We start from the raw sequence: 55,128 nt of genomic DNA on the forward strand, positions 1-55,128 counted from the left end.
GTGGTGGGCGGCCTGGAAGGCGATCAGTTCGCGCAGGAAGGTGCGCAGCGCCTGGTGGGGCGCGGTGCCGGCGATCAGGTCGCGGGCGCGCTGGACGACGGGTCGCAGCAGGCGGGCGACGGCGGCGTCCAGCAGGGCGTCCTTGCCGCCGAAGGCGCGTACGACGGTGCCTGCGCCCAGGCCGGCGCGCTCGGCGATGGCCCCCACGGTCAGGGACGTCCCCGGTTCGGCGAGCAGGGCCATGGCGGCGTCGAGGGCGAGGTCCCGGTTGCGGACGGCGTCGGCCCGGCGTGCGGGTGTTGACAACTGGAATGCTCCTTCCACATAATCATCTGGAACCTGCGTTCCAGATTCAGCCCAGTGTAGAGGAGCCTCCCATGAACGAGCGGATCCTGATCTCCGGAGCCAGCATCGCCGGCCTCACCCTGGCCCACTGGCTGGCCCGGCACGGCTTCCGGCCCACCATCGTCGAGCGCGCCCCCCGGCTGCGCACCGGCGGCAACGGCGTGGACATCCGCGACGACTCGGCCACGGTCATCGAGCGGATGGGCCTGACGCCCCGGGTGCGGGAGCTGGCCGCCGACGTGCACGGCATGAAGTTCGTCGACGCCGCCGGCCGTGCCGTCGCCCGGATCGACACCCGCGGCGCCGGCTCGGTGGAGATCATGCGCGGCGACCTGGTCGCGCTGCTGCACGAGGCCACCGACGCCGAGATCATCTTCGGCGACTCCATCAGCGCCATCGAGCAGGACGACGACGGCGTGACCGTCGCCTTCGAGCACGCGCCCGCCCGCCGCTTCGACCTGGTCATCGGCGCCGACGGGATGCACTCCAACCTGCGGCGGCTCGCGTTCGGCCCGGAGGAGCGGTTCATCCGGCACAAGGACCACTACTTCGCCTTCGGCAATGCCGACGCCGCCCTCGGCGAGGACCGCTGGGTGACGATGTTCAACACCCCCGGCAAGATGACCGGGATCTACCGGTCCGGCAACCACGACCAGGCCAAGGCCTACTTCATCTTCCGCTCCGGACCGCTGGACCACGACCACCGCGACACCGCCGAGCACCGCCGCCTGCTCGGCGAGGCGTTCGCCGACCAGACCTGGGCCCCCACCCAGGCCCTGCTCGACTCCGCGCTCGCCGACCCCGACCTCTACTTCGACGCCCTCGGCCAGGTCCACATGGACTCCTGGTCCAACGGCCGCGTCGCCCTTGTCGGCGACGCCGCGTGGTGCGCGTCCCCCGCCTCGGGCGCCGGCGCGGAACTGGCCATCGTCGGCGCCTACCGGCTGGCCGGCGAACTGGCCGCCGCCAACGGCGACCACCAGGTCGCCTTCGCCCGCTACGACGCCGTCCAGCGGCCACTGGTCGACAAGAAGCAGCAGATCGGCCCCAACGTGGGCCTCATGGTGCCGAAGACCGGCGGCGGCCGGTGCGTCCGCGACGCCCTCGTCCGGCTGTCGGTGATGAAGGTCGCCGGAGCGGTCGAGCGCCACATCCAGACCCACACCGCCCGCCCCCTGCCCGACTATCACCGCGCCGCCTGAGCCCCGGAAGGCCTCGGCGGAACCGACATAGCTGAACGCCGGCGGCAGGCACCAGCCCGGCGCGGTCGGCGCCGAGGAAGATCAGCGGAACCGTGGCGAGGGTCTGCGCGGCCAGCCCCGCGGGCAGCACCGTCCGGTACCCGCGGCGGCCGATGAGGCGGCCGGCGACCGGGCCCGCGAGCACCGCCGCCAGGCTGGGCACCCCGAAGATCAGGCCGGTGACGAGCGGGTCGAACGCCAGGACGTTCTGCAGGTAGAGCGTCATCATGAAGAGCACCGGCCGGGACGCTCCTCTCGACGATCGCGTAGACGGCGGCCAACAGGCCGCCCGTCACGGTGACCGCGCCGGGCACGTCCAGCCCGGCCCGGTCCGGCACCCGGCTCTCGCCGATCAGCAGCGGGGCGAGGACGAGGACGGCGACGGCCACGGGCACGTTGATGAAGAACGCCGACCGCCGGCTCAGCGCGCTGACCAGGGTGCCGCCGACGAGCGCGCCGATGGTGATGCCGCTCGATAGCAGCGCGCCGTTGAGGCCCAGGACGCGGTCGCGCGTCGCGCCCTCCTCGAAGGTGGTGGTGAGCAGCGACATCGACGCCGGGATTGTCAGGGCGGTGGACAGGCCCTGCAGCGTGCGGGCGGTCAGCGGCATCGCGGGGGCCGGTCGCGAGGCCGCCGAGCAGCGAGGCGGCGGTGAGCAGGACGATGCCCGCGAGGAACAGCCGGCGGCGGCCGAGCAGGTCGCCCAGCCGTCCGCACGGGAGGGTGAACCCGGCCGCGGGCAGGGCGTAGGCGGACGCGATCCAGGGCAGCGCCGTCAGGCCGAGCCCGACGCCGTCGCCCCACCTCCGGCAGCGCGACGTTCAGGACCGGAACGCGTCCCCGCGCAGCTCGTCGGATCCGGCCAGCGCCGCGAAGCCGCTCTCGACGACGCGCAGCCGCGTCTTGCCGCCTTCGGCGCTTAGCGTGAACTTCACCAGCGTGCTGTTGCCCTCGCGCAGTTCCTCACCGGGGAACGCGCTGGCCCACCGGTACGCCACGTACGTCGGCGGCTCGACCTTCTCCACCCGCACCGCGACCTCTCCGAGAATGGGGTTCTTGGCCATCATCGACTCGCCTTCCCTGGCCACCCGTCGACACCGCGGCGGGCAACGCGAACGGGCGGCGTCGCAACCCTTGGTGGGGCCGTCTCGAGTGCTGGGTGACATTCGTGGAGGCTGCGGCGCTGGAGTAGGTGAAAGGCCATGCACCCCCGTCGTGGCCTCGCTACGGGCGGCCCAGCGGACTGCGGCGGCCTGTGGCACCGCCCCACCCCCGTCGCCCCCGGTCGGGGGTGGGGCCTCACGGTTTCGATGCCTCCAGTCGCCTCGGGTGGCTCCGTACCTGCGCGGGCCAGAGGGACGGCGGGCGGGGCGAAACGGTCTCAGGGTGACAGAGGGGTCGTTCCGGACGCTCTACCAAGTGGAGGTGCGCAGACGGGAGCCCGTCGTCGGCCCGCTCGGGCAGGGGCGGCGGGTGGGGCGCCGAGGTCAGGAGTGATGGGACGACACGGACGCGCGGCCGAGGGCTCGGTACTGCTGGCAGGCCGGTATCAGTTGATCGAGCCGGTCGGCCGGGGCGGCATGGCCGAGGTGTGGTGCGCCCAGGACGTGTCGCTGGGACGCCTGGTCGCGGTCAAGTTGCTGGACCGCGTTCCCTTCGCCGACCCGCAGCAGAGCACGCCCCGCGACGACGCGGCGGGCACGACCGGTGAACGGATCTGGCAGGAGGCCCGGTACGCCGCCCGGCTGGTGCATCCCAACGTGGTGCAGATCTATGACGTGGCCGCCGACGGCGACCGCATCTTCCTGATCATGGAGCTGGTTCCCGGCCGGAACTTGTCCGCCGTCCTGCACGAGCAAGGTCCGCCGGCGCCCTCGCAGGTCGCGGACCTGGGGGCGCAGGCCGCTCGAGCGCTGGCCGCCGCACACGCCGCCGGTGTCGTGCACGGGGACGTCAAGCCGGCGAACCTGCTGCTGACGGATGACGGCGTTCTGAAGCTCACCGACTTCGGCATCGCCCGTCGTCTCGGCCCCGTCGCCTCCGGCCACCCTGCGCGGGCAGTGCTGGGCACCGCCGGCTACCTGGCCCCTGAACTCGCTCTAGGACACCCGCCAAGTCGAGCCAGCGACCTTTACGCACTGGGCTGCGTGCTGTACGAACTGTCCACCGGACAGCGGCCATTCGAGGCCGCACCGCCACCGCGCTGTTCCAACGGCACCTGCACGAACTCCCAATGCCACCCAGCCGGCTGCAACCCCAGATATCGGCCGAGTTGGAGCAGGCGATACTGCGCCTGCTGGCCAAGGAGCCCGACGTCCGGCCCTCTGATGCCGCACGTGTGGCCGATGCGCTTGAGATCATCGCCCGTTCCCGTTCGGCGAGCGCGGCGGCGAACGAGCCGGCTGACGCCGCTCAGGGATCGCCCGCCCACGCTCCCACCCGCGCCGGGCGCGCCCGTCACCGCGCCAAGACGCCGACTCGCCCGTCTCTGGCCCCACTTCACCGATGGCTCGGCTGGGGCACCGGCCGCCCCTCATCGCCCTGACCATCACCAGTACTTCTACGTTTCCGCACCCGGTGGGCGATGGTGCTCCAAGGACGGCTGTCGCTGGTTTCACGGTTTCTGATTGCCGAATCATTTTCTTTACGATGCCGAGTGGCCGGGGTTTATCGGTTCTCGGTTTCTCCATCCGGCCTTAGCCCAGTGCGACGGTCAGAATCGGCGCGCTGGTCGGCTGGGGGGAGCCGCCGGCGGGTTCGATGGTGACGCCGAGACGCTGCGCGTCGCCGAGGCCTGTCGTGACGACGGGACGCGCCTTCCCCGTCAGGTCGGGCGTCCCGGCGGAGCGCGGAGCGGCCGGGCCGAGCCACCACATCTGGTACGTCTTCGCCGACGGCAGGCGAAGCAGCCCGGACGTGGTGACGACGGCCTTGCCGAGCGACCGCGACGCCACGACGGTGACGCTGGCGCTCCCTTGCGCCCGGACGGTGGAGGTGTGCGCGTCCGGCGCGGCCATCACCGTGCTGACCTGGTGGTTCAGCGCTTGGGCGTGCTCGGCGGAGCGGTGGGACCGCCAGGCCTCGCCGTCGGCGGCGAGGGCGAGGACGAGGCAGGCCGCAGCGGCGAGCCATGCCAGGCCCGCGGTCCGGGGGGACGGGAGGCGGCGCGCGAGCGGTGGCGGCGCCTGCCGGGTCCGGGCGACCTTCCGCATGACGCGTGCGCGCAGCGGGTCCGGCGGGCGGCGGGACACGGCGAGCGCCAGCCGGGCGGTGGTCTCGCGGAGCCCGGCGGTCTCCCCGGCGCAGGACGCGCAGGCCCGCAGATGCCGCTCGAAACGGCGCCGCTCGGGGGCGGTGAGCGCGTCGAGCGCGTAGGGGCCGGCGAGGTCGTGCGGGTCGTGGGTCATGGCTGCACTCCCAGGCAGTCGCGCAACCGGATGAGTCCGTCGCGCATCCGGGTCTTGACGGCGGCGAGGCCGACGCCGAGCAGCTCGGCGACCTCGCGGTAGGTGTAGCCGCCGTAGTAGGCGAGCGTGATCGACTCGCGCTGGGTCTCGGTGAGGCCGCCCATGCAGCGCCGCACCTGCTGGTGCTCCAGCCGGATGCCGACCTCCTCGGCGACCTCGTCGTACTCGGGCCCGGGCGTCGCGGTGCGCTCCTGGCGGTCCCGGTCGGCCTGGCTGGACCGGATGCGGTCGACGGCGCGGCGGTGCGCAACGGTCAGCGCCCACGACGTCGCGCTGCCGCGGTCCGGACGGTAGTGCGACGCCTTGCGCCACAGCTCGACCAGCACGTCCTGCGCGATCTCCTCCGCCTGCGCCGGGTCGCGGACGATCCGCAGCGCCAGCCCGTAGACCGGCCCGGACAGCTGCTCGTACACCTGCGCGAACGCGTCCTGGTCGCCGCGCGCGACGCGGCCGAGCAGCACGGCGAGGTCCGGCGGTCCGGCACCGGCCGCTCCGGGCCCCGGGGCCGGTTCGTTCATCATCACACCGGTGGTTCGGTGCGGACGGTCCACCGGATGGGTCGAAAGCGCGATCGAGATCCGGCCCATCCACCCGCCCTGCGGCTCCGAACACCCGATGTGACAGCGAAGAGAGCGACCGGACCATCGCGGTGGGTGACCGCCGCCCTACGCGGGCTGGTGGCCGCCGCGGTCGCACTGGGGGTCGCGGAGTTGGCCGCCGGGGCGCTCGGACGGGTGTCGTCCTCGCCGCTGCTCGCGGTCGGTGCGGGCTTCATCGACCTCACGCCCGTGTGGCTCAAGGACTTTGCGATCCGGCACTTCGGGAGCAACGACAAGACCGTCCTGCTGTTCGGGCTCGGGGCCGGGGTCGCCGTCGCGGCGCTGGTCATCGGGCTGGTCAGCCGCCGGCACCTGGTGATGGGCCTTGCGGGGCCGGCCGCATTCGGGGCGGTCGGAGTCCTCGCGGCGCTGACCAGGCCGGTCGCCGAACCGGTGGACGCGGTGCCGTCGGCGGTCGGCGCGCTCGCCGGCATGGCGGCCCTGGCCCTGCTGGTGCGCGGTGCCCGTCCGTCCGCGGTCGCACCTCGCCCGTCCCCGGCCGCCGTCCGAACCGCCCAAAGCACCGCTACCTCGGACGGCGGCGCAACCGAGGCCTCGGAGCCGGTAAACGGCGCGCTACGCCGTTCCGAGGACGCCGGTGCCGGAATCGACCGCCGCCGGGCCCTGCTGACCAGCGCCGGTGCGGTCGGGGTCGCCGCGGCGAGCGGCGTGGCCGGGCGGTTGCTGCTGCACCGCGGCGACGTGTCCTCCGTTCGCGCGGACCTGAGGCTGCCGCGGCCGGCGAGCCCGGCACGTCCGGTCCCGTCGGGCGCGCAGGTGCCGGTGCCGCAGATGACGCCGTTCCGCACGCCCGACAAGGACTTCTACCGGGTCGACACCGCGCTCACCCTGCCGCAGGTCGACCCGCGCGACTGGACGCTGCGGATCCACGGCATGGCCGCCCGCCCCGTCGAGCTGACGTTCGACGCCCTGCTCCGCGAGGCGCTGATCGAACGCGACATCACCCTGTCCTGCGTGTCGAACCAGGTCGGCGGCGACCTCGCCGGGAACGCCCGCTGGCTCGGCGCGCCGCTCGCGCCGCTGCTGCGCCGCGCCGGGATCCGGAGCGGCGCCGACCAGATCCTGTCGCGCTCGTCCGACGGCATGACGCTGTCCACCCCGCTCGAGGCGATCCTCGACGGCCGGGACGCGATGATCGCCGTCGGGATGAACGGCGCGCCGCTCCCGATCGTCCACGGCTTCCCCGCACGTCTCGTCGTCCCCGGCCTGTACGGCTACGTCTCGGCCACCAAATGGGTCGTCGACCTCAAGGTCACCCGGTTCGCGACCGACCGGGCGTACTGGACGAGACGCGGCTACGCCGACCACGCCCCCATCAAGACGTTCTCCCGCGTCGACGTCCCCAAGCCGCTCGCCGCCCTGAAAGCGGGACGGGTCGCCGTCGCCGGCACCGCATGGGCGCAGCACCGCGGCATCGACGCCGTCGAATGGCAGGTCGACGACGGACCGTGGCGCCCGGCACGGCTCGCGCCCGTTCCCGGCCTGGACACCTGGCGGCAGTGGATCGCCGAATGGGACGCCGCGCCCGGCTCCCACACCCTGCGCTGCCGCGCCACCGACGGGACCGGCCGCACCCAGCCCGAACACCGCACGCCGCCCTTCCCGGACGGCGCGACCGGCTGGCATTCGGTGGTGGTCACCGTCACCTGACCGGCACCGCGAACGCCCGACCGCACGAGCAACGACCCATCGGTATCCGACACAAGGAGATCATCATGTACCGCACCCGTATCGCCGCCGGAGTCCTGGCCGCCGCAGTCGCCACCGGGGCCGCGGCTTGCTCCAGTAACGACGACGGCAAGGACGGCGGCACCGCGGCCGCTCCGGCGAGCTCGGCCGCCCCGGCGACCACCGCGGGCGGCGCGCCGTCCGGCGGGCAGCCGTTCGGTCCCGGCTGCTCGGCGGTGCCCGCCTCCGGCAAGGGCAGCTTCAGCGGCATGTCCACCGACCCGGTCGCGACCGCCGCGTCCAACAACCCCGTGCTGTCCACGCTGGTCACGGCAGTGAAGAAGGCCGGCCTGGTCGACACGCTCAACTCCGCCAAGAACATCACCGTGTTCGCGCCCACCAACGACGCCTTCAACAAGATCCCGAAGGCGACCCTCGACAAGGTCCTGTCGGACAAGAAGACCCTCACCGGGATCCTCACCTACCACGTGGTCGGGCAGCCGATCACCCCGAGCGGGCTGTCGTCGGGCGACTTCAAGACCCTCAACGGCGCCATGCTCAAGACCAGCGGCTCCGGCGAGTCGTTCACCATCGGCGACAACGCCAAGGTGGTGTGCGGCGACGTCCACACCGCCAACGCCACCGTCTACATCATCGACAGCGTCCTGATGCCTCCCAAGTGATCCGAGGCGTCCGGCGGCCGGGACCGCACGCGTGGTCCCGGCCGCTCCCGTCCCCGCCTCGGTCTTGAGGCAGCCGACGAGGTCGTCTGACACCGAGGGCAGATTCGGCTTTGAGTTCTTAAAGCGGGGCAAGCCATGGCGGTGAGGTGAACGCGTTGCCGGGGTCGTAGGTCTTCTTGATGCCGGCGAGGCGGGCGCGTGTCGCGGGGGAGTAGGCGGCGCGGGCGCGGGCGGGGTCCTCGTCGAGGCCGAGGTGGTTGATGTCGGGGCCGCCGGCGGACAGGTGGAGCACGCCGGCGAGTCCCTTTTCCGCCCAGGCGCGTTCTGCGGCGCCGTCGCCGTCCGGCCAGTTGGCGATGACCTCGGTCATGAAGGCGGCGTGGCGGTAGGAGAAGGGCGTGTCGGGGGCGTCGGGTGCGGAGATGGCGCCGCCGAGGGGACGGAAGAGGAATTCGCTGAGCGGTGAGGACGCCTCCTCGATCATCGCGGCGGCATGGTCGATGGCCGGGCCGTCCAGGCGGGTGAGCCATTCGGAGCGGACGTCCCAGTGCGTTCCGTCCGGGGCGGCGTCGTCGGTGGAGGTCTGGAAGGCGCAGAAGTCGGTCGGCGCGATGGTGTCCAGGAGGGGGCGGCCGATGCGGCGGAGAGCCTGGACGTGGGGGTCGTCGGCGCCGTCGGGGCCGGTGGAGAAGACGGGGACGAGGAAGACCGGGCGGCCCTGCACGTCGTCGGGAAGGGCGGGGATGGGGGGTGCGCAGGTGAGGACGGCCGCCCAGTTGAGATGCGAGGGAGCGTCCGCGGTGGCTTCGACGGCCTGCCAGAGGACATTGTGGGCGTCTTCGAGGCGGTGGACGAGCATGCCGGTGGCCGGGCGGACGACGGGGAACAGCCGCATGCGGAATTCGGTGACGACGCCGAGCCCGGTTCCGGCGCCGCGCAGCGCCCAGTAGAGGTCGGGGTCGGCGTGGGGGCCGACGTCGCGGACGGCGCCGTCGGCGGTGACGATGGTGGCGCCGGTGAGGTTGTCGCCGGCGAGCCCGTGGAGGCGGCCGAGCCAGCCGAGGCCGGTGCCGAGGGAGAAGCCGGCCACGCCGACCTTGGACACCGATCCGCCGGTGGTGGCCAGGCCGTGCCGCTGCAGGACGGGGTCGACCCGGCCCCAGCGGAGACCGGCGCCGAGGCGGGCGACGCGGCGTCCGGGGTCGACGGCGATGCCGGTCAGGTCGCGGACGTCGATCACGACGCCGCCGTCGGCGAGCGAGCGGCCGGCGAAGTTGTGCCCGCCCGCGCGGACGGTCAGCGGGAGGCCGTTGTCGTGCGCGTGACCGATGGCGAGGGCGACGTCATCGGTGCCGGCGCAGCGGGCGAGCAGGGCGGGACGGGTCTGGACGGCCTCGTTCCAGATGCGCCGGTGGTCGTCGTAGTCCGCGTCGCCGGGGGTGAGGAGCCGGCCCTTGAATCCCTTGATCACGCGGGCACGGTAGGTCGGCGGGCGCGCGGGCCGGGAGCCGGACGGTCCGCTGGACGAACTCAGCCGGCCGCGCAGACCTTGCGGACGTACTCGATCGCGCCGGGTTCCAGCCGGTTGCGCAGGTCGAAGAACAGCTCGGCGGCGCGGTGCCCGGCCCAGTCGGCGGGGAGCAGGTCCTTGGGCAGGCCCGGGTCGAGGTAGGGGAATTTCCGCCAGTGGTAGAGGGCCAGCGTGTAGTCGGCGAACGCCTGGGAGCCGGACGGGAGCCGGACGTCCTGCCAGCGGCGGGCGACCGGCTCGCACCATTCGGCGAACTCGGCGTACAGCGCGGTCAGCTCGGCCATGTCCCAGGCCTTCTCCACCAGTGCCGACAGTTCGGCGAACCCGGCGTACTGTGCGTCGAACATCAGCACGAACCGTTCGAACCCGAGCTGCTCGACGGTCTTCTCCAGCTCGTCCCGCATGCGGCGGGGCGCCATCCACAGGCCGTTGCCGAGGTTGCCGAAGCCGAGCCAGGACAGCTGCGAGCGCAGGACGTGCCGCTTGGAGCGTTCGTCCTCGGGGACCGACAGCGACACCAGGACCCAGCCGTCGCCGAGGTAGGCCGGGTGGCGGGGGCCGAAGATCCGCCGGTCGGTCTCCTCCAGCGCGGCGAGCGCCTGCTCGGTCAGCCGGAGCCCGCGCGCGCCCGCCCGGTTCTCCGATTCGAGCAGGCCCTTGCGGCGCATCCGCAGCAGCGCCGACCTGGTCGCGGTCTCGTCCACCCCGAGCTCGTTCATCAGCTGGACGATCTTCGCGATGGCGAACCATCCGCCGAGCGGCCGCATGTAGGCGCCGCAGACGTCCATGATCAGCATCTTGGGGCGGCCGGTTCCGGGTTCGCCGGCGGCGCCGCTGCGCGGGCTGCGGGCCATGGACGGCGTCGCGCCCGCCCAGTCTCCGTCGATGAGGTCGCTCTCGGGTCCTCGCATGCCCCCAGTGTGCACGGTCCGGGCGGTCGCGCGTGCGGGTCCGTCCAGCGAACCCTTTGTCTCGGAGGTCCGGGCCGCGAGGGCGTACAACCGTGATTCCAGTCGTCACCTATGTGACGACCGTCATGCGGTAAGACTGCCGGAGGTGGCATATGACCGTGCGTGCGCGCCGCACCGCGGCCGGTTTGGTGGCGGCCGGACTCCTGCTCGGCTCGGCCGCCTGCGGCGGCGGTGGCAAGAGCGGGGCCGCCGCGTCGGGAGGCGACGACGGGACGGGCTGCAACGCGGCCAAGGGCAAGACCATCGGGTTCAGCGAGCCGCTGCCCGACCCGAACTTCAAGGCCATCGAGGAGATCCTGTCCAAGGCCCTCGCCAAGTACGGAGCCAAGCTCAAGGCCGTCAACGCGAACCTGAACCCGGGCAAGCAGATCTCCGACCTCAACACGCTGATGCAGCAGCAGGTCGACGCGCTGATCGCCAACCCCGTCGACCCGAACGCGACGCAGGGGGTGTTCGCGCAGGCGCGGGCGAAGAAGATCCCGATCATCGTGCTGGACACCAAGGTCGGCGGGCCCTACTTCACCTCCGTCCACGACGACGTGGACTTCGCCGGCGCGGACGGTGCGAAGACGCTGAAGTCGCTCGTCGGCGGTGGCAAGGTCGCCGCGATGTTCGGCCCGGCCTACGCCGAGCTGCTGAACTGGGAGAAGGCCGGGTTCGAGGCCGGTGCGAAGCAGGCGGGGCTGACCGTGGTGGACCGCCAGGTCAACCAGAAGATCACGCCCGAGGACGCCAAGGCGATCGCCGAGTCGTGGCGGCAGAAGTACGGCAGGGACCTCAAGGGCATCTGGACGTTCAACGACGTCTCGGCGATCGGCGCCGCGTCCGCGCTGGGCGGCGGCTTCGCCCCGGCGATCGTGTCCATCAACGGGCAGCCGGACGCGGTGCCGCTGGTCGAGGCCGGCAGGATCACCGCGACCTACGGCGTCCCGTACGACAAGACCGGCCAGGCGCTGGCGTACGCGGCGCTGCGCGCGGTGTGCGGCGGCAGCGTGCCGAAGGAGATCTGGATCCCGACGGTGAAGCTCGACAAGAAGAACATCGACGACTGGCAGCCGATCGCGCAGCGGGTGGACAACCCGTTCTCCCTCGCCTTCGAGCAGCGCGACGGCAAGACCTACGTCAAGACGAGCTGACGTGGCGGACGCGAACACGGCGCCGCCGCTGAACACCGCGTCGCCGCTGAACACGGTGCCGCTGCTGAAGGTGTCCGGGGTCGGCAAGCGGTTCGGGTCCGTCGCCGCGCTGCGGCGGGCCGACCTGGTGGTGAACCGCGGCGAGGTGGTCTGCCTGGCGGGCGAGAACGGCTCGGGGAAGTCCACGCTGGCGCGGATCGTGGCCGGCGCGATGGCGCCGGACGAAGGCGTCGTCGAGCTGGACGGGCGTCAGGTGACGTTCGGCGGCCCGAAGGACGCGCTCGACGCGGGGCTGTGCCTCGTCTCGCAGGAGCCGACGCTGGTCCCGGGCCTTTCGGTCGCCGAGAACGTGCTGCTGCCCCGGCTGAACCGGGCGGCCAGGACCGTCCGGCGCACGGCCCTGGCCGCGCGGGCCGCGCCGTATCTGGAGCGTGCCGGGCTGGACGTCGACCCGCTGCGCCCGGCGGGGACGCTGCCGCCGGGGGAGCGGGAGCTGGTCGAGGTCGCCAAGGCCCTGGCCGCCGAACCGCGGCTGCTGATCCTGGACGAGGTGACGACCCGGCTGCCCGATCCGGAACGGCTGTTCGCCGTGGTGGACGGGCTCGCGGCCGAGGGCTGCGGCGTCATCATGATCACCCACCGGCTGCGGGAGATCCGGCGCGCCTGCGACCGGGCGACGGTGCTGCGCGACGGGAGCACCGTCGCCGGGCTGGGCCGCGACGAGCTCACCGACGAGCGGCTGTCATCGGCGATGGTCGGCCGCGACCTCGGCGAATACTTCCACAAGCGTCCGGTGACGCCCGGTGCGGTGCGGCTGAGCGTCGAGGGCCTGGTGACGGACCGGTCCCCGCACCCCATCTCTTTCGACGTGCGGGCCGGGGAGATCATCGGTGTCGCAGGACTGGTCGGTGCCGGGCGCAGCGAGCTGCTGGAGACGATCGCCGGGGCCCGCAGGCCGCGTGGCGGCACCGTCGTGGTCGACGGGAGCCCGGTGGAACGCGCCACCCCGCGCACCGCCCGCCGGGCCGGAGTCGCGCTGGTCCCCGAGGACCGGTTCGAGCAGGCGCTGGCGGCCGACCACACGATCCGCGACAACCTCGCCGTCCCGTGGCTGCGCGCCCTGCGCAGGACGGACCGCGCCCGCGACCGGGAACGCGCGAACCGCGCGGTCGCCGAGTACCGGGTCCGCTGCCCGGGAGTGGACGTCCCGGTCGGGACGCTGTCGGGCGGAAACGCGCAGAAGCTGGTGCTCGCCCGCGCCCTCGGCCACGCCCCGAAGGTGCTGCTGCTGGACGAGCCGACCCGCGGCGTGGACATCGGTGCCCGCGCCGACATCTACGAACTGGTCGGCGGGCTGGCGGAGGCCGGGGCCGCCGTCGTGCTCGCCTCGTCCGACCTGCTGGAACTGCTCGGGCTCGCCGACCGGATCATCGTGCTCGCCGAGGGCCGCCCGGCCGGCGCCCTCGGCCGGGACGAGGCGAGCGAAGAGGCCATCGCGCTGCTGGCGCTAGGGGGAGGGGACCGAGATGACGCTGCCTGACAAGACCCTGACCGCGGCGGCGCCGCGCGGCCCGGCCGCCGGCCGGGCCCGGGACGCCGTGCAGGCGACCTCGCAGTACCTCGGGGTGCTCGCCGTCCTGGTGCTGCTGATCGTGGGGCTGTCGGTGACGCAGCCGCAGTTCCTCACGGTCGACAACTTCATGAACATCGCCGAGACGAACGTGGTGCTGCTGCTGGTCGCCACCGGGATGACGTTCGTGCTGCTGACCGGGGGCATCGACCTGTCGGTCGGCGGCATGATGGGCTTCTCGGCGATCGTCTGCTGGAAGCTGCTGGACGTCCTTCCCGCCCCCGCCGCGCTGCTCGCCTCGGTCGCCGCCGCGCTGGTCGCCGGGCTGCTGACCAACGGCCTGCTCATCGGCAGGGCGGGACTGTCGTTCCTGGTCGTCACGATCGGGACCGGGACGCTGCTGCACGGGCTCGCGCAGATCTGGTCCGGCGGGCAGTCGCAGACGATCTTCAAGCACGCGTTCCTGGTGAAGCTCGGCTCGCAGCGCGTCGCCGGTGTCCCGATCACGGTGGTGATCGCTGCCGCGGTGTTCGCGCTGGCCGTCCTCGTGCTGCGCTACACCGGGTTCGGCCGCATGGTGTACGCGGTGGGCGGCAACCCCGAGGCCGCGCGGCTGGCGGGGATCAGCGTCGCCGGCGTCCGCGTCGCCGTTTACACGCTGTGCGCGGCGCTCGCGGGCCTCGCGGGCGTTGTCGGCGCGGCGCGCCTCACCTCCACCTCCCCGGACGCGGGCATCGGGATGGAACTGACGGCCGGCGCCGCCGTCCTGCTCGGCGGAACGTCCTTCATGGGCGGCCGGGGCTCCCTGCTCGGCACGCTGCTCGGCGTGCTGTTCCTCGGCGTCCTGCAGAACGGCGTGACCCTCGCCGGCGTCAGCCCGTTCTGGAGCAACGTCGTGAGCGGCGTCGTCCTCGTGGTGGCGATCGGCATCGACCGCCTGCGCAGCGGAAAGGCGATGCCGTGACCCGCCTGGCGCCCGAACGGCAGGCGCTCCGCGACGCGGTCGCCGCCTTCGCCCGCGACCGCCTCGCCCCCGCGCTTCCTCCCGATGACGGTGAGCTGTCCGCCGAGGCCAACCGTGACCTGCTGAAAGGCGCGGTGGAACTGGGACTTCCCGGCCTGCTCATCCCCGAGGAGCACGGAGGGGGAGGCGGGACGCAGCTCGACAACGCGATCGCCGCCGAGGAGCTCGGCGCGGTGGACGCGGGATTCGCCGCCGGCCTGAACCTCACCATGACCGTCCCCGGTCTGATCCTCGCGGCGGGCACGCCGGAGCAGAAGGAAAGGTGGCTGCCGTGCATAGTGGCTGGTGAGACCGTTCTCGCAGGGGCGATGAACGAGCCGTCGGTCGCCGGTTCCGAACTGTTCGACCCTCGGCCCGGCCCGGAGTCCGGCTACCGCACCCGCGCGGTCCGGGACGGCGACGACTACGTCATCAGCGGCGCCAAGGCGCAGTGGGTCACCAACGCGGGCATCGCCGACGCCTACATCGTCTTCGCCAGAACGGCCACGGACCGCCCCGGCGTCGAATCGACCAGCGCCTTCTGGATCCCCGCCGGCACCGCGGGCCTGTCCTGCGGGCCTCGTTCGCGGCTGCTCGGACTGCGCACCGGCTTCCACGCCGAGGTGTTCCTCGACGAGGTCCGGGTGCCCGCCTCTTTCCGGATCGGGCCGGAGGGCGAGGCGTTGCGACTGCTGATGAGCGCGACGCCGGGCATGGCGGTCGGTCTCGCCGCGACCTTCGTCGGCGTCGCCCGCGCCGCCGAGAAACTCGCCCGCGCCCATACCGCCGCTCGCCACAGCTGGGGCCGTCCGCTGCGCGAGCATCAGGCCGTGGCGCTCGACCTGGCGGAAATGGTGGTGACGGTGCGGACGGCCCGGCTGCTGGTCCATGAGGCCGCGACGGCGCTGGACCAGAAGGCCGATCCGAGCGAGCTCGCCGTCCTGGTCCCGGCGGCGAAGACCCGCGCCGTGGACGCGGCGATCCAATGCGCGCAGGCGGCGGTCCGGCTGCACGGAGCCACCGGGGTCACCACGGGCGCCGGTCCGGAGAGACTCCTCCGGGACGCCTGGACCGGCTACTCCTGCGATTTCACCCGCGAGATGCTGCACCTCGGCATCGCGGTCGCGCTTCCCGCCCTGGACCGCTGAGGACGGGCGGCCGGTCACCGCGCACGCTGACCGGTCGCCTTCTGGAGGTCGCGCCGATCCCCCCGGCGCGACCTCCAGATCTTCTCCGGTCTCAGGGCGCGGTGGCGTCGAGCCGGGCGGCCAGCACGTCGAAGAAGGGCGATTCAGCGTCCAGGCCGTGCGGTGCGGCGGCGCGTGCGCTCGGCGGCCGCTCGCCGCCGTTCTCCCTCTCCAAGCTGGTGAAGGCGCCGCGGAAGAAGACGAGCGGGTGGTCGCCGGATGCCGCGTCCAGGCCGGTCACGCGGGCCAGCACCAGTTCGTGGTCGCCGGCCTGCTGCATCGAGTGCGGGACGACGTCGAGCCAGGCGAGCGCGCCGTCCAGCAGCGGATGGCCGCCGGGCGACATCGACCAGGGGACGGCCGAGAAGCGGTCGGCGCCCTTGCTGGCGAAGGTCCGGCAGGCGTCCTGCTGCGCGGCGCCGAGCAGCGTGATGGCGAAGCCGTCCGCGCGCCGCAGCCGCGGCCAGGTCGAGGACGTGGCCGCCGCGCAGAACGCGATCAGCGGCGGGTCGAGGGAGACCGAGGTGAAGGAGTTCACCGCCAGGCCCTCCGGCTCGCCGTCCACCATCGCGGCCACCACGACCACCCCGGTCGGGTAGCAGCCGAGCACCCTGCGGACCATCGCCGCATCCAGTTGTTCAGTCACGATCGTCATGGAACCGCATGGTGCGGCTTCCGTGAATTTCCTGGTATCGCTCACCGGACCAGGGCTTCCCCGTCACCCACAGTTTGGTTATCTTCATTACGACCGTCACGTGAACGAAGGGGATTAGGTGAGCGGGATCAGGTCTCGGACGCTCGAGGTGGACGGCGTGCGCACCCACCTGCTGGAGGCGGGCGAGGGGCGGCCGGTGGTGCTGCTGCACGGCGGGGCCTGGGGCGAGTGCGCCCGGACCGCCTGGCCGGCGGCCCTCCCCGAACTGGCGGCGGCCGGGCACCGGGTGATCGCTCCCGACTGGCTCGGCTTCGGCGGCACCGCGAAGATCGTCGACTTCGCGGACCGCGCCGGGCGGATGCTCGCCCACCTGGCGCGGCTGCTGGACGTCCTCGGCGTCGGCGAGGCCGACGTGGTGGGACTGTCGATGGGCGGCTCCCACCTGCTGCGCGACCAGACGTCCGAGACCCCGCTGCTGAACGTGCGCCGGATGGTGCTCGTCAGCGCGGGCGGCCCGCCCGTCGGCGGGGCGGCGCGCGAGGCGCTGATGGCCTTCGACGGGACGGTCGAGTCGATGCGCGACCAGATCCGGCTGGCCTTCGCCGACCCGGCGTGGGCGCGGGACGAGGAGATGGTCGCCGCGCGCATGGAGGCGGCGCTGGCGCCCGGCTCCTACGAGGCGTTCGCCTCGCTGGGCCTGCGCGCGCCCGGTGCCGTCCCGCCGCCGCTCGGCGACCCGTTCGACTACGCGCGGGTGCGGGTGCCGACGCTCGTGACGGCGGGGGACCGCGACCGGCTCAAGCCGGCCGGGTTCGCCGAGGACGTCGCGCGCGCCATCCCGGACGCGCGGCTGGAGATCTTCCCCGGCTGCGGCCACTGCCCGCAGCTGGAGGCGGCCACCGCCTGGAACACGGCGGTCCTGGCCTTTCTGGACAAGGAGACACTGTGAGCGACGTTCTGGACGCCGGGGTGCACTGGCACACCGAGCCCGACCGCATCGAGGTGGACGGCGCGGACATCGCCTACCGCCGGGACGGTTCGGGCGAGCCCGTGCTGTTCTTCCACGGCCACTGGCTGACCCGCTGCTGGAGCCCGCTGCACGCCGCGATCGCCGAGCGCGCCGACCTGATCGCGCCCGAGGCCCCCGGCTTCGGTGACACGCCCTGCCCGCCCTGGGTCACCGGACGGGACGACGTCGTCCTGCTGTACCGGGGCCTGCTGGACGCGCTCGGCCTCGACAGCGTGCACGTCGCCGGATACGGGCTCGGTGGGTGGCTCGCGGCCGATTTCGCGGTGTTCAACCCGCACCGGGTCCGGAGCCTGTCGCTGCTCGCGCCGTACGGGTTGCGCGTTCCGGGCCGTCCGATCGCGGACGTGTTCATCATGAACCCGGCCGACTACGACGACATGTACTTCAACGGCGACCCGGTCGAGGGCGCCGTGCCCGGGCCGGGGACGCCGGCGCAGGGCGGCGCCGAGGGCTTCGCGGCCCGCTACGGCGACATGGGGGCGGCGGCCCGGCTGATCTGGGACTTCCGCTACGACCTGAAGCTGGAGCACCGGCTGCCCCGGCTCGGCCTGCCCGCACTGGTCGTCGCCGGTGAGGACGACCGGATCGTGCCAGCCGAGCATCCGGCCCGCTGGGGCGAACTGCTCGGCACCGGCGTGCAGAACGTCCCCGGCGGTCACGCCTTCCCGATCCAGCGGCCGGACGAGACGGCCGCGCTCATCACCACGTTCGTCTCGGGGGTCTCCCATGGCTAACCGCCTGCAGTTCCACGTCTTCCACCTGATGCCCTACCCGTTCATCCCGCCGGGCGAGGACCTGGAGTCGACGTGGGTGACGCTGCCGAACACCTACTTCGAGCCGCAGGTCGCGCACCGGCTCTACACCGACAACCTTGAGCAGCTCATCGCCTGCGAACGGCTCGGGTTCGACGGCATCATCGTCAATGAGCACCACCAGAACGCGTTCGGCACCATCAACGCCCCGAACGTGTGGGCCGCCTACCTCGCCGCCCGCACCAGCCGGATCCGGATCGGCGTGATCGGCAACGCGCTGCCGCTGCACCAGAACCCGCTGCGGGTCGCCGAGGAGATCGCGATGCTCGACATCGTGTCCGGCGGCCGGATCATCTCCGGGCACGTGCGCGGGATGGGCGCGGAGTACCACTCCTCGGGCATGAACCCGACGACGTCCAAGGCCCGGTTCTGGGAGGCGCACGACCTCATCGTCAAGGCGTGGACGGAGCCGGGGCCGTTCGCCTGGCAGGGCGAGCACTACGACATCGAGCACGTCAACCCGTGGCCGCGCCCGCTGCAGGACCCGCACCCGCCGGTGTGGATGCCCGGGACCGGCTCCACCGACACCATCGACGAGGTCGCCAAGCGGCGGTTCTCCTACATGCAGACGACCACGTCGAACTGGGTGACCAAGAAGTCGTTCGCGCTGTTCCGGGAGATCTGCCGCGACAAGTACGGGTACGAGCCCGACCCGGCGCAGCTCGGACGCGTCATCCCCACCTACGTAGCCGAGACCGACGAGCAGGCGCGCCGCGAGTTCATGCCGCACGTGATGTGGTTCTTCCGCACCGGTCTGAAGATCCCCATGCACCACCTCATGCCGCCCGGCTACAACACCGCCGACTCGATCCTCCGCACGATCAAGGGACGGCAGGCCGCCGGCGTCAAGGACTTCTGGGAGATGTCCTACGACGAGCTGATCGACCAGGGGTACATCGTCGTCGGCTCCCCGCAGACCGTCATCGAGAAGTACGAGCAGATGATCGAGGAGTACGGGCTCGGGATGGCGATCAGCGCGGGCGGCCCGCTCGGGTCGATGCCGCACTGGATGGTGATGAAGAACCTCCAGATCATGGCCGAGGAGGTCGTCCCGCACTTCCGCGAGCCCGACGGCAGGCCCGACCATCTGCGCGCGGCGCGTCCGGCGCCGGAGACCAACGCGGAGATGGCGGCGCTGCACGGGGCGCCGAAGCTGCCGCCGGTCGTCCGGCTCGCCGACGGCCGCGACCTGCCGACGCCGGTCGGGCACATCCCCGAGGTCGCCGCCGGCGCCGACACCAGCCCGCCCGCGAGGCGGCCGTGAGCGCCGGCGCCGTCACCGACCGGTCGGCGGGCCCGCTGCTCGGCAGCCCCAACCGGCTGAAGCTCGCGGTGTTCTCGGCGAACATGGCGGGCGGCGCGAACCTCACCTACGCGCCCGAGGCGCCGCGCGCGACCTGGCCGGAGAGCGTCGGGATCGCGCGGGCCGCGGAGGCCGCCGGTTTCGAGGCGCTGATCCCGGTCGCGCGCTGGCGCGGCATGGCGGACCCGGCGCGCCGCGACGCGCACCGCTCGTTCGAGTCGTTCAGCTGGGCGGCGGGGATCGCGGCGGTCACCGAGCGGATCCAGGTCTTCGCCACGTTCCACATCCCGGTCGTGCATCCGGTGAGCGCCGCCAAGCAGATCGCCACCGTCGACCACATCGCGGGCGGACGGTTCGCGGTGAACGTGGTCGCCGGGTGGAACGAGGACGAGTTCCGCATGTTCGGGCTGGAGCAGCGCGAGCACGACGACCGGTACGCGGTCGCGGACGAGTGGATGAGCTTCCTCGGCCGGATCTGGGCGGCGGAGGACGAGTTCGACTTCGACGGCCGCTTCTTCAAGGCCCGCGGCGTGCTGTCGGAGCCGAAGCCCGTGCAGCGCGCCCGTCCGGTGGTGATGAACGCCGGGTTCAGCCCGGCGGGCCGGGATTTCGCGGCCAAGCACGCCGACCTGACGTTCGCGATGGTCCCCGACGCGGCCGCCGCCGCCCGGATCGTCCCCGGCTTGAAAGCGGACGTTCAACGGCGCCACGACCGCAAGCTGATGGTGTTCGCCGGAGCCCACGTCGTGTGCGCCGCCACCGAGGACGCCGCGCGCCGCGAATACGAGCGCATGGTCGACGAGGTGGGCGACAAAGACGCCGCCGCCAACGCCATCCGGCTGCTCATCCCCAACTCGGGCAGCGCCGACTTCGACGCCGAAGGGATGGCCGCGTCCGCGATCGCCGGGTTCTTCGCGTTGCCGCTGGTCGGGACCCCCGACTCGGTCGTCGCGCAGATGACCGAACTCGCCGACGCGGGACTCGACGGGCTGGCGCTGTCGTGGCTGGATTACCAGGCCGGGATCGATCAGTACGCCCGGGAACTGCGTCCCCGGCTCGTCGAGGCCGGGCTGAGGGAGGGGTGAGCGCGTGATCGCTCTGGTTCCGGCCGATGCGCGGGTCGAGGCGATGGGGCCGCTGCCGGACGGCGTGGAGTTGGCGGTGTTCGGCGACGGAGTCCCCGAGGGCGTCGAGTTCTGCGTCCTGGACCCGCCGGCGCGCGACCGCTTCGCGGAGATCCTGCCCCGGCTGACCGCGCTGAAGGTCGTGCAGACCCTCAGCGCGGGCATCGACCGCGTCCCGAAGCTGCCGGACGGGGTGACGCTGTGCAACGCCGGCGGCGTGCACGACGGTCCCGTCGCCGAATGGATCGTCGCGGCGATCCTCGCCATGAACAAGGACCTGCCGCGCTATGCCGAGCGGCAGCGCGCCGGAGAATGGGACACCTCCGGGAACACCGCGTTCTCCGGCGCCGAAGGTGCGCGGGACCTGTCGGAGCAGCACGTCCTCATCGTCGGCCACGGCTCGATCGGGCAGGCGTTGCAGTCGCGGCTGGCGCCGTTCGGGACGCGGGTCACCGGGATCGCACGCCGTCCGCGCGACGGTGTCCACGGCCCCGAGGACCTTCCCGGCCTGCTGCCGGACGCCGACGTCGTCGTCCTGCTCGCGCCCGCGACCGACGAGACCCGGGGCATGGTGGACGCGGCGTTCCTCGCGCGGATGCGGCCGGGCGCGCTGCTGGTCAACGCCGCGCGCGGCACCCTCGTCCGGACCCCGGCTCTGCTGGACGCGCTGCGCGAGGGCAGGGTACGCGCCGCGCTCGACACCACCGACCCCGAGCCGCTCCCGCCCGGCCACCCGCTGTTCTCCGCACCGGGCGTGCTGGTGACGCCGCACGTCGCGGGGTCGTCCGCGCACTGGCGCGACCGCGCCTACCGGCTCGCCGGCGACCAGCTGCGCCGCTACGCGGCCGGGGAGCCGCTCGTCAACGTCCGCCGCCACGGTTACTGATCAGGAGCACGCAATGCCGCACGAAGCGGAGACCAACCGGATCGGCGTCCTGCTGCCCAACGGGGTGCCGGGCTGCACCGGGGACACCCTGCGCACCTGGATCCGGGAGATCGAGGACGGGCCGTTCTCCTCGCTCGGCGTCGCCGACCGCTACGTCTACGTCAACCACGAGATCATGATGACGATGGCGGCGGCGGCCGCGCTGACCGGCCGCGTCCGGCTGATGTCGGCGGCGTTCCTCGGCCCGCTGCGGCCGACGCCGCTGTTCGCCAAGCAGGTCGCCACGCTCGCCGCGCTGGCACCGGGGCGGCTCTCGCTCGGCGTCGCGATCGGCAACCGCGTCAACGACTACGCCGCCGCCGGCGTCCAGTGGGAGCGGCGCGGCCGGATCATGGACGAGCAGCTGCGCGCCCTGGCGGAGATCCGCGACCTCAAGGGCGAGGACAACACCGTCGGGCCCGAGCTCGGCGACATCGAGCTGCTGATCGGCGGTGCGTCCGACCCGGCGCTGCGCCGGCTGGTCGAGCACGGCGACGGCCTGGTCAGCGGCGGCCTCAAGCCGGAGGTGTTCGCCTTCGAGGCGTTCGCCGCCGTCAAGGCGTGGGAGGCGGCGGGCAGGCCCGGCCGGCCGCGCCTGGTGGCGAGCACGTGGTACGCCTCCAGTGAGAAGCCCGGCGACCTCGCCGAGGCCCGCCTGGACTCCTACCTGAAGAACGGCGGCCCGCCCGGGCACGTCATCTCCGGCATCGCCCGGGGCCGCGACGGCGTCGAGGCCGCGTTCCGCGCCTACCGCGCGCAGGGCGCCGACGAGGTGCTGTTCTTCCCGCTGCTGGACGACCCCGCCGAGCTCGACTGGCTCGCCCGCGTCGCCGGCGACCTGCCGTTCGTCGAGCGAGGCGAGCCGACCCCGGACTTCTCCCTCTTCGAGCGCGGTCCCAGCATGAAGGGACGGCACGCATGACGGCGGTCGCGCTTCCCGGCGCCGATCACCCCCTGCCGGACGCGGACCTGCGCGCCCGGCGGGAGGCGGTCGTCATCGAGCACCTCACCACCGAGATGGCCGGCGACCTGGACGCCTGCCTGGCGACGATGCCGGACGGCGCGCACTACCGGATCATGCCACTGCGGCGCGCCCACGCGGGCGACGACGAGGTCCGGGACCTGCTGACCGATCTGCTGACCGCCTTCCCCGATCTGCGGCTGATCCCGAAGCTCGTCCACCACGCCGCGAACGCGGTCATCATCGAAGGCCGGACGCGCGGCACCCAGCACGCCGACTGGGCCGGCATCCCGTCCAAGGGGCGGGTGATGGACATCGAGGGCGTCATCGTGTTCCGGTTCCGCGGCGCCACGATGATCAACGAGACGGTCTACTACGACCACGCGGCCGTCGCCGAGCAGCTCGGCGCGGGGGAGTGAGCGCGATGCGGGCGTTCGCGCCGGCCGACGGGCTGCTCGGCCGGCTGCCGGCGGGGGAACCGACCCTGCGGACCGATCGCTACGCCCTCGCCGCGGCACCCGTCGCCTGGGAGGCGCTCGCCGCGGGCCGGGCGGACGGCCGCGTCGTCCTGGAGGTGGCGGATGATCGATGACGTCTTCGTCTTCGACCTCGTCGTGCACCTGCACGACATGAGCGAGGCGAACCTGCTGGACGGGGCGCCTTGGTCGCGGCACGTCCGCGACATGTCGCTCGGGCTGGGCGAGGCGCTGCGGCCGCTGCACGGCGACCGCGAGGAGTTCGACCGCCGGCTCTCCGCCGAGACGATGGGCCGGATGGTCTTCGGCGACCCGCCCGGCACCGAGCCCACCGACGTCGCGATGGCGCAGGTCGTGCCCGTCTTCGACTGGTACGACGACTGGTGGGCGCCCGTCGGCCTCCAAGCGGGGTTCGCCCGCGCCTACCCCGGCCGGGCCCTGTTCTGCGGCGGCGTCGACCCGGGCTTCCGCGGCGTGGACGCGGCCCTGGAGCACCTCGAATGGCAGGTCGCGGAGCTGGGCGCGGTGTCGCTGAAGTTCTACAACGGGCACGTCGACCGGAGCTGGCGATGCGACGACGAGAAGCTCGCCTACCCGATCTACGAACGCGCCCGCGACCTCGGCATCCGCGTCCTGCAGTTCCACAAGGGCAACCCGTTCGGCACCGAGAACCTCGAGCAGCTGCACCCCGGCGACCTGCAGCGCGCGGCCCGCGACTTTCCGGACCTCACCTTCGTCATCCACCACCTGGCGATGCCGTACTTCGACGAGTGCGTCAACATCGCCGCGCGCTTCCCGAACATCCACCTCGCCCTGTCGGCGACCGTCAACTTCACGCCCGTCCGGCCCCGGCTGATCCAGCGGCAGGTCGGCGAGCTGCTCGCCACCGTCGGCGCCGACCGCCTGCTGTGGGGGTCGGAGGCCGCGCTCGCCGGCCCGCCGCGCCCCTACCTGGAGGCGTTCATGGCCCTGGAGATCCCCGACGACCTGCGGGAAGGGTACGGCTACCCGCAGATCACCAAGGACGACAAGCGCAAGATCCTGGGCCTGAACGCGGCCCGGCTGTTCGGCGTCGAGGTCCCCGGCACCAGTGCGGGAATCCCCGATGAACGTCCCTGACGCGGTCCGGGCCCTGTCGCGCACGCTGCGCGGGCACGGCGGCGGACTCGAACTCGTCTCGGACGGCGACGTGCCCGCCGTCCGCTACACCGGGATGTGCGCCGGCTGCCCCGGCCGTCCCGCCTGCCATGAGGGGCTCGTCGCGCCCGTGCTGCTCGCGCTGCCGGGCGTGCGCGGCGTCGACGCCCCCGGCACCCGCGTCGACCCCGTCGCACGCGCCAGGCTCCAGCGGTTCACCGGAGGCGAGGGAGGGCCACGATGATCAACGCCGCCGCCGCGCTCACCCCCATCGTCCATGACGACACCGTCCAGGGGGAGACCGACACCGTCCTGTCGAAGGTCCGCCTCATCCTGGAGGCGTTCCGGCCCGACGACGAGGGGCTGTCACTCGCCGAGCTCGTCCGCCGGACGGGGCTGCGCAAGGCGACCGTGTACCGGCTCAGCCAGGAACTCGTCGCCTGGGGGGCGCTGGAGCGGGCCGGCGTCGGCTACCGGGTCGGCCTGCGGCTGTTCGAGCTCGGACTGCTCGCGCCGCGCCAGCGGATCCTGCGCGCCATCGCGCTGCCCTTCCTGGAGGAACTGGCCCAGAGCACACAGGAGACGGTGCACTGCGCGGTCCGCGACGGCGGTGACGTTCTCTACATCGAGAAGCTCGGCGGGCACCGAAGCGTCACCCGCCCGTCGCGCACCGGCGGCCGCATGCCGCTGCACTGCACGGCCACCGGCAAGGTCCTGCTGGCCCATGCGCCCTCCCGCGTCGTGGACGACCTGCTCGCCCGGCCGCTGCGCCGCCTGACCGGCCACACCGTGACCGCGCCGAGGCTGCTGAGGACGGAGCTCGAGCGCATCCGCGGCGCCGGGTACGCGGTGGAGAGCGAGGAGGCGCGCGTCGGCTTCCTGTCGGTCGCCGCACCCGTCCGCGCGGCGCGCGGACGGGTGGCCGGGGCCATCTCGGTGGCCGCGCCGACGTCCCGGAGCCGGCTCGCCAGGCTCGTCCCCGCCGTTCTCACGACGGCCGGGCGCATCTCCGAGGCCTTCATCGAGTACGAACTGGACCAGGAGAGCAGGTGACCGGCGGGCGGGTCCGTCCACCGAACCTCCCGGCTCCACACGCGGGCGGCCGGCCCGCACACTCCGGGCATCGGTCCCCGCCCACCCGGAGGTCGCCATGGCAGACCGCCCCGCCCTCACCCGCCGCCGCCTGCTGCAGAGCGGCGCCGCGATCGCCCTCACCGGCGCCGCCGGCCTCGCCGCGCGCGGGCTGACGGCGCCGTCCGCGCTGGCCGCCGACACCTTCCAGGCGCTCGAACCGTCGCCCGGGAGCGTCGACATCGGCGGCCGGACGGTCTCGACATGGCGGTTCGCCGACGCGATCCCCGGCCCGGCGATCCGCGCGAACGCCGGCGGGTCCATCTGGGCGCGGCTGGTCAACGGCCTCCCCGACCCGACGACCGTGCACTGGCACGGCATCCGGATCGCCAACGCGATGGACGGCGCCCCCATCACCCAGACGCCGACGCCGTCCGGCGGCTCCTTCGACTACCGCTTCACCGCCCCAGACCCCGGCACGTACTTCTACCACTCGCACTACGGCATGCAGCTCGACCGCGGCGTCTACGGGCCGCTCATCATCGACGACCCGAACGAGCCGCTCTCCTACGACGCGGAGTTCGTCGTCGTCCTGGACGACTGGATCGACGGCACCGGCACCACGCCCGACGCCGTACTGGCCAAGCTGCACGCCGGAACCCTCGACTCCCCGCCGATGTACAGCAACGCGCTCGGCGGCCTCGCCGGGAACGTGTCCTACCCTTACCACCTGATCAACGGGAGGACGCCCGCGAGCCCGGTCGCCTTCACCGCCTCGCCGGGGCAGCGCGTGCGGATCCGGCTGATCAACGCGGGCGGCGACACCGCCTACCGGGTCGCGCTCGGCGGGCACCGGCTCACCGTCACCCACACCGACGGCTTCCCCGTCCAGCACGTCACCGTCGACACCCTGCTGATGGGCATGGGGGAGCGGTACGACGTGCTCGTCACGCTGGGCTCAGGCGTCTTCCCGCTCGTCGCGTCCGCCGAAGGGAAGGGCGCCCGCGCGTTCGCCCTCGTCCGGACGGCGCCCGGGACCGCGCCGCCCTCCTCGGTGACCGTCCCCGAACTGGACGGGAACCTGCTGACGCTCGCGCAGCTGCACGCTGATCCGGCGGTGCACCTGCCGTCCCGGCCGATCGACCAGACCGTGCGGATGTACCTCGGCATGGGGCCGCTCGGCATGACGTGGTCGATCAGCACCTCGCCGGGCGGCACCCCGGCCGGATCGCCGCGCGTGCAGGTCGCCCAAGGGCAGCGCGTGCGGCTCGCGTTCACCAACGCCACCCAGATCTGGCATCCGGTCCACCTGCACGGCCACACCTACCAGGTCGGCGGCGCGGGCGCCGGGCCGCGCAAGGACACCGTGATCGTCCGGCCGAACGAGACGATCAACGTGGACCTCGACGCGGACAACCCCGGCGAGTGGATGCTGCACTGCCACAACCTGTACCACTCCGAGCTCGGCATGATGGCGACGCTCGGATACGGCCCCGCGCCAGCAGTAGTGCCGACTCAATCGCACACCCATCTCGGGCTATGAGGAAGGACAGCGCGCACCACCTGAGCGGTATCGGCAAGGTTCGCTGGCCAGAACACCGGGCTCACCCTCCCGTCGAAAAGCGCCGCACTATTGCGGCGCCGGAGTGCCGCATCGCTGACGGCGCTCCGGATTCGGGGATGTCCTGCTCCGTTTCTCGACGTGAAGGATGGTGAGTTCGGCCGATGACCGCCGAATCCCCAACGCCGCTGGTCTATCTCGGACTGCCGGCGGAAATGACGCGGGCCGGGACGAAAGCCGCCGCCGCGGGCCCGGACGTCTACCGGACGGGCGGTGGACTCGTCGCCGGCGCCCTGGCGCCCGAGCCCGCCGAGCCGCGGTGGCGCCGGGTCGCTCCGGCCGCCGGCGCGCCCGCGGACGCGGTGCCGGCCGAGGACGGCCTCGCCGTCGCCATACGGATGGGACCCGTCATGGTCCCTCTCGACTCGCATGCCGCCATCGCCTATGGCGTCCGCGCCGGCCTGCTCGAACTCGTCCCCGAGGACGGGCCCGGCCCGGTCCGGATCGCGCTGCGCGGCCCCGAGGCCCTCGGCGTCGGATGCACCATCGCACCCGAACGGGACGAAGAGGAACCGGACGACGCGCAACGCGTGCTGTACGGCTGGTACCTCGGGATGCCGCTGGTCCACATGGTCTCCGTCCCCGGCTACTACGGCGGCAAGGCGCCGGACGAGCCGGACCCGGCGCTGCCGGCGATGCACTGCTACCTGACCGGGACGGTCGACGAGGCCGCGCCGTCCTCGCCGGTACGGGAGGTCCCGACCCCCGACGGCAGGCGCACGCTCTGCTCGCACCAGAACACCACCGACAAGCACCCCGGCGCGCAGCCGCACAACAACTTCGGCTTCTTCGTCGTCCGCGGCCCGAAGGGCACCGAGGACAACGTGCGGGTCAGGCCCGCGCCGCCGGACTCGATCCCCGCCGAGCCGCTCGCGTACGAGATGCGCCTCAACGGGCGCTGGACGGGCCTGAACAACCACCTCGTCATCGAGCACGGCGTCGCCACCGGCCTCCTCGCCCTCGAACCGCTGGAGTACGGCGGTCAGATGTGGACCTCGTTCCCCGGCCGGACGCAGCTCGCGATCGACTGCGAGCCGACGGGGATCGTGGAGATCGACGCCGGCCGGCGGCTGACCCAGGGCACGCTCGACATCAAGAAGGCCGACATGGAGCTGATGGGCCACCGGCGCAACAGCCCGGTCGCGCCGGGCGCCCGGCGGATCGAGGTGTCCTGCGCCGGCCTGGAGTTCCTTCCCTCCCGCATCCACGTCCGCGCCGGTGAGGACGTGGCCATCGCCCTCACCGCCACCGACGTCATGCACAACCTGGAGATCGAGGAGCTCGGCTTCTACGTGCAGGCGGACGCAGGGGAGACCGCGCTCGGCGGCCTGCGCGCCGACGAGCCCGGCACGTACCCCTTCCACTGCTCGCTGATGGCGCACCGCGCCGCGGGCATGACCGGGACCCTGGTGGTCGGGCCATGAGCGCGCCCGCACCCGTCCCGGCCGCCCTGCCGTCGCGCGGGCAGACCCTCGTCATCTTCGGCGGCCTGCTGCTGGCCCTGCTGATCGTCGGGCTGGACCAGACCACGGTCGCCGTCGCCGCACCGACCATGATGCAGAAGCTCGGCGGTCTCGGCGACCTGCCGTGGGTCTTCAGCGCCAACCTGCTCGCCGCGGCCGCGGCGGCACCGCTGTTCGGCAAGCTCAGCGACCTGTTCGGACGGCGCGCCCTTTTCATCGCCGCGCTCGCGGTGTTCGTCGCGGGCTCGGCCGCCTGCGGGCTGGCGCAGAACAGCGGGCAGCTCATCGCGTTCCGCGCCGTCCAGGGCGCCGGGTCCGGCGGCATCACCGCGATGGTGGTCGTGGTGATCGGCGCGATCGTCGGCCCCCGGACCCGCGCCGCCTACCAGGGCTATGTCGGCGCCGAGCTCGCCGTCGCGCAGGTCATCGGGCCATGGCTCGGCGGCTACCTGACCGATCACGCCACCTGGCGCTGGATCTTCCTGCTGAACGTGCCGATCGGTCTCATCGCGCTCCTCGTCGCCTGGCTGACGCTGAAGGCGCCGCCGGCCGGCGCCCGCCCGGTGATCGACTGGTCCGGCGCGGCGCTCCTGGTCGCCGGGATCGGCTGCCTGCTGCTGGCCCTGTCCTGGGGCGGGACCAAGTACCACTGGTCGTCGGGGCAGGTCATCGGCCTGCTGGCCGCCGCGGCCGTCCTGCTGGCCGCGTTCGCGTTCGCCGAGCGGCGCGCGGTCGAGCCGATCGTCCCGCTCGGCTTCTTCCGCAACCGGGTGACCGGGGTCGCGCTGCTGCTGATGCTGCTGGTCGGGATGAGCATCTTCAGCCTGACCTTCTACATGCCGGCGATGCTGCAGATCGTCACCGGCGTCAGCGCCACCGACTCGGGCTTCTTGGTGCTGCCGCTGCAGCTCGGCGTCGTCGCCACCTCCATCGTGTCGGGGCACATCGTGGCGGCCGGCGGGCGGTACCGGCCCTGGCCGATCGCGGGCACCGCCGTCGCCGCGATCGGGGTCTGCCTGCTGTCCCGGATCACACCGGGCACCAGCGAGGTCACCGCCATGCTGTTCATGGTGATCGTCGGTCTCGGGCTCGGCTGCCTGGTGCAGCTCATGGTGGTGGTCGTGCAGAACGCCGTCCCGCAGCGTGAGCTGGGCAGCGTCACCGCCTCCGCGGGCCTGTTCCGGATCGTCGGCGGCGCGATCGGCTCGGGGGTGTTCGGCGCGATCCTGAACGCGCGCCTGCCGGACGCCGTGACCGCGCACGTCCCGCGCGGCGCACTGCCACCCGGGATGCCGGTCGGGTTCCTCACGCAGAACCCGTCCCAGGTCAAGAAGTTGCCTCCACCGGTGCGCACCGGTCTGGCGGCGGCGTTCGCCGACGTCTTCCACGTCATCTTCCTGTCGGCGCTGCCGCTCGCCGTCCTGGCGTTCGTCGCCGCGCTGCTCCTCAAGCAGATCCCGATGCGCGGCCACGACCCCGCCGCGGACGGCCCCGGTCCGCAAGGCCCCGCCCCGGCCGAGGACGAGACCGCCCAGGCCGGAACCGACGCCTGAGATGCACGTCCCCTGGCCGGCCACCCGGCCAGGGGACGTCGCGGCCGACTCGGCCCCACCCGTTCAGATCGCTTGCCAGCCCAGCGAGGAGTGCTGTGACGAGCGCGAACGTAGCGCGCATGAATGCTCCTTCGGGGGTGGGGCGCGTGTCCGCGCGTGCCGGCTGGCACCCAGCGGTGGCGGGTTCGTTGGGCGGACCCTGTTCCTTGGGCCCACCAGGTGTTCCGCACCAACATCGAGGCGTGACAGGAGCCGATTCACAGACGCAGCGGGGAGCGCGCGGACGCCGGGACTGGTCCACGTGGCCGCACTACGACGCGGCGGCGGCGGGATTCCGCGGCTACTGGTACCCCGTCGCCTGGTCGAACCAGGTGACCGGGAAGCCGACGGGCGTCACGCTGTGCGGAGACAAGATCGCGCTGGTCCGGGACCAGGGGACCGCATACGCGTTGCATGACCGATGCCCGCACCGCGGCGTACCGCTCTCCCTGGGACGCCGCGAGTTCCCCGGGACGCTGAGCTGCCCGTACCACGGGTGGACGTACGACTTGACGGACGGCGAGCTCGTCGCGGCGATCACGGACGGCCCGCAGTCGCCGATCTGCGGCAAGGCCCGCGTCGCGACGTACCCGGTGGCCGAGCGGCTCGGAATGGTGTGGGTCTATGTGCCCATCGCCGGCGAGGACCCGCACCCGATCGACGAGCAGTTGCCCGAGGAACTGGCCGAGAACCCGTTCGTCATGGGCGGCCGGATGGACGACCGGGCCGGCAACTGGCGCTTCGCCTGCGAGAACGGCTACGACGAAGGACACGCCAAGTACCTGCATCGCACGTCGCTGTGGCGGCTGTTCAAGGCGATGCCGACGTGGAACGTGACACGCATCGTTCCGGAAGGCCGCTGGATCTACCGCAAGCAGGAAGAGCAGTTCTGGGAGGCGGACTTCCCCGGGCTCGGACGCTGGTCGAACAAGCGCTGGTGGAAGCTCGACCCGCCCGCGGCGAAGGCGGGGAGCAGGCCGTCCAACATCGGCAACACCGGGGCGGCGGCCAAGGTCGATCCGGTCATTGCCGCGCAGAACTTCCCCGGCTTCGCTTCGGTGTCGATGCCCGGCGTGCTGCGCATCGCCTATCCCAAGTTCATCCATTACGAGTTCTACGTCCCGGTGGACGCGGACCGGCATCTGTACGTCGGCGTGATGGTCAATTTCCTGCGCGGCCCGGCGACGCTGAAGTTCTACGCCAAGTACCTGGGCTGGATCCGCTGGCTGTTCCACGGCCAGTTCTCCGGCCAGGACGCGTGGATGGTCGACGTGACCGACGCGCCTCCCGAGCAGCTGTACCGGCCCGACGTCTCGCTGACGTCCTGGCGGGGCCTGGCCGAGAAGGAGTTCAAGGCGAAGCTCGCCGCGATCCGGAAGGAGGACGGCTGAGATGCGACGCGCTCTGGTGGTGGCCGCCGCAGCCGACCACGGCGCGGTGCGCCGCTCTTGGCGAGGCGCTGCGCGCGGCCGTGCAGGACTTTCCGGACGACCGCCGCGTCGCGGTCATCGGCTCGGGCGGGCCGTCGCACCGGCTACCGAGTGTGGTCACTGGCCGCAGCATGAGCGCGCCGACCTGTACAACCCGCTCTCGCTGGAATTCCTGAAGGCCGCGTCATGATCCGCCTCGGCTATGCCGACACGCCGCTCGGGCAGGTGCATTACGCCGAAGCGGGGAGCGGGCCGCCGCTGGTCCTGCTGCACCAGACCCCGCGGTCGTGGGACGAGTTCCGCGAGGCGATCCCGCTGCTCGCCGACGGCCGGCGCGTCATCGCGCCGGACACGCCCGGCTTCGGGGCGTCCGCGCGGATTCCCGAGCACTCGATCGAGACCTACGCCGCCGGAATCCTCGGCCTTCTCGACGCGCTCGGCGTGGACGGATTCGACCTGGCCGGCCATCACACCGGCGGGGTCGTCGCGGCCGAGATCGCCGCGCGGGCCCCGGAGCGGGTGCGCAGGCTCGTCCTGTCGTCGACCCCGTACATCGACGAAGCGGCGCGGAAACGCCGCGCGTCCCGCCCGGCGATCGACGCGGTGGACGAGCGGCCCGACGGTGCGCACCTCACCGAACTGTGGCGGCGCCGCGCCGCGTTCTATCCCGAAGGCCGCCCTGACCTGCTCACCCGCTTCGTCCGGGACGCACTGCAGGTCTGGCCGGACGTCGAGCACGGGCACGCCGCGGTGAGCGCGTACCGGATGGAAGAACGGGTCGGGCTCACCGCGTGCCCGGTGCTGTGCATCGGCGCCTCCGCGGACCCCTACGCCTTTCCCGAACTCGGACCGCTCACCGAACGCATCCCGCACGCCGAGACCGCCGTCATCGAGGGCGGAGGCGTCCCCCTGGAATTCCAGGCCGAGGAATTCGCCCGCCTTACCGCGGCATTCCTCGCCCGGACGTGAAAGGAGCGACGAAAATGCCCACTTAATCAAGGCCGACGGCGTCCTATCACTACCTGGATCTCGGGCAGGGCAGCGCACCACCTGCAGGGGGAGGGCCCGCATGACTACCACGCGCTGGTCAACGGCTTTCTCGATCAAGTACACCGATGAACCGCCGGAACGGCGGTCCGTCCAGATGAAACTCATCGATCGAATTGGAGAAACGGCATGAAACCGTTCGCGTCGTCGGCTGATCTGGCGGAGAAGGAGCGGAGTCTGGAGGTGCTCGCGGACGGCGTCTACGCGCTGACCGCCGAGGGCGATCCGAATGTGGGGGCGGTGGAGGGCGAGGACTTCGTGGTGTGTTTCGAGGCGCTGGCGACGCCGGTGGCGGCGCGGGAGTGGCTGGCGTTGCTGCGTGAGCACACCGATAAGCCGGTCCGGTATCTGGTGTTGTCGCACTATCACGCGGTGCGGGTGCTGGGTGCGAGCGCGTTCGGGGCCGACGTCATCGTGGCGCATGAGAAGACGCGGGAGTTGGTCGCTGAGCGGGGGAGGCAGGACTGGGAGTCGGAGTTGGGGCGGATGCCGCGGTTGTTCAAGGAGCCGGAGTCGATTCCGGGGTTGACCTGGCCGACGGCGACGTTCAGTGACCGGTTCACGATTCAGCTGGGCGGGGACCGCGGCGAGCTGGTGCTGCGGTACTGCGGGCGGGGGCATACCGAGGGCGACATTGTGGCGTGGTTGCCGCGGCAGCGGGTGTTGTTCGCCGGTGATCTGGTGGAGGCGCAGGCGGCGTTGTACACCGGTGATGCCTTTCATCGTGATTGGGCGTCGGGGACGTTGGATCGGGTCGCGGCGTTGGGCGCCGAGGCGCTGGTGGGCGGACGCGGCGCGGTGGCCGTGGGCTCGGAAGCCGTCCAAGCGGCCATCGCCCAGACCCGCCACTTCCTCAACGTCATGATCAACGAGGTAGGCGCCGTCCAGCAGCGCGGTGGGACGCTGAAGGAGGCGTTCGAGGCGGTTCATGCGGAGTTGGCGCCGGAGTACGGGCGGTGGCCGATCTTCGAGCACTGCCTGCCGTTCGATGTGTCCCGGTTGTGGGACGAGCTGTCCGGCATCGAACGGCCGGTCATCTGGACGGCCGAGCGCGACCGGGCCGTCTGGGACGAGCTCCAGGCGTGACGATGAGCAGAAACGAGACCGAACCGGTCGTCATAGTCGGCGCCGGCCCGGTCGGGCTGGTGACCGCTCTGCTGCTGGCCCGCTTCGGGATTCCCACGGTCGTGCTGGAGGCCGCCGCGCGGCGGGACCCGACCGGGTCCAAGGCGATCTGCTTCCAGCGCGACGTCCTCGACGTCCTGGACCGGATCGGCTGCGCCGAGAAGATGATCGCGCGCGGGGTCACCTGGACGATCGGCCGCACCTACTACCGCGACACCGAACTGTTCGCCGTCACGTTCCCGACCGCGGGACGCAGCACCGTACCTCCCTGGATCAACATCTCGCAGGCCGAGGTGGAGCGGTACCTTCTCGGCCTCGCCGACGCGGAACCGCTCATCGACATCCGGTACGGGCACCCGGTCATCGGCGTCCACCAGGACGGGACCGGGGTCGAGGTCGACACGGCCACCGCGACCGCCAGGGTCGTCGTCCGGGGCAGCCACCTCGTCGGCGCGGACGGCTCCAAGAGCACGATCAGGCAGCTCATGGGCATCGGATTCCCGGGCCGCTCGTTCAGCGACCAGTTCCTCATCTGCGACGTCCGCGCCGACCTCCCGTTCCCGAATGAGCGCCGGTTCTACTTCGACCCCGACTGGAACCCCGGACGGCAGGTGCTGGTGCACCAGTGCCCCGACCGGACCTGGCGGATCGACTGGCAGGTGCCCGCCGACTACGACCTCGAAGCCGAACGGGCATCGGGCGCGCTCGACGCCCGCATCCGGAAGATCACCGGTGACGCCCCCTACGAGATCGTGTGGCTGTCCGCCTACCGGTTCCACCAGCGGCGTGCCGAGGCCTTCGCCCGTGGACGCGTGTTCCTGGCGGGCGACGCGGCGCACCTGTATGCGCCGTTCGGCGCGCGCGGGCTGAACTCCGGCGTGCAGGACGCCGAGAACCTCGCCTGGAAACTCGCGTTCGTCCGCCGCGGCCACGCTCCGGAAGGGCTGCTCGCGAGCTACGACATCGAGCGGCGCGCAGCGTCCGGCGAGAACCTCGCGGTCACCACCCGCACCATGGAGTTCCTCGTTCCGCACACCGACGAGGAAAGGGACCGCCGGCTCGCCGCGCTGGAGGCCGCGCTCACCGCCCCGGAAGCCCGTGCCCGCATCGATTCGGGGAAGCTCGCCGAGCCGTACTGGTACCTGGACTCGCCGCTGACCACCCCGTCCGGGCCGGTCGAGGACTTCCCGCGCGCCGCCGGAGCGGTCCGGCCGGCGCTTCCCGGCGTCCTGTGCCCCGACGGGCCCTGCGTCGTCGACGGACGCAAGACCCGGCTGCGGCGGCTGCTCGGCACTGATCTCGTCGTGCTGACGAGCGACGAGAAACACGCGGACGAGATCGCGGAACGGCTGCACGGCCTGCCCGTCCGGACCTACGCCCTGGACGCCATCGACGCCGACGGCGTCATCCGCGCCGCGTTGAAGGCCGGTCCGGACACCGTCCACCTCGTCCGGCCCGACGGGCACCTCGCCGCCGTCCTCCCGGACTGCGACCCCGATGCCCTGGCCCGCGCCGTCCGGCGGGCCATCGGTCACCGCTGACATGCGAGAGCGGCCGGGTCCCCGCAGACCCGGCCGCTCCCATCCGGTCAGGACCGCTGGACGGTCAGCTTGAAGACGTTCGGGTAGACGACCTGCTGGACGGTGAGGCAGCCCCAGGCGCCGGTGAGCGGCAGGTGCTGCGCCTCGTAGCGCTCGAGCGCGCTCTCGTTGATCTCGCCGACCGCGACGGAGTTGCCCTGCGGGGTGGTCAGGGTGTCGGTGCAGACGCCGTAGTAGTCGTTGCCCACCTTGCGGGTCGTGGTGCATTCGGTGTGCACCGACCCGACGGTCGCCCCACCCTGGGTGTAGGAGAGCGAGCCGGTCGAGATGAGCTTGCTGCCCGCGCCGCGCGGGTCGCAGGTCGGGTTGTCCGGGCCGGGCGTGCAGGCGGGGATGAACTGGGTGTCCCCGTCCGCGACGGTCTCGTAGTAGACGTTGGTGGCGGCGGCGGACGCCGGGGACACCGCGACGCCGACGCCGGCGATCGCCATCGCGAACGTGATGAGCACCTTGCGCACTTGTCCTCCTGGGGTGGAGAGGGGGAAATGATCGCTGCGCAGCGGCCTCATCGTCGACCGGCGTGGCCGCCGGTCAAAGGTGCGTGGTTCGCCCACCGATACCGCGAGGTCAGCGGCGCCAGGTGCCCGTCCAGCAGGTGCCGCCGTACCCGGGCCAGGACCGGTCCAGGGCGACCAGGCCCGCGCTCGCCGCCCAGCGGATGACCGGGCCGCTGGTCAGCCTCACGCGATGCCCGTCCACCACGACGGCCCACGCCAGCGTCGCACCGCCGTTCGGGTCGGGACGCGTCAGCACGCGCGCGCCGGCACCCGGCGCCGGGAGCACCTGCACGCCGAAGCAGTCCGACGGGGGCGTCGGACGGTCCAGCACCGTGTCGTGTACCGGCACGATGATCGGTGCCGGAGCCGGCGGCGAGGGGATGACCGCGCCGGGGTCGAGCGGGTGGTCCGGGTCCATCGGCGCGACCAGGAACACGTCGGCGTCCGGCCGCGCCTCGCTCGGACCCGACGACGCCGAGTCCGGCGTGTCGACGTACAGGGTGATGAACCGGCCGGCGACCCACGCTGTCTCGACCTCGTCGGCCGTGGGCGGCTCACCGGCGAGCGCCGGGGCCGCTCCTCCGACCAGCACGAGTCCGGTGACCGCTGCGGCCATCGCAATACCGCGTCGCATGGACGCCTCCTTACGGAGAGGGGATGGAATACCCCAACGTCGATTGGCTCCATGCCCGCGAGCAATCCGTACGTCTCGCTCACCGATCTCTCGTCCGGCCACCCCGCCACCGGCTGCTCTTCTCTTAGTAGGTCAGGCCGTGGCCGAAGCCGTACAGCGGGGCGGCGGTGTCGTGGGGGACGTCGGGCCGGCTGGCCCTGACGGCCGCCATGGAGGACGGAAGGTCGAAGGGCAGCTTGCCGGACGGATTGCGGACGCCGGCGAGGACGGCGGAGGCGGCCGCGTTGATCTCGGGCATGACGGCGGGACGGCCGAGGTGGATCACGATGACGGTCGGGGTCCGCGCGGCGATCGCGGTGATCCGGTCGATCTCGTCCTGGGGGAACGCCAGGTCGCCGGCGTGGAAGAACGATTCGATGAAGTCGCCGTTGCGCTGCTCGAACGGGGCGCTGAGGTGCAGGACCGCCACGTCGGCGTCGGCGGGGGATCCGGCGGCGGGGAAGCCGTCGAGGTCGATGCCCTCGGTGTAGACGCGTGTGCCGGGCTTCAGCGGGAGGATCCCGTCGTTCTTCAGCAGGGTGAGCGACCGGCGCTGGGCCTCCATGCCGGTCTCGCGGAAGTCCGCCCGTCCGACGGAGGCGACGGCGGCGTCCGGATCGAGCGGGGCGGCGTCGAAGAGCCCAGGCGGAACTTCTCGCGCAGCAGCCGCCGGACGGACGCGTCGATCCGCTCCTCGGAAACGGCTCCGTCCTTGACCAGTTCGACGACCAGCTCGGGACAGGACTCGCCGCCGAACTGGTCGACGCCCGCCTCGAGGGCCTTGAGCGCCCGGTCGCGTGGAGAGAGGTTCTCGACGCCCCAGGCTCGGGCGGCCAGCGTGGCCCCGCCCATCTCCACGTCGTTGAGCAGCCCCCAGTCGGTGCAGACGATGCCGTCGAAGCCGAACCGCTCGCGCAGCAGCGAGGTGATGACGGAGAACATGAGCGGAAGGGCGCGGCGGGTCACCGCGGCCGACGAGGCCCGCGAGGCGGGCGTCTCCGCCGCCACGGTCAGCTACGTCGTCAACGACAAGCCCGCCCAGACGATCCCGCCCGAGACCCGCGAACGGGTCCTCGCGGCGGCGACCCGCCTGGGCTACGCCCCCTACGCGCCGGCGCGCACCCTCGCCTTGGGTGCGAGCAACCTCGTGCTCTTCGCGCACCGCGCGCCCATCGTCCCGCCCACTTACGCCCGCTACCTCGAAGCCTTGGCCGACGGCCTGCACGAACACGGCCTCGACCTGGTCTGGCAGCTCGGCTACGACCCGTCCGCCGGGGCCCGCCATCCCGCCGCCGGCCTGTCCGACCTGGGCGTGGACGTCCCCGCTCACGCCGCCGTCGTCGGGATCGACGACCACCCCTTGGCGGCCCTGTACACGCCCTCCCTCACCACGATCAGCCTGGACGACCCGCCACCAGCGCGGCCGACCTCGTCCGCCGCATCGCCGCCGCCCGCACCGGCGCCCCCGTCCCGCCGTCCGCCCCGGTCCCGCCGGCACGCCTCATCCTCCGAGCCTCGACCTGACCCGTCTCGATCCGGCGGCTGGCTATGTTCGTATGTACGTAACGTGAGACATAGGGGTGCACGGGGATGTCACTACGCCATGCGCTGCTGGCGATGCTCGACGCGGGGGCGATGACCGGTTACGAGCTGGCCAAGACCTTCGACCAGTCGGCCAACCGGGTCTGGCATGCCACGCATCCGCAGATCTATACCGAGTTGCGGAAGCTGGAGCGGGAGAAGCTGGTCGCGGCGCGGGAGGAGCCGCGCGGGCCGCAGGGCAAGGCCACCAAGCGGGCGTACACGCTGACCGAGGCGGGCTACGAGGAGCTGAGCCGCTGGGTCTCCACGGTGGAGGAGCCGACGTTGCCCCGCGACGCCACCTATCTGAAGGCGACCTACTTCGAGTACGCGTCGCCCGACATCGTGCGGGAGCAGTTCGCGACGCACCTGGCGTACCACACCGAGCAGCTGCGCCGCTGGGAGTGGCATGTCGAGCAGTTGCGGTCGCGCGGCACCGATCTGATGCAGCGCCGCCTGGCCGAGGCTCCGGAGAGCCGGCACGCGGCCATCGTCGCCTACAAGGTGCACGTGTACGAGGGCATGGCCGAGCGCGCCCGGGCCGAGGTGGCCTGGGCGGAGCGCGGGCTGGCCCTGGTGGACCGGCTGGAGCAGGACTGAATTTATGTAAGCAGATACGTAAATATTGACATACATCCGCCCTCCTGTTTAGCGTGAGCCCCCTCACGCCCCGTCGGCGTGCGCGCGCTCGAGCTGGCGAAACGCGACATCAGGAGGCCCCATGCCCACCCCCGCGAGAGAGGTCAACGGCCGCACGGCCGTGGTGACCCTCACGTATCTCGGGTTCGCCCTGCAGCTCGTCCAGGTCGGCCTGCTGCCCCTGCTCACCACGATCGGCGGCGCGCTGCACGCCTCACCGGTCGGCACCGCGTGGATCCTGACCTCCGGCCTGATCTCGGGCGCGGTCTTCCTGGCGGTGCTGACCCGGCTCGCCGATCTGATCGGCAAGCGGCCGGTGATCCTGCTCGCGATGGCCCTGGTGCTGGCCGGATGCGTGATCTGCAGCCTCGCCACGAGCCTGGCGGTGATGATCATCGGCCGCGTCCTGATCGGGGCCCAGCTCCCGATGCTGGCGCTGCCCGAGGCCATCGCGAGCGACACCATGTCGCCGCGGCGAGGGCAGACCGCCATCTTCTCGATCCATGTCGGCACCGGCCTCGGCGTCGCGGGCGGCCTGCTGCTCGGCGCGTTGGTCGGCGCGCATCCGGACAACTGGCGGCTGTTCTTCATCGTCAGCGCGGTCGCCGCGTTGGTCGCCCTGGTCGCGACCGCCGTGTCCGTCCGGGACTCCGACGCGCGCGCCACCGGCGGCCTCGACGTTCCCGGCGCGCTGCTGCTCACCCTCGCCCTGGTCGCGTTCCTCCTCGGCCTGAGCGAGGGCCCGGCCTGGGGTTGGGGATCGGCCCGGGTGGTCGGGCTGCTGGCCGGCGGGGTCGTGCTCGGCGGAGTCTGGTGGCTGGTCGAGCGGTCGGCGAAGAAGCCGCTCATCGAGGTCTCCTACCTGCTGCGCCGCGACGTCGGCCTGCCCTACGCGATGACCTTCCTCATCGCCGTCGGCGTCTACGGATCGCTGTCGGCCATCACCCGCCTCGCCCAGACCCCGACGGCCTCCGGCTTCGGATACGGGTGGACGGCGCTCGCCGCCGGCTGGTACGCGCTGCCCCAGGCCGTCGGCAGCGTGCTCGGCATCGTGGTGCTGCGCACGGCCCGCCGGCGCGGCCTGGTGCCGGCCGCCTCCATCGGCTTCACGCTGATCGTCGTCGGCTTCGCCGCCTTCGCGCTCGGCCACGCGCACGCCGGCGCCACCCTGCCCGCGCTGGTCTTCGACTCCTGCGGCCTGGCGGTGACGCTCGCCGCCACCCAGTTGCTGGTGGTACGTGCCGTCCCGGCGCACGAGTCGGGCATCGCGCTCGGCCTGTCGGTGGTGATGTACGCCGTCGGCAACTCGGTCGGCAGCGCCGTCTTCGGCGTCCTGTTCACCAGTCTCACCGGGCCCGGGGGCAAGCCCGCCCTCAGCGCCTACCTGACCGGGTTCGCGATCTGCGGGGCGTGCGCGCTGCTGGCCCTGCTCCTGTGCGTCCCGCTCGGCCGGCTCCGTGCCGCCGCTCCCGCCGTCACCACCGAAGGAGAACCCGCTTGACCCGGCTCAACCTGTCATTCGCCTGCGAGGACTACGACCGGATCCGCGCGCTGCGCGACGGCCGCGTAGTGCCCGAGGGCATCGACCTGAACGTCATCCCGCTCCCGGTCGAGGAGACCTTCTACCGGCAGGCGCGGTACCAGGAGTTCGACGTCAGCGAGATGAGCCTGTCGACGTACCTGCTCACGCTCGACCAGCCGTCGCCGCCCTTCGTCGCGCTGCCGGTCTTCCCTTCGCGGTCCTTCCGGCACCAGTCGATCTACATCAACACCGAGGCCGGCATCAGCGGCCCCGAGGACCTGCGCGGACGCCGGGTCGGACTGCCGGAATACCAGCTCACCGCGTGCGTCTGGCAGCGCGGCATCATGGCCGAGCACCACGGCGTACCGGTCGATTCGGTGCGGTACTACACCGGCGGGCTGGTGCAGCCCGGCCGGATCGAGAAGATCGACCTCGACCTCCCGCCGGAGATCAGCGTCACCCCCATCGGCCCCGACCAGACGCTCTCGGCGATGCTGGCGGCCGGGGAACTCGACGCCGTGTACTGCCCGGGGCGGCCCGCCGGGTTCGGGACCGATCCGCGGCTCGGCCGCCTGTTCCCCGACTTCCCGCAGGTCGAACGCGACTACCACCGGCGCACCGGCATCTTCCCGATCATGCACACCGTCGTCGTCCGGCGCTCGGTGTACGAGCGGCACCCGTGGATCGCCCGCTCGCTGACCAAGGCGTTCACGCAGGCACTGGAGCCCGCCTACGCCGACCTGGCACAACGCAACGCGCTCAAGGTCATGCTGCCCTGGCTGGAGGAGCATTTGGCCGAGACGCTGGCGGCCCTGGGGCCCGGATACTGGGACTACGGCCTCGAGGAGAACCGGCACGTCCTGGAGACCTTCTCCCGCTACTCCGCCGAGCAGGGCCTGACCGCCCGGCCCCGGAAGGCCGAGGAGATCGTGCTCGGCCAGGCCGACGACGGGTTCCTGCTGTGAACGAACCGCGCCTGATCGTCGCCACTGAGTTCCGGGCGGTCACTCGGGAGCGGGCCATTCCTCGGCCAGGAGCGCGTACGAGAGACCGTCGAGCCATCCCTTGGTGCGGTGGAGAGAGTCTTTCACCGTGTGCTGTTCGCGGCGCATCCCAACCCGCTCCATCAGCCGCCACGAGGCTTCGTTGTCGTAGAAGCAGTCCGCGTGCAGGCGGCGCAGGCCGAGCCTGCTGAAGGAGATGTCGATGAGGGCGCGCACCGCTTCGGTGGCGTAGCCCTTGCCGCCGTAGGAGGGATCGAGCGTCCACCCGAGCTCTCCTTGGACGTTTTTCGCCTGGTCGGCGACCTCCCTCTGCGCCCACCCGTCTTGGATCGCCAGCGTCAGATCGCCGATCACCCGGCCGTCCAGTTCGACGACGAGCAGGTTTGCGAGCTGCTCCTCGTGGAGGAAACGCTCACGGTAGTCGTCGTACGTCACCGTGGCGGCCACGACCCATTCTTGAGTCTCCGGTAGCTGACGGAAGGCCCAGGTCGCGTCCACGTCGTCGGGAGTGGCCCGGCGCAACAGCAGGCGCTCGGTGGAAATCGGCCAGTCCAGCGTGTCAAGAGGGTGGCGCATGGCCTCATGCTGGCAGAGAGCCGTGGTGGCACAAAACAGATTACTGCGGGCGACCGCGCGCCCAGGCCCCCGTCGGAGGGACGTTCACGATCGGAATCCCGGACGACAGCTTCGAAAGAAAGCGGTCCGTTGCGGCCGGATCCGGGCACCCGGTCGGGTGAACCCGTCCGCGAGGATCGGGCGTCTGAGCAGCGTGGGTGAGGTGGCGCCGGGCGGCGCGCACGGGCGTGTGAGGCGGGGACTGGAGCCGGTGCGGCGGCGCTGGGCGAAGGCGCGGGCCGGACGTGAGGCCAAGCCGTTGCGGGTGCGGCCGTTGGCGGCCGGCTTCTGGATGCTGGCGGCCGCGGGAGCGGCGGCGCTGGCGATCTGGCTGACCACCGCGTGGCTGTTGGACGTCGCGGATGACGCCCCGCCCGGGGCCGAGCGGGCCAAGATCCGGGTGGACGCCGTCCGTACCGGCCTGGCCGCGGGCGGTGGCGCGGGTGCCGCGGTCGGGCTGATGCTGGCCTTCCGGCGGCAACGCCATGCCGAACTGGCGACCGCGCTGGGGCAACTGGACGCGGCCGAGCGGCGGATCACCGAGCTGTACAACGCGGCCGCCGAGCAACTCGCCTCCGACAAAGCACCCGTCCGCCTCACCGCCCTTTACACGTTGAAACGGCTGGCCAACGACAACCCGCGGCACCGGCAGACCATCGTCGACATCATCTGCGCCTATCTGCGCATGCCCTGCACGCCACCCCCGGCCCAGCACCCCGGCCCGGAGGAAGAGCACCGGGAACGGGCTCGCCGCAACGCCGCCCGCTACCGTGCCGCCCGCGAGCACCATCCCGCTACCACCGAACCCAGTACCGGGAATCCGGACCCGTATGAAGAGCACCAGGTCCGCCTCACCGCCCAACGCCTCCTGTCCACTCACCTGCAGCCCACCGCCGATCCCCACTGGGCCGACATCTCTCTGGATCTGACCGGCGCCACCCTCAGCGACTTCAAGCTGACCGGCTGCACCGTCCACCGCGCCGTGTTCAGTGGAGCGACCTTCTTTGGGGACGCGGTGTTCACCGGAGCGACTTTCTCCGGGGCTGCCTGGTTCAACAGGGCGACTTTCTCCGGGGACGCCGCGTTCATTCGGGCGAACTTCTCCAAGGAGGCCGTGTTCTGGGATGCGACCTTCTCTGGGCCCGCCGTTTTCGGCAGGGCGACCTTCTCCCGGGCCGCCTGGTTCAGAAAGGCGACCTTCTCCGGAACCGTCACGTTCGACGGGGCGACCTTCTCCCGGAACGCCTGGTCCAGCGGGCTCGGCGCGATGATGTCCTCCGACGCCGCCGTGTTCGGCGAGGCGCATTCCGAGGTCGGCGTTGACATGGACTGGGCCACCGTGGCGAATGTAACCGGGGGACATAACCCACCGCCGGGCTGGCGGATCGAGCCGTCTGAAGGGAGCGCAGGCCTCTTCGTCCGCGACCCCGCTCCCGCGACCGGTTCCTAAAGGCCGGCCGATTCGACGCAGGTAGGCGGCCGCCTGCTCGGGGTCGCGCGCCAGACCATCTACGTGACCGGGCGGTTTCCGGCGTGGGCCCTCGGCGGCGTGCCCGGGTTGTACTGTTCTCGCGTGCTCATGGGGCGGGATCGTGAGAGGGACCACCTCGCCGGGCTGCTCCGGGACGCGCGTTCCGGGCGCAGCAGCACGGTGGTGATCCGGGGCGAGGCGGGGATCGGCAAGACCTCCCTGCTGGAGCAGGTCGCGGCCGACGCCGGGGACATGCGGCTCATCCGCGGCGCGGGCGTCGAGTCGGAGAGCGAGCTGGCGTTCGGCGGGCTGCACCTGATGCTGCACCCCTTCACCGGCCGGTTCGACGCGCTGCCGGCGCAGCAGGCGGCGGCGCTGCGGTCGGCGTTCGGACTCGGCTCCGGGCCCGCCGGCGACCGCTTCCTGATCGGCGCCGCCACCCTCACCCTGCTGTCCGAGCTGGCCGCCGACCGCCCGCTGCTCTGCCTGGTGGACGACGCGCAGTGGCTCGACAACGCCTCGCTGGACGCGCTGCTCTTCGCCGCCCGCCGGCTCGGCGCTGACCCGATCTCCATGGTCTTCACGGTGCGGGACGGTGTCCGTCCGTTCCCCGACCGCGGGCTCGACGTCGTCCGGCTGGCCGGCCTGGACCGGGCCGCGGCGCAGGAGCTCGTGGCGGCGCACGCGCCGGAGCTGACCGTCCCGGTGCGGGAGCGGCTGCTGGACGAGGCGGCCGGCAACCCGCTCGCCCTGATCGAGCTGGCGCACGCCCTCAAGTCGCGGCCCGCCCGGCACGCCGGGCCGCTGCCGGTCGGCGGCAAGGTCCAGGAGAGCTTCCGGCGGCGGCTGGCCGAGCTGCCGGACGCCACCCGCCGGCTGCTCCTGGTGGTCGCCGCCGACGGCACCGCCGACCTGGGCGTCGTCCTGCGCGCCGGGGACGCGCTGGGGCTCGTCCCCGCCGACCTCGAACCCGCCGAGGAGGCCGGGCTCGTCGTCCTCGACGGCGAGGAGGTGCGGTTCCGGCATCCGCTCATCCGCGCCGTCACCTACCAGGACGCCGCCCACCACCGGCGGACCGCCGTCCATGGCGCCCTGGCCGGGGTCCTCACCGGCGACGAGCACGCCGACCGGCGCGCCTGGCACCGCGCCGCGGCCGCCACCGGCCCGGACGAGGAGGTCGCCGCCGAGCTGGAGCGGGTCGCGCACCGCGCCGGGCGGCGCGGCGGGACGGCCGCGGTCGCCGCCGCCTACGAGCGCGCCGCCCGGCTGAGCACCGAGCCGGAGGGGAAGGCCCGCCGGCTCGTGCACGCGGCGCGGGCCTCCTACGACGCGGGCCGTCCCGACCAGGCCACCCGGCTGGCCGCCGAGGCCGAGCACCTCACCGGGGACGACGGGGTCGTCGCCGAGGCCACGTTCATCCGCGCCCAGGTCGCCTACGAGCGCACCTCGCCCGCCGCCGACGCGGAGCTCGCGCTGCAGGGCGCGGCGCTGATCGTGGAGAGCGATCCCGACCAGGCGGTGTCGATGCTGACGGAGGCGGTCTGGTCCGCGCGGGACGCGGGCGCGCACGGGCTCGTGCGGCAGAGCGTCGAGCTGCTGAGGAAGGTGAGGCCGCCCGCCGATTCGGCGAAGGCGCCGGTGGCGGGCGCCCTGATCGCCTACGGGCGGCGGCTCGTGGACGACGCGCCCGACGACGTCCGGCCGATGCGGGCGCTGTTCGAGGCCGCCCGGACCGGTGGGATCGAGGACGTCATCGAACGCCTCATCGGCGGCTTCATGGGCCTGCTCGTGGCGGACGACCGGGCCGCGACCGAGCTGCTCGAGCGCCTGGCCGCCGAGGCGAGGGCCGAGGGCGCGCTCGGCTGGCTCCCGTACATCTCCGAGGCGCTCGCGATCGGGCGGGTGCTGCTCGGCGACCTGCACGGCGCGGACGCGGCGACGGCCGAGGGCCTGTCGCTGGCCGCCGACATCGGCATGGACATGCAGGTCACCGCGATGAAGTGCATCGCGGTCCGGCTGGAGTCGGACCCGGAGCGCAGCCGCGCCCTGGCGCCGGACGTCCTCCGCCATGCCGGCGTGCATCCGACCAACGCGGCGCTGGCGTCCTGGGGCCTCGGCCTGCTCGACCTCGCCGAAGGGCACGCCGGCGAGGCGCTGGAGCGGCTCGACGCGGTGTGCTCCGGCCCGGCCCGGTACGACGTGCTGATCCGCGCCGTCCCCGACCACGCGGAGGCCGCGGTGCGGGCCGGGCGCCCGGACCTGGCCCGCGCCCATCTGCCCGCGTTCGAGGCATGGGCCGCGGCCACGTCCTGCACGGCCCTGATCGCCCGGTGCCGCGCCCTCCTGGCCGACGGCGACGAGGCGGACGAGCACTACCGCTCCGCGCTCGGCCTGCACGGCGACCGGGCCTACGATGCCGCGCGGACCAGGCTGCTCTACGGCGAATGGCTGCGCCGCCGGCGCCGCCGCACCGAGGCGCGCATCGAGCTGACCGCCGCCCGGAGCGCCTTCGCCCGGCTCGGCGCCGCCCCCTGGGCCGAGCGGGCCCGCGCCGAGCTGGAGGTCCTCGGGGACCGCCCGGCGGCCAGCGCCGGGGACGCCGACCCGCTGAAGCGGCTCACCCCGCAGGAGCTGCAGGTCGTGCGGCTCGCCGCCGCCGGGCTCAGCAACCGCGAGATCGGCGCGCAGCTCTACCTGAGCCCCCGTACGGTCGGGCACCACCTCTACAAGGCGTATCCGAAGATCGGCGTCACCCGCCGCATGGAACTGGCCCGCCTCGTATCGGACACATGACTTAGCCGCGCCGCCGCACCCGTGCGGCACCCCCGGCGCGAGACCATGCTCCGAGCGTTCATCCGCCTTCTGACCTGCGCCGTTCAACTCACGTCCGGCGACCGATGCGGGCCGTCCGGCCATGCTCCTACCGTCGACGCCATCACCGGAACACCTCGGACGGACGGAGAACGGCCATGCTTCTGGAGAACAAGACCGCGGTCATCTACGGCGGCGGCGGCGCGATCGGCGGCGCCATGGCACGCGGCTTCGCCGCCGAGGGCGCGCGCGTCTTCCTCGCCGGCCGCACCCCGGCGACGCTCGACGCGGTCGCCGACGACATCCGGGCCGCCGGCGGCCTCGCCGAGACGGCCCGGGTGGACGCCCTGGACGGCGACGCCGTCAACGGCTGGGTCGACTCCGTCGTGGAGACCGCCGGCAGCGTCGACGTCTCGGTCAACGTCATCTCCCACGAGACGCTGTTCGGTCCCCTGCTGGAGCTGCCGGCCGACGCCTTCGCCCGGTCCCTGGAGAAGATCGCCCGCACCCTCATGCTGACCACGCAGGCCGCCGCCCGCCACATGGTCAAGCAGGGCTCGGGCGTGATCCTGCACTTCGGCGGCTCCGACAGCGGGAACCGCTCGCCCGGCCTCGGGAACGTCCAGGTCGGCTGCGAGATGGTCGAGGCGATGCGGCGGCAGTGGGCGTGCGAGCTCGGGCCGCACTCGGTCCGCGTCCTGTCGATGAAGACCGGGGGCGTCGCCGAGTCCATGCCGGACGGGCCGGAGATGGCGCCGGTCAAGCAGCAGATGGTCGACGCCACGCTCCTCAAGCGCGCGACCACCCTGGCGGACGTGAGCCGCATCGCCGCCTTCCTGGTGTCCGACCACGCCGCCACCATGACCTCGACGCAGGTGAACATCTCCGCCGGCGCCCTCGTCGACTGACCGGATCCGTGCCCCGCGACCCCGCCGCCGGTGAACCGGCACAGGCGGGGTCGCCGGCGTGTCAGGCGGCGCTGCGTTCGCCGGCGGGGCGGCGGCGGAGGCTCGCCTGCTGGAGGGCCGGCGGCACGTATGCCTGGTCGAGCGTCCCGACGTCGGTGCCCGGCGGGACGATCTCGTCGATCCGGTCGAGGACGTCGTCGGTGAGCGCCACGTCGATGCCGGCGAGCAGGTCGTCGAGGTGGCTCATCGTGCGCGGTCCGACGATCGCGCTGGTCACGCCGGGATGAGCGATCGTGAACGCCATGGCGAGGTGGGTCGGCGGCAGGCCCGCCTCGCCGGCGAGGGAGACGAACCGCTCGACGGCGTCGAGGCGGCGCTCGTCGTTGAGATGCTTGAAGAGGCCGGCGCGGCGCAGCTCGTTCCGCCGGCCCTTGCGGACGCGCCCGGTGAGCAGCCCCTGCCCGAGCGGGCCCCACACCAGGGCGCCCACCCCGTAGTGCTCGGCGACCGGCAGCACCTCGCGCTCGATGCCGCGGCTGAGCAGCGAGTACGGCGGCTGCTCGGTGCGGAACCGTTGCAGGCCGCGCCGTTCGGCGACCCACTGGGCTTTGACGATGTCGGACGCCGGCATGTTGGACGTCCCGATCGCACGGACCTTGCCGCTGTGGATCAGGTCGGAGAGCGCGGAGAGCGTCTCCTCGATGTCCGTGGCGGGGTCCGGCCGGTGGATCTGGTAGAGGTCGATGTGGTCGGTCCGCAGGCGGCGCAGCGAGTTCTCGACCGCGGTCATGATCCAGCGCCGGGACGCGCCCTGCTGGTTGGGGTCGTCACCCAGCGGGCGGCTCACCTTCGTCGCGAGGACGACATTGTCCCGTCGCCCCTTGAGCGCCTTGCCGACGACCTCCTCGGAGTCGCCGTAGGCGTCGGCGGTGTCGATGAGGTTGATCCCCGCGTCCAGCGCCTTGTGGATGATGCGGGCCGAGTCGTCGGGGTCGGAGTTCCCGACGGACGTGGCGAACATCAAGGCGCCGAGCCCATAGGGGCTGACCTTGATGCCCGTCCGGCCGAGCGTGCGGTACCGCATGTGAGTCTTCCCTTCTTCGCGACCGAACGGTCTGCGTTGCCGATGAATCAGCGGAAGGCGGATGGACTGTCATGCAGATGCCGCGTAAGGCACGCGACACCCGTCCTCGTCTCGTCGCGCCAGCGAGGTGCCGCCGGTCCGCCGAGCCGGCTTCCAGCGTGCGGCGGTGCGGGGATGGGCGGGAGAGACGTCCTTATCCGGGGACGGGGCGTCCCTGGCTGCGCCCGGCGTCCCCGGACATCATGGAGGTGTGGACAGAACCGAACTGGCCGACTTCCTGCGCCACTGCCGTATCCGGCTCGCCCCCGCCGACGTGGGACTGCCGCAGGGCGTGCGGCGCCGCACCCCGGGACTGCGCCGCGAGGAGGTGGCGCAGCTGGCGGGCATGTCCACCGACCACTACACCCGGCTGGAGCAGGCCAGGGGTTCACGCCCGTCCCGCCAGATGCTCTCCGCCGTCGCCCGCGCGCTGCGGCTGACCAGCGACGAACGGGACCACCTGTTCCACCTGGCCGGCGAGCAGCCCCCGCGCAACCATCCGGCCACCGACCACGTCCGCCCCGGCCTGCTCCTCCTCCTCGACCGGCTGACCGACACTCCCGCCCAGGTCGTGAACGACGGCGGCGACATCCTCGCGCAGAACCCGATGGCCAAGGCGCTCCACGGCGACGCCTCCGCCCTCCCCGAGCAGCAGCGGAACATCGTCTGGCGCTACTTCACCGACCCCTCCGCACGGGAACTGTTTCCAGTCGAGGACCATGACCGCGCCGCCCGCGTGGCGGTGGCGGACCTGCGCGCCGCACTCGCCCGCCGCCCGCGCGACCCGCGGCTCACAGCGCTCGTGCGCAGGCTCCGCGCCCGCAGCGACGAGTTCGCCGCACTGTGGGACGCCCATCACGTCGCCGTACGCCGCGCCGACACCAAACGCTTCCAGCACCCCATCGTCGGCCTGCTGGAACTGGACTGCGAGGTAGTGCTGACCCCAGAGCACGACCAGCGGCTCGTCATCCACACCGCCCGCCCGGGCACCACCTCCTACGAACGGCTGGAACTGCTGCGCGTCGTCGGCCTCCAGGACCTGACACGGGCATAGCCGCACGCGGGGCACGGACCTCCCCGGCCTGGCCCGCACTCAGTCGATCATGAACCAGTTGCCGTGCCGGTACGACAGCGTCACCCGCCCAGGTCGTGCTCGGTGAACCTGGCGTTGGAGACCACGGCGCGCGTCGGAGAACATGCGTGGCCGGCTTTACGCGCGTGTCTCAGATCGGCCTGGCCTTGCCGGACGCGGCGTGAGCCTGCAGCAGGCCGTCGACGCCTCGCAGGAAGGTCTCGCAGATCAGTTCGGGGTCGAAGAGGCAGCCGGCGGCCATGGCGCCGTCGCGCAGCATCACGAAGTGCCGGGCGGCGGGTTCGGCGGGCGTCTCCCCGACGCGTGCCAGCAGTTCGGTCACGGTGTCCAGGAACCATTGCCGGTGGGCGATGACGGCCTTGTGTACCGGGTGATCGGGGTCGGAGTATTCGGCGGCGGCGTTGAGGAACGCGCATCCCCGGAAGCCGGGGGAGCGGATGCCTTGCGCGATGGACTCGCCGAGGGCCCGGACGGTGTCGGTCGCCGCCAGCCCGCGGGTGGCGGCATCGTCCACCTGGGCGCGGGTGGCCTGGTCGACTTCGGCCAGATAGGCGAGGACGAGGTCCTCCTTGCTGGAGAAGTGCCGGTAGAGGGTGGCCCGCGTGACCTGCGCTTCGGCGACGATCCGGTCGATCCCGACCGAGTGGATCCCCTCTGTGTAGAAGATCCGGGTCGCCGTGGCGAGCAGGCGGGAGCGCGCCTCGGAGGGCCGGCCTGCGGGTTCTTGCCTCATGGGGGACATCCTAGCGAGAGGTAGAACGTTCGGTCTTGACAGGTGTGCGGCGGCGCTGCGACGCTGAGCGAGACAGAACGTTCGTTCTCTCTCGTCGGTCGAAAGGGACCACCGTGACCACCATCGCTTCGCGCGGCATCGCCGGTACCGCCTTCAGCCTGCGGCGGCTGTACTTCGTCCGCTTCGGATTCGCCATCGTCTGGGCCCTCGCGATGTTCACGACGGTCTCGGACCTGGGTCCGCTCGCGGTCACCCTGCTCGTGCTGTATCCGCTGTTCGACGTGGCCGCCGCCGTCATCGACGCCCGCGCGTCGCGCACCACCGGATCGCCCGTGCTGCTGTACGTGAACATCGCGGTCAGCCTGCTCACCACCGCCGGCGTGGCCGCCGCCTGCGCGTCCGGTATTCCGGCGGTGCTGCGGGTGTGGGGCGCGTGGGCGGTCGTGGCCGGGCTGGTCCAGCTGATCGTGGGCGTCACCCGCCGCACGATGGGCGGCCAGTGGCCCATGATCATCAGCGGTGCGATCTCCGTGCTCGCCGGCGGCTCGTTCATCGTCGGCGCCTCCGCGGACGACCCGACCCTGACCAACGCGGCCGGCTACGCCATCCCCGGCGGCATCTTCTTCCTGATCTCGGCCATCCGTCTCGGCCGGGCCGCGAACGGGGGCCGGCACAGCGTCAACTCCTGACCTGGAACCGCCGCATTCACGATCCGCCTCGAACCTTCATACAGACACGAGCGTCTATATGGGCATGGTTGCCTCACAGGACGAGGAAGCATGATGCGGACTCCACGGCGGATCGCCGGACTCCTGGCCGCCCTGCCCCTGGCCGCCCTCCTGACGGCCACCGGGTCGCCGCAGGCGCTGGCCGACCCCGCCTACCAGGAACTGTGCGCCGGCCCGGTCGCCGAACTCCAGGCGATACAGGCGCGCATCCGAGAGCACAACGCCCGCCCCCACACCGGCCCCTACAGCGCGGCGGCCGCCGCCTACGACGCCGAGGCGGCCACCTTGAGGGGCGAGCAGAACCGCGCCCTCTCGCGGCTCATGGCCTGCGAGCGGAGTCTCGACCAGATGCAGGCCCGGTATCCGAGATCGACCATCATGAGCCCGTCGGCGGACGACGTCACCAAGATCGAGACGGCGCTCAAGAAGGTGACGGACGCGGAGAAGCAGGCCGCCACGCGCTGGAACGCCAAGACCTACGACTACCTCAAGTACGGACAGGGAAAGAGCGGGATGACCAAGCGGGTGGACCGGCAGCCCGCCAAACTCCCGCCGTCCGTCTACAGCGTTTACAAGGCGCTCGACCAAACGCGCCCCACGTTTCCGAAGACCGCCTACCTGCAAGGAGTGCAGGCGCCGAAGACGGGAACGCCCGACCCCGCCTACCCGCCTTCGAGCGGCCGGTTGGTCAACAGCACGCACATGGACCACATCGTCCCGCTGCGGCGGCTCGTGTCCATGCGCGGCTTTCTGAAACTGACCCCCAGCAACATGTACATCGTCGCGAACTCGCCCGCCAACGGCCAATGGCTCTCCGGCTCGGCGAACCTCTCCAAAGGCTCGGGAAGCGCGGCGCTCACCTCCGGCACCTCGCCCGCGTGGCGGCAGCAGCAGGCCCGGCTCCGGCAGAAGGCCGAAACCGAACTCCAGGAACTCATCGACGCGCTGCTCAAGAGCCAGAGGAGCTGATCCGAGATGTACGACCAGATCCAGAACCCGGGCCCGCCGCTCCCGCCTGCCCCAGGGCACGGCCGGCGGCGCCACAGGTTCGTGCTGCTCGCTGGAGCGCTCACCGTGCTGGCCGTGTTCACCGGAGCCGCCGTCTACGGCGTCCACTGGTGGACGCACCGGGACGAGAGGCAGGTCAGCAGCGCGGTGACGGATTTCGCGCACGCGGTCGACCGCGAGGACTCGGCCACGGCGCTCGGCCTCATGTGCGCCGAGGAGAAGCAGAGCGCCGTCGAGTCCGGGGCCTCCACGACCGATCACGGCCTCGCCTCCCGCTACGAACGGCCGGTGAAGACCTCCGACATCAAGATCTCCGGTGACCTGGCCCGGGTGCGGCTGACGCGCCCCTCCCAGCAGCCCGCAACGCTCTACCTCCGCAAAGAGGGCGGGACGTGGAAGCTGTGCGACCCGGAGCGGCAGAGCCCGCCGCAGTGACCCGACCCCCGGCGCCCTTGCCGGACCGCCCCGTGGGCCGGTCCGGCAAGGGCGCCGCGGCCTGCCATGCCCCTGAGCGCGGCTTTCGTCACCTCCGGCGGCGCTTCTGGCGACGCTGCTTGGTGGGGGAGCGCTGTTGCGGTGCCTTCTTGCGGGCGGGTTCTTGCCGGGGATTGCGGCCACGGGAGCTGTTGGGGGTACGGCCGCGGACGATGCCGATCAGCTCCTCCATGAGATCGGTCGTCTCGACCTCGAGCCAGGCCAGGCCGATCTGGGACTGAGGAGCGTCGGTCACGGGCCGGTAGGTGACGTCTTTGCGGTGGTGGAGGCGGGCCAGGGACTGCGGGACCAGCAGGACGCCGGCTCCCGACGCCACCAGCCCGACCGCGCCGGCGGTGCTCTCCGGACGGGTGAAGGCAGCTTGCCCGGGGCGGTCGTCCCAGGCCAAGACGTCGTCGAGCGGCTCGAACACGTCCTCGTCGGCGAGATCGGCGAGCTCCACCTCCTCCACCGCGGCCACCGCGTGATCCTTGGGCACCACGACCACGGTCGTCTCCAGGTACAGCGGGATCACATGGAGGGCCTCGCGGTCGACGGGCAGGCGGACGAACGCCGCGTCCACGCCGCCGTTCCGCAGCAGCGGGACGACCTCGGCCGCCGGCGTCTGGAGCAGGCGAAGCGGCACCTCCCGGACCCGCTCGGCCCACACCCCGGCCCACTTCCCGGGCGTCACCCCCGGCACGTAGGCCAGCCGGAACTCACCATCGGTCACTCCGCCACCCTAGTCGCGTCCAGGCGATGCCCTCCCGCTGGCTACCCTTGAGGTCATGGGCACGTCCAGAGCAAAGACCCCGCAGACCATGAAGCCCGCGACCGCGGCCAAGAAGCTGGGGATCCTGCTGTCGGCAGCACCCGCCGAGTTCCAGGAAGGTCCCGTCTCCCGGGACGAACTGAACGCGCTGCAAGCCGACCCGCCCTCCTGGCTGGCGAACCTGCGCCGTGAGGGCCCGCACCCTCGCCAGGTCGTCGCCGCCAAGCTCCGCATCTCGATCTCCGGTCTGGCCCGCGCCGGCATCACGGGCCCCCTCACCACCGCCGAGATCGAGGACCTGAAGGCCGAAAGGCCCGACTGGCTCGAACGCGAGCAGGCCGTCCAAGCCGAGGTCCGCAAGGAGGAGCTCCGCGTCAAGCAGCAGCGCGCCAAGGCCTGACTCACGCGACGCCCCGCCCGCCGCCGGGCCGGGACGCATCGACAGGTCAGGTTCCCGGCCGCGGGGACGAGGGTGCCCAGCGGTCTGCCAGCAGCCTGAAGCTGGGCACGTCGTCGAGCGACACCGAGTATTCGTAGGTCCGTTCGTAGCCGATGCCGCTGATGCGCCACGCGCCGTCCGCGCAGCGCCGATACGTCTCCTCGTAGAAGGCGGATCCGCGGATCAGCACCCGGAACGCCTTGGCGATGACGGTGTCCTCCAGGCACCAGGTGCCCTCGGCCCGGTCGCCGTCGACCCGGATCTCGGGCTGGCCCGCGAAATGCACCGTGGTGATCTCGGGGCCGAGGTTGTCGCGCATGTAGTCGACGATGGCGTCGCGGCCCTCCAGGCGCAGCGGCTCGCCGACCGCGCGGGTCCCGTAGGCGCCCAGGGCGTCCTCGGTGAGGGTGTCGGCGAACCCGTCCCAGTCCTTCAGGTCCAGGCAGCGCAGGTAGCGGTACTTGACCTGACGGATCTCTTCCAGGGCGTTCAGATCCATGCGACGTAGCCTGCTCGCCCCCGCCGCCATTGACAAGATCGCGTCCCGATCGCCGAGACGGCCCCCGCTCGGCGTTCGGCAGGCCGGCCACGTTGCCGTCCCGGACTCGGCGATGAGTGCTTCACGCGTAGGCGGCCGTGCTCGAAATGCTTTATGGAGAAAGTCCGGCCTCGCATTTCGTGATGTGCCTGCGGGCCCGCTCGTCACGTTGAATTCACGAATGCGCTTTGCCCGTTCCGGCGTGTGCGTTGTGCTCGAGCGGGCGTTGTGGCGTCGCCTACAGTGCTGCTGAAGGCTTTTTTAAGAAGCCTTCGATTGTGCTTAACGTGGCGACCGGCTTAACGTGCTGGCAGACGGCCCTTCGGTGAAGGTGAGGTCAGTGCATTGAGCGTACAGGCAGAAGTCGGACCACGGGATCGCGCCGTTTTCGGCGTGCCCTATGACCAGGTCTTCGTCGACGGCGAATTCGTTTCGTCGGACGCGGCGCGATTGAGCGTCCTCGCGAACGTCGTCTCGTACGGAACGGGGACCTTCGAGGGGATCCGGGCCACGTGGAACCAGGAGCGGGCGGACCTCTTCCTCCTGGAGGCGCCGGCGCACTACGAGCGGCTGGAGCGTTCCGCGCGGATCCTCGGCCTCGCGCTGCCGTACCCGCCCGCGGATCTGGTGGCGGTGACCTGTGAGCTGCTGCGCCGGAACGGCGTGCGCGCCGACAGCTACGTCCGCCCCTTGCTGTTCCTGGCCGGTGAGCAGCTCGCCGTCCGGATGCACGATTCGGGCAGCCGGCTGTGCATTCCGGCCACCCCGATGCCCGGCGACTACATCGACCCGCGGGGCATCCGCTGCATGGTGAGCACCTGGCGGCGCGCCACGGACGTCGCCGTGCCCAACCGCGCCAAGGTGATCGGGAGCTATGTCGGCCCGGCGCTGGCCAAGACGGAGGCGATCCGGCACGGGTTCGACGAGGCCCTGCTGCTGACCGCCGACGGCCACGTGGCCGAGGGGACGACGTCGAACGTCCTGGTGCGGTCCGGGGACGAGTGGGCCACGCCGTCGGGGACCGACGACATCCTCGAGGGGATCACCCGCCGCCAGGTGACCGAGCTGCTCTCCGAGGACTTCGGCGTCACCGTCGTCCAGCGGCGTGTCCACCGCTCGGAGCTCTACGCCTGCGACGAGGCGATGCTGTGCGGCACGGCCGCCATGGTCGTCCCGATCATCGAGGTGGACGGACGCCCGGTCGGCGACGGGACGCCGGGGGAGACGACGCTGGCGTTGCAGCGCGAGCTGTCGTCGATCGCCCGGCGCGGCGGCGACCGGCACCACGAGTGGACCACTCCCGTATACGGCACGGAGGAGCAGGCGTGAACGAGTCGAACAGGCGGGCCTCGACCGGGACCGGGACGCCGAGCGCCCTGGACGACCTCGGCTCGATCCCGCCGCTGCGCATCTGGCAGGACGTCGTCGCCCGGGTGATCGAGAGCGAGCTGATCACGCTGGCGGTCGTGGAGATCCCGCCCGGCGGCCTGGTGCCGGCGCATCGGCACCCGAACGAGCAGGTCGGGCTCTGCCTTGCGGGCTCCCTGCGGTTCACCGTCGGTGCGGAGACGGGGGAGTTCGGCCCCGGCGGCATGTGGCGGATCCACGCCGACGTGCCGCACGAGGTCCATGCCGGTGCCGACGGCGCCGTGGTCGTCGAGGCGTTCTCTCCCGTCCGGAGCGACTGGGCAGGGCTGGACCAG

General features: G+C 72.3%; 58 protein-coding genes (2 of these 58 running past the window's edge). 41 read left to right on the plus strand and 17 right to left on the minus strand.

All coding sequences use genetic code 11. The features are described from left to right. On the minus strand, positions 1–306 hold the 5' portion of the coding sequence (locus F9B16_RS00530; RefSeq protein WP_151537778.1) for a TetR/AcrR family transcriptional regulator. 258 nt of this gene lie to the left of the window's left edge; 306 of the gene's 564 nt are visible here — the first part of the coding sequence; the start codon lies at positions 304–306; its stop codon lies off the left edge, out of view. A gap of 71 nt (positions 307–377) precedes the next feature. Here F9B16_RS00530 and F9B16_RS52230 point away from each other — a divergent pair, with 71 nt between their 5' ends. Then, complete coding sequence (locus F9B16_RS52230) at positions 378–1,547, plus strand: FAD-dependent monooxygenase (RefSeq protein ID WP_225991216.1); 1,170 nt, start codon at positions 378–380, stop codon at positions 1,545–1,547. Here the strand turns inward: F9B16_RS52230 and F9B16_RS00540 are convergent. Further along, on the minus strand, positions 1,532–2,197 hold the full coding sequence (locus tag F9B16_RS00540; RefSeq protein WP_264159647.1) for an MFS transporter: 666 nt from the start codon (positions 2,195–2,197) through the stop codon (positions 1,532–1,534). The two genes, F9B16_RS52230 and F9B16_RS00540, sit on opposite strands and share 16 nt — an antisense overlap. 211 nt (positions 2,198–2,408) lie before the next feature. Next, a complete protein-coding gene (locus tag F9B16_RS00545; protein WP_225991217.1) occupies positions 2,409–2,675 on the minus strand; it encodes an SRPBCC domain-containing protein in 267 nt (88 codons plus the stop codon). 408 nt (positions 2,676–3,083) lie between these two features. Here F9B16_RS00545 and F9B16_RS00550 point away from each other — a divergent pair, with 408 nt between their 5' ends. Then, positions 3,084–4,214, plus strand: coding sequence for a serine/threonine-protein kinase (locus F9B16_RS00550; RefSeq protein WP_151537781.1), 1,131 nt, complete (start codon positions 3,084–3,086; stop codon positions 4,212–4,214). A gap of 69 nt (positions 4,215–4,283) precedes the next feature. On the opposite strand, the gene F9B16_RS00555 is transcribed toward F9B16_RS00550, so the two are convergent. Together F9B16_RS00555 and sigK are read right to left on the minus strand one after the other, a co-directional pair. Then, entirely contained in the window at positions 4,284–4,994 is a 711-nt protein-coding gene (locus F9B16_RS00555) for an anti-sigma factor (protein WP_151537782.1), read from the minus strand. Next, the gene (sigK, locus tag F9B16_RS00560; RefSeq protein WP_151537783.1) at positions 4,991–5,575 is read right to left on the minus strand and encodes an ECF RNA polymerase sigma factor SigK; all 585 of its coding nucleotides are present in this window, start codon (positions 5,573–5,575) and stop codon (positions 4,991–4,993) included. The genes F9B16_RS00555 and sigK overlap by 4 nt, the downstream gene beginning before the upstream one ends. Positions 5,576–5,707: 132 nt before the next feature. On the opposite strand from sigK, the gene F9B16_RS00565 reads away from it, so the two are divergent. Together F9B16_RS00565 and F9B16_RS00570 are read left to right on the plus strand one after the other, a co-directional pair. Then, entirely contained in the window at positions 5,708–7,324 is a 1,617-nt protein-coding gene (locus tag F9B16_RS00565; RefSeq protein WP_225991218.1) for a molybdopterin-dependent oxidoreductase, read from the plus strand. 65 nt (positions 7,325–7,389) lie between these two features. Then, positions 7,390–8,025 (plus strand): fasciclin domain-containing protein, encoded by a 636-nt coding sequence (locus F9B16_RS00570; RefSeq protein WP_151537785.1) that lies wholly within the window; start codon positions 7,390–7,392, stop codon positions 8,023–8,025. Between the two features lie 118 nt (positions 8,026–8,143). Here the strand turns inward: F9B16_RS00570 and F9B16_RS00575 are convergent, their stop codons facing one another. Next, positions 8,144–9,496 (minus strand): FAD-binding oxidoreductase, encoded by a 1,353-nt coding sequence (locus tag F9B16_RS00575; RefSeq protein ID WP_192808530.1) that lies wholly within the window; start codon positions 9,494–9,496, stop codon positions 8,144–8,146. Between the two features lie 59 nt (positions 9,497–9,555). Further along, the gene (locus F9B16_RS00580; protein ID WP_151537787.1) at positions 9,556–10,467 is read right to left on the minus strand and encodes a PaaX family transcriptional regulator; all 912 of its coding nucleotides are present in this window, start codon (positions 10,465–10,467) and stop codon (positions 9,556–9,558) included. Between the two features lie 152 nt (positions 10,468–10,619). Here F9B16_RS00580 and F9B16_RS00585 point away from each other — a divergent pair, with 152 nt between their 5' ends. The 4 genes from F9B16_RS00585 to F9B16_RS00600 are packed head-to-tail and all read left to right on the plus strand — an operon-like array spanning position 10,620 to position 15,384. Further along, positions 10,620–11,663, plus strand: a complete 1,044-nt coding sequence (locus F9B16_RS00585; RefSeq protein WP_151537788.1) for a sugar ABC transporter substrate-binding protein — start codon at positions 10,620–10,622, stop codon at positions 11,661–11,663. A 1-nt stretch (position 11,664) separates the two neighbouring features. Beyond that, the gene (locus tag F9B16_RS00590) at positions 11,665–13,203 is read left to right on the plus strand and encodes a sugar ABC transporter ATP-binding protein (protein WP_151537789.1); all 1,539 of its coding nucleotides are present in this window, start codon (positions 11,665–11,667) and stop codon (positions 13,201–13,203) included. After that, on the plus strand, positions 13,190–14,197 hold the full coding sequence (locus F9B16_RS00595) for an ABC transporter permease (RefSeq protein ID WP_151537790.1): 1,008 nt from the start codon (positions 13,190–13,192) through the stop codon (positions 14,195–14,197). Before F9B16_RS00590 ends, F9B16_RS00595 begins: the two co-directional genes overlap by 14 nt. After that, positions 14,194–15,384, plus strand: a complete 1,191-nt coding sequence (locus F9B16_RS00600) for an acyl-CoA dehydrogenase family protein (RefSeq protein ID WP_192808531.1) — start codon at positions 14,194–14,196, stop codon at positions 15,382–15,384. Before F9B16_RS00595 ends, F9B16_RS00600 begins: the two co-directional genes overlap by 4 nt. Positions 15,385–15,475: 91 nt before the next feature. Here the strand turns inward: F9B16_RS00600 and F9B16_RS00605 are convergent, their stop codons facing one another. Next, on the minus strand, positions 15,476–16,078 hold the full coding sequence (locus tag F9B16_RS00605; protein WP_151537792.1) for a flavin reductase family protein: 603 nt from the start codon (positions 16,076–16,078) through the stop codon (positions 15,476–15,478). A 118-nt stretch (positions 16,079–16,196) separates the two neighbouring features. Between F9B16_RS00605 and F9B16_RS00610 the strand changes: the two genes are divergently transcribed. From F9B16_RS00610 to F9B16_RS00695, 19 genes are all read left to right on the plus strand, one after another. After that, positions 16,197–17,027, plus strand: coding sequence for an alpha/beta fold hydrolase (locus tag F9B16_RS00610; protein WP_151537793.1), 831 nt, complete (start codon positions 16,197–16,199; stop codon positions 17,025–17,027). Then, positions 17,024–17,842 carry an alpha/beta fold hydrolase gene (locus F9B16_RS00615; protein ID WP_192808532.1) on the plus strand — a complete coding sequence of 273 codons (819 nt, stop codon included), beginning with the start codon at positions 17,024–17,026 and terminating at the stop codon, positions 17,840–17,842. The genes F9B16_RS00610 and F9B16_RS00615 overlap by 4 nt, the downstream gene beginning before the upstream one ends. Continuing rightward, positions 17,835–19,184 (plus strand): LLM class flavin-dependent oxidoreductase, encoded by a 1,350-nt coding sequence (locus F9B16_RS00620; protein ID WP_151537795.1) that lies wholly within the window; start codon positions 17,835–17,837, stop codon positions 19,182–19,184. The genes F9B16_RS00615 and F9B16_RS00620 overlap by 8 nt, the downstream gene beginning before the upstream one ends. Then, positions 19,181–20,308 carry an LLM class flavin-dependent oxidoreductase gene (locus F9B16_RS00625; protein WP_151537796.1) on the plus strand — a complete coding sequence of 376 codons (1,128 nt, stop codon included), beginning with the start codon at positions 19,181–19,183 and terminating at the stop codon, positions 20,306–20,308. Before F9B16_RS00620 ends, F9B16_RS00625 begins: the two co-directional genes overlap by 4 nt. Positions 20,309–20,312: 4 nt before the next feature. After that, positions 20,313–21,233, plus strand: coding sequence for a 2-hydroxyacid dehydrogenase (locus F9B16_RS00630; protein WP_225991219.1), 921 nt, complete (start codon positions 20,313–20,315; stop codon positions 21,231–21,233). A gap of 13 nt (positions 21,234–21,246) precedes the next feature. Then, positions 21,247–22,194 carry an LLM class flavin-dependent oxidoreductase gene (locus tag F9B16_RS00635; protein ID WP_151537797.1) on the plus strand — a complete coding sequence of 316 codons (948 nt, stop codon included), beginning with the start codon at positions 21,247–21,249 and terminating at the stop codon, positions 22,192–22,194. Continuing rightward, complete coding sequence (locus F9B16_RS00640; RefSeq protein WP_151537798.1) at positions 22,191–22,652, plus strand: ester cyclase; 462 nt, start codon at positions 22,191–22,193, stop codon at positions 22,650–22,652. The genes F9B16_RS00635 and F9B16_RS00640 overlap by 4 nt, the downstream gene beginning before the upstream one ends. Before the next feature lie 5 nt (positions 22,653–22,657). Continuing rightward, the gene (locus F9B16_RS50555; protein WP_192808533.1) at positions 22,658–22,825 is read left to right on the plus strand and encodes a hypothetical protein; all 168 of its coding nucleotides are present in this window, start codon (positions 22,658–22,660) and stop codon (positions 22,823–22,825) included. Next, entirely contained in the window at positions 22,815–23,828 is a 1,014-nt protein-coding gene (locus F9B16_RS00645; RefSeq protein WP_151537799.1) for an amidohydrolase family protein, read from the plus strand. Before F9B16_RS50555 ends, F9B16_RS00645 begins: the two co-directional genes overlap by 11 nt. After that, positions 23,815–24,090, plus strand: coding sequence for a NifU family protein (locus F9B16_RS00650; protein WP_151537800.1), 276 nt, complete (start codon positions 23,815–23,817; stop codon positions 24,088–24,090). Before F9B16_RS00645 ends, F9B16_RS00650 begins: the two co-directional genes overlap by 14 nt. Beyond that, positions 24,087–24,899: an IclR family transcriptional regulator gene (locus tag F9B16_RS00655; protein ID WP_151537801.1), complete on the plus strand. Its 813-nt coding sequence runs from the start codon at positions 24,087–24,089 to the stop codon at positions 24,897–24,899. Before F9B16_RS00650 ends, F9B16_RS00655 begins: the two co-directional genes overlap by 4 nt. A 97-nt stretch (positions 24,900–24,996) precedes the next feature. Next, positions 24,997–26,460 carry a multicopper oxidase family protein gene (locus tag F9B16_RS00660; protein ID WP_151537802.1) on the plus strand — a complete coding sequence of 488 codons (1,464 nt, stop codon included), beginning with the start codon at positions 24,997–24,999 and terminating at the stop codon, positions 26,458–26,460. Positions 26,461–26,642: 182 nt separating this feature from the next. Beyond that, positions 26,643–27,962, plus strand: a complete 1,320-nt coding sequence (locus tag F9B16_RS00665; protein ID WP_151537803.1) for a cupredoxin domain-containing protein — start codon at positions 26,643–26,645, stop codon at positions 27,960–27,962. Beyond that, positions 27,959–29,554: an MFS transporter gene (locus F9B16_RS00670; RefSeq protein WP_151537804.1), complete on the plus strand. Its 1,596-nt coding sequence runs from the start codon at positions 27,959–27,961 to the stop codon at positions 29,552–29,554. The genes F9B16_RS00665 and F9B16_RS00670 overlap by 4 nt, the downstream gene beginning before the upstream one ends. A gap of 242 nt (positions 29,555–29,796) precedes the next feature. Then, positions 29,797–30,984 carry a Rieske 2Fe-2S domain-containing protein gene (locus F9B16_RS00675; RefSeq protein ID WP_225991220.1) on the plus strand — a complete coding sequence of 396 codons (1,188 nt, stop codon included), beginning with the start codon at positions 29,797–29,799 and terminating at the stop codon, positions 30,982–30,984. Then, entirely contained in the window at positions 30,981–31,199 is a 219-nt protein-coding gene (locus F9B16_RS53965; RefSeq protein WP_225991239.1) for a DODA-type extradiol aromatic ring-opening family dioxygenase, read from the plus strand. Before F9B16_RS00675 ends, F9B16_RS53965 begins: the two co-directional genes overlap by 4 nt. Positions 31,200–31,209: 10 nt before the next feature. Beyond that, positions 31,210–31,992 carry an alpha/beta fold hydrolase gene (locus tag F9B16_RS00685; protein WP_151537807.1) on the plus strand — a complete coding sequence of 261 codons (783 nt, stop codon included), beginning with the start codon at positions 31,210–31,212 and terminating at the stop codon, positions 31,990–31,992. 207 nt (positions 31,993–32,199) lie between these two features. Continuing rightward, the gene (locus F9B16_RS00690) at positions 32,200–33,156 is read left to right on the plus strand and encodes an MBL fold metallo-hydrolase (RefSeq protein ID WP_151537808.1); all 957 of its coding nucleotides are present in this window, start codon (positions 32,200–32,202) and stop codon (positions 33,154–33,156) included. A 2-nt stretch (positions 33,157–33,158) separates the two neighbouring features. Beyond that, the gene (locus F9B16_RS00695; protein WP_151537809.1) at positions 33,159–34,736 is read left to right on the plus strand and encodes an FAD-dependent monooxygenase; all 1,578 of its coding nucleotides are present in this window, start codon (positions 33,159–33,161) and stop codon (positions 34,734–34,736) included. Between the two features lie 47 nt (positions 34,737–34,783). Here F9B16_RS00695 and F9B16_RS00700 read toward each other — a convergent pair whose 3' ends face one another. From F9B16_RS00700 to F9B16_RS00715, 4 genes are all read right to left on the minus strand, one after another. Continuing rightward, complete coding sequence (locus F9B16_RS00700) at positions 34,784–35,254, minus strand: hypothetical protein (RefSeq protein ID WP_151537810.1); 471 nt, start codon at positions 35,252–35,254, stop codon at positions 34,784–34,786. Between the two features lie 109 nt (positions 35,255–35,363). After that, the gene (locus F9B16_RS00705) at positions 35,364–35,927 is read right to left on the minus strand and encodes a hypothetical protein (RefSeq protein ID WP_151537811.1); all 564 of its coding nucleotides are present in this window, start codon (positions 35,925–35,927) and stop codon (positions 35,364–35,366) included. A gap of 124 nt (positions 35,928–36,051) precedes the next feature. Beyond that, entirely contained in the window at positions 36,052–36,531 is a 480-nt protein-coding gene (locus F9B16_RS00710; protein ID WP_151537812.1) for a glycoside hydrolase family 3 C-terminal domain-containing protein, read from the minus strand. Further along, positions 36,498–36,908, minus strand: coding sequence for a glycoside hydrolase family 3 N-terminal domain-containing protein (locus tag F9B16_RS00715; protein WP_151537813.1), 411 nt, complete (start codon positions 36,906–36,908; stop codon positions 36,498–36,500). The genes F9B16_RS00710 and F9B16_RS00715 overlap by 34 nt, the downstream gene beginning before the upstream one ends. Between F9B16_RS00715 and F9B16_RS00720 the strand changes: the two genes are divergently transcribed. From F9B16_RS00720 to F9B16_RS00735, 4 genes are all read left to right on the plus strand, one after another. Then, positions 36,907–37,605: a LacI family DNA-binding transcriptional regulator gene (locus tag F9B16_RS00720; RefSeq protein WP_225991221.1), complete on the plus strand. Its 699-nt coding sequence runs from the start codon at positions 36,907–36,909 to the stop codon at positions 37,603–37,605. The two genes, F9B16_RS00715 and F9B16_RS00720, sit on opposite strands and share 2 nt — an antisense overlap. Then, the gene (locus tag F9B16_RS00725) at positions 37,557–38,147 is read left to right on the plus strand and encodes a PadR family transcriptional regulator (protein WP_151537815.1); all 591 of its coding nucleotides are present in this window, start codon (positions 37,557–37,559) and stop codon (positions 38,145–38,147) included. Before F9B16_RS00720 ends, F9B16_RS00725 begins: the two co-directional genes overlap by 49 nt. A gap of 121 nt (positions 38,148–38,268) precedes the next feature. Beyond that, complete coding sequence (locus tag F9B16_RS00730) at positions 38,269–39,687, plus strand: MFS transporter (RefSeq protein WP_151537816.1); 1,419 nt, start codon at positions 38,269–38,271, stop codon at positions 39,685–39,687. Next, positions 39,684–40,673 (plus strand): substrate-binding domain-containing protein, encoded by a 990-nt coding sequence (locus F9B16_RS00735; RefSeq protein WP_151537817.1) that lies wholly within the window; start codon positions 39,684–39,686, stop codon positions 40,671–40,673. The genes F9B16_RS00730 and F9B16_RS00735 overlap by 4 nt, the downstream gene beginning before the upstream one ends. Before the next feature lie 39 nt (positions 40,674–40,712). On the opposite strand, the gene F9B16_RS00740 is transcribed toward F9B16_RS00735, so the two are convergent. Further along, complete coding sequence (locus F9B16_RS00740) at positions 40,713–41,288, minus strand: GNAT family N-acetyltransferase (protein WP_151537818.1); 576 nt, start codon at positions 41,286–41,288, stop codon at positions 40,713–40,715. 193 nt (positions 41,289–41,481) lie between these two features. Here F9B16_RS00740 and F9B16_RS00745 point away from each other — a divergent pair, with 193 nt between their 5' ends. The 3 genes from F9B16_RS00745 (at position 41,482) to F9B16_RS00755 (ending at position 46,517) form a co-directional block, all read left to right on the plus strand. Beyond that, a complete protein-coding gene (locus F9B16_RS00745; protein WP_192808534.1) occupies positions 41,482–42,777 on the plus strand; it encodes a pentapeptide repeat-containing protein in 1,296 nt (431 codons plus the stop codon). Positions 42,778–42,906: 129 nt separating this feature from the next. Continuing rightward, entirely contained in the window at positions 42,907–45,591 is a 2,685-nt protein-coding gene (locus F9B16_RS00750; protein WP_151537939.1) for an ATP-binding protein, read from the plus strand. Between the two features lie 176 nt (positions 45,592–45,767). Next, a complete protein-coding gene (locus F9B16_RS00755) occupies positions 45,768–46,517 on the plus strand; it encodes an SDR family NAD(P)-dependent oxidoreductase (protein ID WP_151537820.1) in 750 nt (249 codons plus the stop codon). Between the two features lie 61 nt (positions 46,518–46,578). Here F9B16_RS00755 and F9B16_RS00760 read toward each other — a convergent pair whose 3' ends face one another. Further along, the gene (locus F9B16_RS00760; RefSeq protein WP_151537821.1) at positions 46,579–47,601 is read right to left on the minus strand and encodes an aldo/keto reductase; all 1,023 of its coding nucleotides are present in this window, start codon (positions 47,599–47,601) and stop codon (positions 46,579–46,581) included. Positions 47,602–47,851: 250 nt separating this feature from the next. On the opposite strand from F9B16_RS00760, the gene F9B16_RS00765 reads away from it, so the two are divergent. Beyond that, positions 47,852–48,694 (plus strand): helix-turn-helix transcriptional regulator, encoded by an 843-nt coding sequence (locus F9B16_RS00765; RefSeq protein ID WP_151537822.1) that lies wholly within the window; start codon positions 47,852–47,854, stop codon positions 48,692–48,694. Positions 48,695–48,863: 169 nt separating this feature from the next. On the opposite strand, the gene F9B16_RS00770 is transcribed toward F9B16_RS00765, so the two are convergent. Then, on the minus strand, positions 48,864–49,466 hold the full coding sequence (locus F9B16_RS00770; RefSeq protein WP_151537823.1) for a TetR/AcrR family transcriptional regulator: 603 nt from the start codon (positions 49,464–49,466) through the stop codon (positions 48,864–48,866). Between the two features lie 113 nt (positions 49,467–49,579). Between F9B16_RS00770 and F9B16_RS00775 the strand changes: the two genes are divergently transcribed. The 3 genes from F9B16_RS00775 to F9B16_RS00785 all read left to right on the plus strand — a co-directional run bounded on the left by F9B16_RS00775 (position 49,580) and on the right by F9B16_RS00785 (position 51,637). Beyond that, positions 49,580–50,155: a hypothetical protein gene (locus F9B16_RS00775; protein WP_151537824.1), complete on the plus strand. Its 576-nt coding sequence runs from the start codon at positions 49,580–49,582 to the stop codon at positions 50,153–50,155. A 90-nt stretch (positions 50,156–50,245) separates the two neighbouring features. Beyond that, positions 50,246–51,163 (plus strand): hypothetical protein, encoded by a 918-nt coding sequence (locus F9B16_RS00780; RefSeq protein ID WP_192808535.1) that lies wholly within the window; start codon positions 50,246–50,248, stop codon positions 51,161–51,163. Between the two features lie 6 nt (positions 51,164–51,169). Then, positions 51,170–51,637: an Rv0361 family membrane protein gene (locus tag F9B16_RS00785; protein WP_151537826.1), complete on the plus strand. Its 468-nt coding sequence runs from the start codon at positions 51,170–51,172 to the stop codon at positions 51,635–51,637. 88 nt (positions 51,638–51,725) lie between these two features. Here the strand turns inward: F9B16_RS00785 and F9B16_RS00790 are convergent, their stop codons facing one another. Continuing rightward, entirely contained in the window at positions 51,726–52,409 is a 684-nt protein-coding gene (locus tag F9B16_RS00790) for a LysR family substrate-binding domain-containing protein (RefSeq protein WP_225991222.1), read from the minus strand. Between the two features lie 55 nt (positions 52,410–52,464). Here F9B16_RS00790 and F9B16_RS00795 point away from each other — a divergent pair, with 55 nt between their 5' ends. Beyond that, the gene (locus tag F9B16_RS00795; protein WP_151537827.1) at positions 52,465–52,848 is read left to right on the plus strand and encodes a DUF5997 family protein; all 384 of its coding nucleotides are present in this window, start codon (positions 52,465–52,467) and stop codon (positions 52,846–52,848) included. A gap of 46 nt (positions 52,849–52,894) precedes the next feature. On the opposite strand, the gene F9B16_RS00800 is transcribed toward F9B16_RS00795, so the two are convergent. Beyond that, on the minus strand, positions 52,895–53,386 hold the full coding sequence (locus F9B16_RS00800) for a nuclear transport factor 2 family protein (RefSeq protein ID WP_151537828.1): 492 nt from the start codon (positions 53,384–53,386) through the stop codon (positions 52,895–52,897). Positions 53,387–53,818: 432 nt separating this feature from the next. Between F9B16_RS00800 and F9B16_RS00805 the strand changes: the two genes are divergently transcribed. Both F9B16_RS00805 and F9B16_RS00810 read left to right on the plus strand, forming a co-directional pair. Further along, positions 53,819–54,754, plus strand: a complete 936-nt coding sequence (locus tag F9B16_RS00805) for a branched-chain amino acid transaminase (RefSeq protein WP_192808536.1) — start codon at positions 53,819–53,821, stop codon at positions 54,752–54,754. Beyond that, positions 54,751–55,128, plus strand: partial view of a cupin domain-containing protein gene (locus F9B16_RS00810; RefSeq protein ID WP_192808537.1) — the 5' portion only. The gene runs 39 nt beyond the window's last position; only the first 378 of its 417 coding nucleotides appear in the window; the start codon lies at positions 54,751–54,753; its stop codon lies beyond the right edge, outside the window. Before F9B16_RS00805 ends, F9B16_RS00810 begins: the two co-directional genes overlap by 4 nt.

This window comes from Actinomadura montaniterrae, from assembly GCF_008923365.1.
In the GTDB taxonomy this organism is placed as follows: Bacteria; Actinomycetota; Actinomycetes; order Streptosporangiales; family Streptosporangiaceae; genus Spirillospora; species Spirillospora montaniterrae.

Coding starts and splice junctions, on each gene's coding strand:
- F9B16_RS00605 (WP_151537792.1), bottom strand. CDS start 16,078: ATGACGATCGTGACTGAACAACTGGATGCGGCGATGGTCCGCAGGGTG.
- F9B16_RS00720 (WP_225991221.1), top strand. CDS start 36,907: ATGAGCGGAAGGGCGCGGCGGGTCACCGCGGCCGACGAGGCCCGCGAG.
- F9B16_RS00660 (WP_151537802.1), top strand. CDS start 24,997: ATGGCAGACCGCCCCGCCCTCACCCGCCGCCGCCTGCTGCAGAGCGGC.
- F9B16_RS52230 (WP_225991216.1), top strand. CDS start 378: ATGAACGAGCGGATCCTGATCTCCGGAGCCAGCATCGCCGGCCTCACC.
- F9B16_RS00690 (WP_151537808.1), top strand. CDS start 32,200: ATGAAACCGTTCGCGTCGTCGGCTGATCTGGCGGAGAAGGAGCGGAGT.
- F9B16_RS00715 (WP_151537813.1), bottom strand. CDS start 36,908: ATGTTCTCCGTCATCACCTCGCTGCTGCGCGAGCGGTTCGGCTTCGAC.
- F9B16_RS00740 (WP_151537818.1), bottom strand. CDS start 41,288: ATGCGCCACCCTCTTGACACGCTGGACTGGCCGATTTCCACCGAGCGC.
- F9B16_RS00780 (WP_192808535.1), top strand. CDS start 50,246: ATGATGCGGACTCCACGGCGGATCGCCGGACTCCTGGCCGCCCTGCCC.
- F9B16_RS00585 (WP_151537788.1), top strand. CDS start 10,620: ATGACCGTGCGTGCGCGCCGCACCGCGGCCGGTTTGGTGGCGGCCGGA.
- F9B16_RS00635 (WP_151537797.1), top strand. CDS start 21,247: ATGCCGCACGAAGCGGAGACCAACCGGATCGGCGTCCTGCTGCCCAAC.
- F9B16_RS00570 (WP_151537785.1), top strand. CDS start 7,390: ATGTACCGCACCCGTATCGCCGCCGGAGTCCTGGCCGCCGCAGTCGCC.
- F9B16_RS00705 (WP_151537811.1), bottom strand. CDS start 35,927: ATGCGACGCGGTATTGCGATGGCCGCAGCGGTCACCGGACTCGTGCTG.
- F9B16_RS00555 (WP_151537782.1), bottom strand. CDS start 4,994: ATGACCCACGACCCGCACGACCTCGCCGGCCCCTACGCGCTCGACGCG.
- F9B16_RS00725 (WP_151537815.1), top strand. CDS start 37,557: ATGTCACTACGCCATGCGCTGCTGGCGATGCTCGACGCGGGGGCGATG.
- F9B16_RS00540 (WP_264159647.1), bottom strand. CDS start 2,197: ATGCCGCTGACCGCCCGCACGCTGCAGGGCCTGTCCACCGCCCTGACA.
- F9B16_RS00620 (WP_151537795.1), top strand. CDS start 17,835: ATGGCTAACCGCCTGCAGTTCCACGTCTTCCACCTGATGCCCTACCCG.
- F9B16_RS00755 (WP_151537820.1), top strand. CDS start 45,768: ATGCTTCTGGAGAACAAGACCGCGGTCATCTACGGCGGCGGCGGCGCG.
- F9B16_RS00655 (WP_151537801.1), top strand. CDS start 24,087: ATGATCAACGCCGCCGCCGCGCTCACCCCCATCGTCCATGACGACACC.
- F9B16_RS00710 (WP_151537812.1), bottom strand. CDS start 36,531: ATGGAGGCCCAGCGCCGGTCGCTCACCCTGCTGAAGAACGACGGGATC.
- F9B16_RS50555 (WP_192808533.1), top strand. CDS start 22,658: ATGCGGGCGTTCGCGCCGGCCGACGGGCTGCTCGGCCGGCTGCCGGCG.
- F9B16_RS00665 (WP_151537803.1), top strand. CDS start 26,643: ATGACCGCCGAATCCCCAACGCCGCTGGTCTATCTCGGACTGCCGGCG.
- sigK (WP_151537783.1), bottom strand. CDS start 5,575: ATGATGAACGAACCGGCCCCGGGGCCCGGAGCGGCCGGTGCCGGACCG.
- F9B16_RS00645 (WP_151537799.1), top strand. CDS start 22,815: ATGATCGATGACGTCTTCGTCTTCGACCTCGTCGTGCACCTGCACGAC.
- F9B16_RS00550 (WP_151537781.1), top strand. CDS start 3,084: ATGGGACGACACGGACGCGCGGCCGAGGGCTCGGTACTGCTGGCAGGC.
- F9B16_RS00730 (WP_151537816.1), top strand. CDS start 38,269: ATGCCCACCCCCGCGAGAGAGGTCAACGGCCGCACGGCCGTGGTGACC.
- F9B16_RS00800 (WP_151537828.1), bottom strand. CDS start 53,386: ATGGATCTGAACGCCCTGGAAGAGATCCGTCAGGTCAAGTACCGCTAC.
- F9B16_RS00595 (WP_151537790.1), top strand. CDS start 13,190: ATGACGCTGCCTGACAAGACCCTGACCGCGGCGGCGCCGCGCGGCCCG.
- F9B16_RS00760 (WP_151537821.1), bottom strand. CDS start 47,601: ATGCGGTACCGCACGCTCGGCCGGACGGGCATCAAGGTCAGCCCCTAT.
- F9B16_RS00770 (WP_151537823.1), bottom strand. CDS start 49,466: ATGAGGCAAGAACCCGCAGGCCGGCCCTCCGAGGCGCGCTCCCGCCTG.
- F9B16_RS00640 (WP_151537798.1), top strand. CDS start 22,191: ATGACGGCGGTCGCGCTTCCCGGCGCCGATCACCCCCTGCCGGACGCG.
- F9B16_RS00750 (WP_151537939.1), top strand. CDS start 42,907: ATGGGGCGGGATCGTGAGAGGGACCACCTCGCCGGGCTGCTCCGGGAC.
- F9B16_RS00685 (WP_151537807.1), top strand. CDS start 31,210: ATGATCCGCCTCGGCTATGCCGACACGCCGCTCGGGCAGGTGCATTAC.
- F9B16_RS00695 (WP_151537809.1), top strand. CDS start 33,159: ATGAGCAGAAACGAGACCGAACCGGTCGTCATAGTCGGCGCCGGCCCG.
- F9B16_RS00795 (WP_151537827.1), top strand. CDS start 52,465: ATGGGCACGTCCAGAGCAAAGACCCCGCAGACCATGAAGCCCGCGACC.
- F9B16_RS00670 (WP_151537804.1), top strand. CDS start 27,959: ATGAGCGCGCCCGCACCCGTCCCGGCCGCCCTGCCGTCGCGCGGGCAG.
- F9B16_RS00580 (WP_151537787.1), bottom strand. CDS start 10,467: ATGCGAGGACCCGAGAGCGACCTCATCGACGGAGACTGGGCGGGCGCG.
- F9B16_RS00650 (WP_151537800.1), top strand. CDS start 23,815: ATGAACGTCCCTGACGCGGTCCGGGCCCTGTCGCGCACGCTGCGCGGG.
- F9B16_RS00785 (WP_151537826.1), top strand. CDS start 51,170: ATGTACGACCAGATCCAGAACCCGGGCCCGCCGCTCCCGCCTGCCCCA.